Raw genomic sequence first — 57,671 nt, forward strand, 5'->3', positions numbered from 1 at the left:
TTGTTGTAGCCACTGATCAGGGTCAAACGGCTCAGCATGCGCGAAACCAAACATTTGGGCTTGTGCCGGCAACGCTTGTAGCCAGAAAGCATCTTCTTTGTGCGGTCCCACGACAGGGACATTCAACGCGCTAGCAAGCTCAACAGTGCCGCCAACATGATCTAAATGGCCATGCGTTAGGAGGATTTTCGTCACCGTCACTTCGAGCGAATGAATGACTTGGCGAATTTTAGCAATATCCCCACCGGGATCCACGACAGCCGCCTGTTGCGTTTGGTCGCACCAAATAATGGAGCAATTTTGCTGAAATGCCGTGACTGGCACAATTTCATAATGCAACGCCATGGAGTTAACCTTCTCTTTGTCTGTTCAGTGACGCAATAACACGTAATCCGTGACACGCCCTCAGGTTTTGAATCGTCAATATGCGCCTCACTATGCCACGCTGTCACCAGTTTGCAACTATGCTGCCAAGGGGGTGTCACTTTTACTATCTAGGCTAACGTCAGGATATCTGGATAAATCAGATGCGCATTTTTGCATGCAGGGTTGCTTATGTTAGATGTTGATAAAGTTCTATCGTCTCATTATCCCCAACTAGAACAGCGAGACTGGCTAAAACGTCCCGTCAGTAAAACCCTTAAACGGTTACTTCATGAGCAGGAGTTTCAAGCCTTTGCTGAGCGGTATCCTCATCTGCAAGGGTTTGAGTTTGTTGAACAAGTGCTCGACTACTTTAACTTTAGCTATCGGGTGAGTGATCGCGAGAAAGAGCGGATTCCCGAATCAGGACGTGTCGTGATTATCGCCAATCACCCTATCGGCTCGCTGGATGGACTGGCGCTGTTAAAACTGGTGCGCTCTGTCCGACCGGACGTCAAAGTGATTGCTAACGATTTATTAATGCAGGTTAAACCGCTCCACGGTTGCTTGTTGCCCGTGAACAATATGGGGGGATATACCCCGAAACAGAACCTACAAAACATGACTCAGTGGCTGGAAAATGACGGGGCAGTCATCATTTTCCCCGCTGGTGAAGTGTCACGGGTTGCGCCAACCGGGATCCGTGATGGCGCCTGGCACCCTGGCTTTTTACGCATGGCAACCAAATCAAAAGCGCCCATTCTCCCGATTCACGTCCAGGGCCGTAATTCAGCCCGTTTTTATGGCGCATCCATGGTATATAAGCCGCTCTCTACCCTGTTGCTCGTCGAGGAAATGTTTCGCCAAGAGAACAATACCATTGCTTTTACCGTCGGCGAATTAATCCCACACCACAGTTACAGTGCTACTGCCTCCCTGCCCGTCAAAACACGCGTTAAGTTATTTCATAAGCACTTGTATCGTATTGCCAAACGCAAGCCTGGCTTGTTTCCCACAGAGACAGCCATCGCCTCTCCCGAGCCTCGTTTAGCGCTTAAACAAGCCCTCAATGCTGGCCAGCAACTCGGACAAACACCGGATGGTAAACTGATTTACTTACTCGACTATCAAGCAGACTCCCCTGTCATGCGCGAAATTGGACGATTACGTGAAGTCGCTTTTCGTGCTGTGGGAGAAGGCACAGGTCAGCGACGTGATCTCGATAAATATGATCAGCATTACTGGCATTTGGTCCTTTGGGATCCCGCCGAACTCGATATTGTGGGCGCCTACCGCTTATGTGACACCCAAGCGACGCTCACCGCCCAAGGGCTTGATGGGATCTATAGCGCGAGCTTATTCGATTTTGAGCAAGGCATGCAGCCGTATCTTGCTCAGGGGCTGGAGCTGGGACGTAGTTTTGTGCAACCTAAATATTGGGGCAAACGGAGTTTGGACTATTTATGGCTTGGTATTGGCGCTCTGCTCGCGCAGAAGCCACAATACCGTTATCTGTTTGGTCCAGTCACCATCAGCAACGCCATGCCACAGGCGGCTAAAGAATTACTCATTTTCTTTTACCGTACCTACTTTACTGGCGAGAGCGAGTGTGCACGCTCTAAACGCCCCTTTGAACTGGCAGACAGTAAAGAAAGTGAGCTTCTGGGTCACTTCTGCGGGAACGATTACGCCAAAGACCTTAAACAACTTAAAATGCTACTCGATCACTTAGGCGTTGGGGTCCCCACCTTGTATAAACAGTATAGTGAGTTATGTGAACCAGGTGGTGTCCAGTTCCTGGACTTCGGCGTGGATCCTGACTTTGCCGATTGTATTGATGGTCTTGTTTTGGTCGATCTTAAGCGCTTAAAACCCAAACGCTATCAACGCTACATTGCCCCTCACCTGAGCCACCAGCCTAACGCTGATACATCTCGTTGAGCTAACGACAATGGCGTGACTCGCCTATACCGACATGAAGAGAGAGCCGCGGTTATACGCGGCTTCCTGGTGACTATTGCGCTTGCATCTGCACAGAATGACGCTGCTGGGTTAAATAACTGGGCTCTTGTGTGGTGATCTTACGTTTAGCAGGGACATCATAGGCATACACGTCATCACGAAAGGCCAATTCCCCTTCATCAGTGACCCAAGCCGTCTGGTAAATGGTCTGAACCGCTAAACGTTTTTTGAGCGGTACCCACTTGGTCTGAGTTTTATCAATATAGTACTGGTAATCGGTCAGCTGCTTACCCGATAAATCCAATAATAAGTCCGCCAGTTGCTCCGCTTGCTCGACACGGATACAGCCGGAACTAAATGCACGCCGTGACCGGCTGAATAAGCTTTGCGCTGGTGTATCATGCAGGTAGATAGCATTACGATTGGGCGTGTTGAATTTGTATTTTCCGAGGGCGTTGCCTCGACCTGGTGCCTGCTGAAGCCTATAGGGAAACCCGTCGACTGACACTTTTTGCCAATCAATCGAGCTAGGGTCAATCTGGGTGTCACTTTGCCAATTGGGCAAAATACGATATTGATGCTGAGACAAATACTCGTGCCCATCAACCAGCTTGGGCAAGATATCTTTTTGCACTATGCTCCGAGGCACATTCCAGCTCGGATTGAGTACCACAGAGTCGAGTTGTGACGAGAACAGGGGCGTACGTCTCGATTGGCGACCGACCACCACCTTGCTTTCGAACACATTCTGATCGTTAGCCCACAGACGCATACGATAATCCGGGATGTTGACCACAATGCGATCCGGTTGTTGCTGGGGCCATAACCGTAACCGCTCCGCATTAAGCGCCAGCAGCCGGATCCGCGCCGACGCATCTAAATTAAGCCATTTCAACGTTGACGGGCCAATGATGCCATCCACACTCAGTCCGTGTTGTGACTGAAACCGTTTAACGGCATCGAGTAGATCGCCACCATATTGCACCGTTTTACCATCCAGTGCCTCTAACCGTTGACTGTCCCCCCAATATCCCTGCACCCGCAGGTTATCAACTAAGTTGAGCGCCAAGGGGATCGCTACCGCTTGGTCAGGGTAAATCAATCCATCGCTGGTCACGCTGGGCCACACTGAGCGGGCTTGACGTTGCAAGCGAACAATCTGCTTAATCAGCGCGGTATATTGCGGATGCTGAGGCCGAAGCTTGCGCAGAAAAGCGGGCAACGCCGGCCCCAAACCTGCTTGAAAAAAGGACGCTCGCTGAGACTCGGAGGGCTCGGGCAATGGCGTGTGATGCAAAGAGCCAAAAAACCAACGCATACCTTTATCGGACACCGCATCCAGGTAACTCATCAAGGCATACGCGGTGTCGGTAGCAAAAATATCATACGCGGTGTCGCTACCCTGCTGGCGGAGTTGGCGAAGTTGCCACGCGCGCCACTCAAATTCCGGACTGAAGCTGGCCAATGAAATCACATTAACTTGCGTTGCAAGCTCGTCCCGTGCTGTATCCTGGGTCCAAAGCAGAGAAAACCCATTATCGAGATAGTCTTGAGTCAGCGCTGAGGGATAGGCCAAAACAGTGGCATCGGGGGCGGCCGACTCCAGCCAGTCGCGCGCATACTGATAGGCGCGTTGACGATGATCGTCAGCCGACAGGGTTTGCTCAACCGACGCCGCTTGATCTGAGGCCGAATGCGCCGAGGTGGATGGTGCCAGAAATCGCATGCCACCGGCCTCGATCGCCTCATTTGCCATACCGGGGTTTACCCAAAAACAACATCCTATCAGAAGGTTAGCCAACCAGGCATCGTGCCTTCTCATCATACGACCCTCCTCATCCATGCTTTAATTATGGCAAATTTTGCCCCCGTCTCGACAAAATCATCGCCTGATTTTTTCTCGCCCCCCAACCCGCGATGAAACAAAAAGCGGCAGCCTCTCCAGACTACCGCTTTTCACGCTACCATGCTTTCATTACACCAGCGTTATCCAATGATTATCCCATCGTACTGGCGTCATCTGATAATCGGGATGATGTGCGCTATCAAGGGTCACCATTTTGCCGCCCCCTGAACTTAAGTTGATCACATCACCGTCACGACTGGCACCAGAGGCATCCACTAATGGATGCAAACCTATCATTTTTTTCGTGTCTAAAGACCAGACACCGTAGCAATTGCCTCTGGGTGAGGTCGCCACCACCCAGCCATTGAGTGTCGCGATACTCGCCACATAGTTGTTAAATCGAGCCCATTGCTCAGGGGTGGCATTGAGCATTTTCATCGGCTCACCACGACGGTGAATGGCCACCAAGGGGGCATTATCCTGACCATGGTATTGCTGCCCCGTCACCACATAGCCCTCATCTGACACCATCAAATGACGAATACTCAGCTTTTTATTGGCTAATTCAGCACGCTCAACCACCTCACCCGTGTCGATGTCGATGTACACCAACGCCGGTGACATTGAATCGATGTTTAGCACGGTGCGGCCATCGGTATGCATGCCACCGACCCCCACCACCAGTGTGTTCGCATCCGCCAGCGCGATTTCATGAGGACCAATCCCAAAGCCGCTTATCTCACGCACTTTTTTCACCTGGCCGTGCTCGCTCAGTCGATAAACACCGACCACGCCCTCGCTGGTTTGACGTTTTCCTTCAGTGGTATATAACCATTGACCATCATCAGAAATCACGCCATGGCCGTAAAAGTAGCGTTCTGCGCTGGCCGTTACCTGTGACAACGTCACGCCACGTTGATAATCAAACACCTGCATGAAATGACCGGGCCGACGCGCAAATGCCACACCCAGTGTCCCAACCTCGCGACGTTGGGCGGCGACACCATGACCGCGCGCGGGTAAAGGAAGACGGAAGACGGGCTGTCCCATACGGTCAGCGCCGACAACCGCGAACGTTCCATCACTGCTCAGCGCGCAGCCGAGTAGCTCACAACGCGCTGACGTGCTGTTGCCACGACAACCACTCAACGCATTCACCACTGTAGGCAGCGCCGCTCCCATCAGTGCCGCTTTTAATAGACGGCGTCGCTTTAAACTAGTCTCCATCTGATGCATTAAACCCGACGATAATACCTAAATCTTGCGCGACCTGACCGCCAAGCACCAACTTGAGATATTCTAGATTGTTGTAGACGGTGAGCATGTCTCGATACCCTGCGACGCTATTTAGCCTGTCAAATAAGGGTTCGCCATCTTGTGGCATGCTGTTATATGCCAACTGCCAATGCTCGCTGACACGATCCGCGACCTCATCATAACCTCGCTCACGGAGGGATTGTTCAATGCCACCCTCAGCGTGATATTGGGTTTGCATCGCTTTGATGCTTTGGCGTAACAATGTGAGAGAGTGCCGTGAGCGCCACGCTTCACCTTGGTAAGGGTTAGGAAAGCCCGGTTTACCCAGAGGGCCAGACAGTTTCTTCAGCACATAATCCAGCTGATGGGTCAACGCACCGAGCTTTTCTGATACCGCCATCGAAGGCGGCATGCCATGCCAAGGATTTTGCTGCCAAGCCGCATTGAGCGCAGATGCCGTTTGTTGCAAGCGAGCACTGACCGCAATCGCCACTTCACAGTGTTTCGGTTGACTTAAGTCAGCTTGCTGATCATAAAGCAACCACTCCATCGCGCCGACGCCTTGCACGGCCACACTTTGCTCGGCCAATACCTCCGCGGTCCACTGTGTTTCACTGGCCAGCAAGGCATTAATTTTTCGCCCTGTGGTATTTTTTTTGTCAGGATAAAACTGAATACGCCAACTTTGCGCCAAGGCGTCCTCAGACCCTTTTTCTACCCCTTGTAATGGCATCCAATTGGCCATCACCGTCTTCCACGCTTGGCGCGCATCATCAATCGGCGTGCCCTGAGTACAGACCGATTGCGTGGTCTTAGCCAGATCCGTGGTCGCAGAAAGAAACTGCTCACTTCGCTGCTTTTGTAGTTGCCAAAGGCCGTGGTTAGGCCCGGTCTCGGTTTGAGATAAACACCCACCGAGTAATACCGTGGCGCTCAGAGAGAGCGCGGCGATAGGATTGAGTCGAAAACGCATGCGACAAGACTCCAGCATATTGTTGTTATAAGGAACGTAAAAACGCGATTAAGGCGTCACGCTCCGCTTTCGGCATCGCCAGCACCCGCTGTTTCGCACTGGCGGCTTCGCCATCATGCCATAAAATGGCTTCCATAAGGGTACGCGCGCGACCATCGTGCAGATAGGTGGCATCCGCATTCACTTCTTTGGTGTACCCAATCCCCCACAAAGGTGGTGTGCGCCACTCTCTACCGTTGGCGATAAACTCTCCTCGATGATCCGCTAGCCCCGCTCCCATGTCATGCAACAACAAATCCGTATAGGGGTGAATACGCTGCTCGCTCAGTGCGCTAAGTTCGGGGCGTTTTGCGGTAGTAAATGACGCCACATGGCACGCATTGCAGCCCGTTTGCACGAAGATATCTTGCCCCTGTTTCACGGCAGGATCCTGCACGTTGCGACGCGCTGGCACCGCCAAATGACGGGCGTAAAATTCGACAAACCCGAGGATATTGTCGCTGACTTCTGGATCGCCACCATTGGGCATCTCGTCGCACACAGACTGTGACGGCATACAATTGTGGTGCGGAAACATGGAAGTGGTTAATCCCACATCGCCATTGAAGGCCGCGGCGTTTTGTTGGTTAACCGTGGGTAGCCCTGCTTTCCAACCAAACCGGCCAAGCGCAGTGCGTTGTTTTTCGATATCCCACACTTGATTTGGTCGTCCAGAGATCCCATCGCCATTGGCATCATCAGGATCAGCCAGGGCGTAAATGTCTTCCGCAGGAATGGATTCCAACAGCCCCAATCCAATCATCGGAGGCGCAATCCGCGCCGACATCTGAACATCTTCTGCCATCGGCCCATAATTAAGATCGGTGATCGTTAAATGTGGCTGACGCAGAGTGACAGTCTCACCATCGGCAAAGGTCACGGGGACCGCAGAATAGGTAATGGCGACCTTTCCTTCTGGCTTCGCGCCTGGCAGTGCAAAGTCTTGCAACTGACCCCCATAATTTGGCTCGGGAATATTGCCATATTGGATCAATTTCTGCCGTTCTGCTTCGCTCATTGCCGGCACGCTCAATCGCACCAACATAGACACGGCGTTGGTATCGCCAGGAGAAGGCGGATGCCCACGGCCGTCTTTAATATGACAATTTTGACAGCCATTGGTATTGAACAAAGGGCCAAGCCCATCACGCGCATCGGTTGAAGCCGGCGAGCTCACCCAAGGATTACGAAAAAAGCTGTTCCCGACACTGAAGTCGATGCGCTCGCTCATGGGTAGGTTAGCGGCAGGTTGGGAGAAAGCGTTGGCACCTTCTTTAATCACCGTGGTGCGGCCACCAGAGGTGCGTTCAAAAGCAACCGCCGACGCGCTCACCAAGGCACTGATGCCGATTGCACCGAGGTAAACAATGACTTTGGACTTCATGTTGTATCCTGACAAAGCAAAAAGCCCCGCGGCACGGGGCTTAACATCATTAGCGGACAATTAGAATTGATGGTCCGCGGTATCTGGGTTGAGATTATCAATGCCGATGATCTGAGCGGCTTTCTCAATGTGTTTGGTTTGGTCAACCAGTGCGGTAATGGATGCATTGACGAGTTGGTTACCGTCATTGTTGCCCGCCGCTATCAATTGATCAAAATGCACATTGTCTTCTTCCGCTGACACAACCAGCGTTTTGACTTGCTCACGCGCTTGGTCAAAGCTTGTCTTGATCGCGCTTGCCGCGTCAGTATCTTTGTCTTTGACCAAGTCGAGCACTGATGGCCCGGTCAATTTGCTGCCATCAACACGCTGATAGGTTCCCATCATGACATTATAAATGCCTTGCTCGTTATAAAAATGCGAATTGTGGGTATTATCAGAGAAACAATCGTGTTCGTCTTCGGTCGAGTTGGCTTCCAATGCCACCTTCATGCGCTCGCCGGCCAACTCGCCCAACGAGAGTGACCCCATACCAAACAGCATCTTACGTAAACCGTTCTCGCTCGAATCCGCCAATAGCGTCGCGCGATAGTTATCTTTATTACCTTCCGCCCACTGGTCGCGCATCCAGGCTAAATCATCCACCAAAAGATCAGCGGCCGCTTTCAAGTACTCGCGGCGACGGTCGCAGTGGCCGTTCGTGCAGTCTTCCCCGTAAGCAAAGTCAGAGTATGGGCGCTCGCCCGCACCTGGGTTAGTGCCATTTAAGTCTTGCCCCCACAGCAAAAATTCAATCGCATGATAACCGGAAGCAACGTTGGCTTCTGACCCACCTACCTCATTGAGACTTGCCAACAGTTTTGGCGTAATGTCAGCCACGTCTAAATCGGTCGCACCAATTTGAATACTCTGGTTGGCAATAATGTTTGCTGTCGCACCGGCATTCCCCAGCTCTGCTTGGTAACCGTCTGCCACATAATCAATCAAACCTTCATCCAATGGCCACGCGTTCAGCTGTCCTTCCCAATCATCAACAATCGCGTTGCCAAAACGGAACACTTCTGACTGCTGATAAGGGACTCGCGCGTCTAACCATGCTTTTTTTGCTGCCTGAAAGGTTTTTTGAGAGGGGCTGGCAGTAAAAGCCTCAATAGCGTCATCGAGCGCGACCGCTGTCGCGTGGGAGTCTGCGAATACCGCATGCGCGATATCAGCGTAATGTTCAACAACGTCTTCTTGCGTCGCCGCATTAACACCCAGAGGTGCGGCAAATAAGGAAAGCGCGATAAGGTTACGCTTAAAAGGGGTCATTTCCATAGTACTTTGTCCTTCGCTTTGATATGAACAGTTATGAGAACTATTATCGTTTGTATGCGAGAGATTCTAAGCATTATGTTACTAAATGCAACAAAGAATTGAGGCTATTATCAAAGCTGTGATCTCCACACTCTAAGCATGGTTTAATGCAACTTGTTGCAACGCTGATCCGACCTCTTGACTGCTTAAATTGATGACTATGTGGCACTTTTTGCGCCTGCTCACTGAAACAGCTAAAAATAACAATAAATTAGATTTAATTTGAACTCTAAGGGTTATAATAGACTGAAAGCACATTGATTATTTAATAGTGAAAAAAACCATAAAAAGTCGATTTTTCTCTCGATGCCTTTGCACTCCAACCGCGGGTATTGTAAGTTTCGTTGGCGATTTTTTCTGGTGGAGGTGAGTAAATGGAAAAACACGAAGAAGTACTGGTTGCGCTGCGGCAAATCATCCGCGCAATAGACCTGCATTCACGAAAACTTAACAAAGTATCCGGGATCACTGGCCCCCAACTTGTCCTAATGCGTGCGATTAAAGAGCTGGGCCAAGTGACCATTCGTAAGCTCTCGACCCATACCAATATGAGTCAGGCAACGGCAACGACCATTCTTGATCGTCTAGAAAAGCGCGGATTGATTTTGCGTGTTCGCAGTGAGCTTGATAAGCGTAAAGTGCATGCCCACTTGACCGAGCAAGGGGAAGCGGCGTTAGAACAAGCACCCAAACCCCTACAAGAAAACTTTATTTCACGCTTTCAAAGTTTAGATGAGTGGGAGCAATCGTTATTGCTGTCATCGGTACAACGTATCTCTTCGATGATGAACGCCGATGATATTGATGCGGCACCGATGCTAGAAGTGTCTGCCCTCACCTCACATAATTCGCAATTCCAGGCAAAAAAATAATGGTCTCCGGCGGGTAAACAGGATGTCTCCACCGGTCCACCTGCCTACTACGGCGTATTAAAAGAAAGTGGCGTATTAAAAGCAAAGGACGTTCGCTTTTTGTCGCCATCAGTCATGCACTGGCTCTGCATGCGACACCCAGTCGCACCATTTACCGTATAGCAGTTTCCACTCATCCGTTATCAATGCGCCATATTGCCCCTATTCCGTCACCAGACAACCAACAAAAAAAGACGGCTAATAGCCGCCTTATGGATTGAGAGTCAGTCGGTTACACGCTGTTATTTAAGGTACATTGTGTCCTTTTGACGCTACCCATATCCGATACCATTGCTCGCGCGTGAGTTTGAGGTCGTAAGCCGCTTTGGCTGCTTTGACACGTTCAATATTGCCCGAGCCAATGATCGGCAAAGGTTGAGACGGATGACGCATCACCCAAGCATAAATAACCTGAGCGATCGTCGCACCACCGAGCTCTTCGCCAATAGCATGCAAGGTATCACGTACCCGCACAGCCTGCTCAGACTCGCCGTTAAACATCTCACCGCCTGCAAGACAAGACCACGCCATCGGTTTAATACGCAAGCGCTGTAACTGATCCAGGGTCCCGTCATGGACCACATCAAAACGTAGCGGGTTGATTTCAACTTGGTTGGTGACCAAGGATTCATCCCAACGAGACTGAAGCAGGTCGAACTGTGCAGGCGTAAAGTTAGACACGCCAAAGTGAGCCACCTTGCCATGATGACGCAACGTGGTGAATGCTTCAGCCACTTCATCCGCATCCATCAACGCGTCAGGACGGTGGATCAGTAACACATCCAGTTTTTCCACGCCCAAACGAGACAATGAGTTATCTACCGACTCCAAAATATGCCGGTAACTGGTATCGTAATGGTTGATTTTGCGGTTTGGAGCCGCTTCACTGACCAACTTGATATCGCACTTCGACACCACTTGGATATCGTCCCTCACGCTGGGATCAAGCTTCAGCGCTTGGCCAAACAGTGTTTCACAGCGGTAGTCACCATAAATATCCGCATGGTCGACCGTCGTCACCCCCAAATCGATATGAGCCTTAAGAAAGCTTAAACGCTGCTGCGGTGTCATTTGCCAATCATCCAGTCGCCAGTAACCTTGCACCATGGGCGAGAAAAACGGACCGACCGGAGAAATAGATGTCGCTTTAAACTCTGACAAAACGGATCCTTTATGCCGAGAAGTGGAGCTATCATGCTAATCCTATCTCCCGCCACCCTCAATGCCTTATCGAGCATTTTGTTAGCCTAACAGTGCGTTCGTTTGTTTTCGCGCAAAGGACAGCACTGTTTGGGTGTTAAATGTACGACAAGTGTTTAATTTATCACCAACACTTGGCGAATGCGGTGAACTTCGTTATCTTATGTCGCGCAAAAAAAGCGAAAAGGAAGCGAAAATGCTTATTCGACGCATGGAATTGCGTGATTGTGACGCGATCAATACGATTTATAATTATTACATTACACACACTGCCATTACGTTTGACTTGTGCCCATGGCAATTAGCTGAACGTAAACAATGGTTCGCTCAGTTTGATCCGTCCTCCTGCTATCAAGCCTGGGTGGCAGAGCAAGACCAACAAATCCTTGGCTTTGCTTACAATACGCCTTTCAATCCCAAGCAGGCTTTCCACATCGCCTCAGAAATCACCATTTATGCGGCTCCCGATGCCGGTGGCCGTGGGGTTGGCTCGGCATTAATGCAAACCTTGCTTGACGGAATGCGCGATAAGGCCCTGCGCCGCGCCTATTCTCTCGTCACGCTACCCAACCCAGCGTCATTGGCATTGCATCGTCGCTTTGGCTTCCTACAAGTTGGACAGCTAAATGATGTCGGTGAAAAATTTGGCCAATACCACAGTGTGGCAATGCTAGAGTGCGACCTAACGGTTTGAGCATGTTATTTCCCTATCGAATAAGCCCCCACCTCCACTTTACGCCAGTAAGGTGCCTTGATTTGATGCCGTCATAACGACGTTTCAGGAGTTTAGTAGTATGAAAGTTCGCACCAAGGTTTCTGCGGCGATCATCTCCGCTTGTGTTATTTGTATTGTCGCCACCGCCGCGGTGTTGGCAAACCGAACCACCACACTGTTTGGCGATAAAATGCGAGAGCAGGCGATTAGCCAGCTTAAAGCCGTACGCGAAGCCAAGCACTCTGAATTAACCAGTTATTTTTCATTTATCGGCCAGCAATTAACCTCAATGGCCGACTCCACCATGACCGAAAATGCGGTGACCTCTTTTAGCCAAGCTTATCGACGCTACAGTCGTGAAGTCCGCACCGATAGAGCGGCCCGGCGCGCGCTGCAAGACTACTACACCGACACTTTCGGCGATGTTTACAAAGCGCGCAATGATACCAACGCCAATGCACGCTCCAACCTCGCAGCGCTAGCCCCTGCCACGCGGACACTGCAGCAATTTTATATCAGCGGCAGCCCCCATCCTTTGGGCGAGAAAGACAAGTTGGTGACAACCAACGATGGCTCCACGTATGACAAGGTGCACACTCAATATCATCCCAACTACCATCGCTTTGCCGAAACGTTTGGCTACCAAGACATCGTGTTAGCCGATGCCAATGGCCGTATCGTCTATTCAGTGGCCAAAGAGATTGACTTTGGAACCAGCTTATTTGCTGGCCCCTACGCTACCAGCGGCATGGGTGACGCCTTCTTAGAAGCCATTGATGCAAAAGCCGGTGACATCAGCTTTGTTGATTATCGCCCTTACTTTCCCAGCTACGATGAACCGGCCTCATTTATCGCCACCCCTATCGTCGAAAACGGCGAAACGCAGGGTGTACTTATCTTTAAATTGCCGATTCAGCGTTTAAGTGGCGTGATCAGCGGTCAAGGCCAATGGCAATCCGCAGGCTTTGGACAAAGCGGCGAAATGTTTATGGTGGGGCCTGATAAAGTCCTCCGCACCGAAGCACGCGCTTTACAAGAGGACAAATCTGAGTATTTACACTTGTTGCGCACCAATGGCGTCAAACCCGACTTGATTCGCCGCATTGAGTTCACCGATACCGCAGCGGGCCAAATGCCGATGGCATCCCAAAGCATTGCGCAAGCGCTGGCGGGCGAAACGGGCACTGGCAAAGAACAGAGTTATCGCAACCAAACCGTCTATACCGCTTACTCACCGATTGATGTCTTCGGCAAGCGCTGGGCGCTGGTCAATCAAATCAGTCAGCAAGAGGCGCTATCACAAGTCGCTGCCATGCAAGACACTATTTTAAAAGCGACGGTTATTACCTCGTTGGTACTTGTTGGCGTGGCGATCGTAATTGCCTATATTCTCGGTGGCAATATTGCCAAACCAATGATTGCGGTCACTACACGGATCAAAACCATTGCAGAAAATAAAGATTTAACCCAACGCTTACCTGATAGCGGTAAAGACGAAATGGCACTGCTCGGCCGCTCGCTCAATGACATGTTCGCCAGTTTCCAACAGGTGATTCAAGAGGCGCACCAAGCTTCTGGGTTACTCGGCCAAGCCTCTAACGACATTAATCAAGACGTGGTCACTATGCGCGATAGGGTCGCCGACCAGGTCAAGCATACCCATCAAGTTGCCTCGGCAGCGACAGAAATGGCCACTTCCGTCACGGACGTTGCCCAATATGCAGACCAAGCCTCCACCGCGTCTGATGACATCACAGAAGCCGTCAACACGGGCTCAAAAATTGGTGACGACCTGGTTGAGCAAATCCGCACCTTGTCATCGAGCATGGATGCTGCAACAGCGACCATGGGCCGCTTATCGCAACAGAGCGAAGAAATCGGTACCGTACTGGATGTGATTCAAGCCATTGCCGAGCAAACCAACTTGTTGGCACTGAATGCGGCGATTGAAGCGGCGCGCGCGGGCGAGCAAGGCCGCGGGTTCAGCGTGGTCGCCGAAGAGGTACGCACCCTCGCCTCACGTACCCAAGACTCGACCGAAAGTATCCGCGATAAAATTGCCGCATTACGTCAAGAGACGCAGTCAGCGGTGGCAGATATGGATACCACCAGCCAAACCGTCGACGCTTGTGTGGATTATTGTCAGCAAAATAACGCCGCACTGGTTGATATTGCCAACATGGTCATCGAAATCAATCAGATGACCTCACACATTGCCAATGCCACCCAGCAGCAAACGCAAGTGACGACAGAAATCAGCGAAAGCATCTCTGATATCGCGCAATCGGCTGAAACCGTCTCACAACGCACGCATGACACCGCAGAAACCGTCACCGGCTTAAGCCAACGGTCAGCACGTCTGGCTGATACTATCGGTCATTTCAAAACTGAGTAAATACTCACGCTACCTAGGGAGGTCATCGCACCTCCCTGCTTTACTCGCTGTCTGTCTAGAAACCACCCATTACGACTGACTAGCTAGACACACGCTCACCATTTGTTCAAATTTTATCCCCTTTTCTACGCACTTTTTATCCGCCGTGACTAGATTCAAAACGTGATGTAGGAAGGAGTGTCACGATGAGAATCAGTAATAAGATCACGCTCGCAATCGTTGCGGCATCATTAACCTGTGTTTTAACTATTGCGGCTATCTTAGCGTTTAGAACCATCGGCTTATCATCACAAGCACTTGATAAGAAAGTAAAATCGCAACTAACGGCGGTGAAAGCGTCGAAAAAGTCGGAAATAAGTAATTACTTCAAGTTCATTGGTGATCAAATTAATACGCTGTCAGACTCCACCATGACAGAAGATGCACTGGCACAATTGGCACAAGCGTTTAAAACCATCGCCGCAGACACTGCCAACTCCCCTAGCCAAGAGAGCCAACTGGCCAGTTATTATCGCAATCAATTCGGCGCGACCTATCAAGAGATTAACGATACATCCACCGACGTCATGGGAAGGTACAATCAGTTACCTGATGTAGCTAAACGGCTGCAACACGCGTATATCAGCGGCAACCCCCATCCATTAGGAAGTAAAGATGCCATGGCGAAAGCCAACGACGGCAGTGTCTACAGTGAGATCCACAGCGTCTTTCATCCCAACTTTCAGCATTATTTAAAGACCTTCGGCTACTACGATATTTTCCTGGTCGATAACCAGGGCAATATTGTCTATAGCGTTTACAAAGAGCTGGATTACGCGACCAACCTGTTAACCGGCCCGTATTCAACCAGTGGCTTGGCTGATGCCTATAAAGCGGTACGCAAAGCGCCTCAGGGTGAGCTGGGCTTTATAGACTTTCGCCCTTACTATCCCTCCTACGACAGTCCAGCTTCATTTATCTCGAGTCCAGTTTATAAAAATGGTCAGCAGATCGGGGCGTTGATATTTCAAATGCCGATCGATCGTATCAGTGAGCTCATTAGTAATAATGGTCAATGGGCAGAGTCAGGCATGGGCACAAGCGGTGAAATATTATTAGTTGGTCCCGATAACCTGTTACGCACGCAGCCACGTCTGTTGAGTGATGATAAAGACGCCTACCTCAGTGCACTAGAAAGCCAAGGGCTTAATGCCGATACCATTCACCGCATTGATTATCAAAACTCCGCCGCTGGTAACCAACCCCTCGATAACCCTGCGGTAAAAAGAGCGCTACGGGGAGAGCAAGGGTTTGTCACGCAAACGAGCTATCGTAATACTGAGGTACTGGCTTCTTATTCGCCCATTGACGTCTACGGGGTGACATGGGCGGTGATCAGTCAGCAAGACACCGATGAAGTCTTTACAGCCATTACCAAATTACGCACAGACATCGGCGTTGTGACCGCGTTTGCGGCAGTGCTGCTAGGCAGTCTCGCCGCACTAGCAGCGTATTGGTTGGGTAAAAGCATTGGCGCGCCTATCTTAAAACTCGCCACCAGTATCAAACAGGTGGCAGACAGTAAAGATTTGACGATCACGTTGCACCATACCAGTAAAGATGAGCTCTCTACGTTGGCTGACAGCCTCAATGAAATGTTCCAAAGCTTCCGAGACGTGATTCAAAAAACACACGACGCGTCAAAAACCTTGTTGTCATCAGCCAACGATATCAGTGATGACGTAGTGGCTGTGCGTGGGCAAGTGGACGAGCAAGCCAAAAGCTCGAACCAAGTCGCTACCGCTGCCACACAGATGGCCGCCTCCATCAGCGAAGTATCAGAGCATGCGAGCAATGCCTCTGAAGCGTCTGATACGATTACCCAAACCGCCAATGAAGGCAGCCAAAAAGGCGAAGCCTTGGTCAGCCAAATGCAAACACTCAAAGATCATATGGACAAAGCCACCCGCTCGATGGAGAAGCTATCACACGAGAGTGAGTCCATTGGGTCGGTGTTGGATGTGATTCAAGAAATTGCCGAGCAAACCAATTTGTTAGCCCTCAATGCGGCGATTGAGGCGGCCCGTGCTGGTGAGCAAGGACGCGGATTTGCGGTGGTCGCCGACGAGGTACGCTCTTTAGCCACACGCACCCAGTCGTCCACTGAAGAAATTCGCGCCAAGGTCGACGCCTTGCAACAGGAGACGCGCGGTGCCGCCGATGGGATGACCCAAGCCAATGACGCGGTGACCCAAAGCGTTGAGCATTGTCACGAAAACAACGACAAGCTGGGGCAAATCAAAACCATGATTGAGCAAATCAACGAGATGAACATGCAAATTGCCACCGCGGCCAACCAGCAAACGCAGGTGACCGATGAAATCAGCCAAAATGTCAACACGATGGCACAATCGGCCGACCATGTTTCAGAGCGGACGCGCAACACTGAACAAACCGTCAACCACTTACGTGAGCATGCCCGTACCCTGGAAACGCGGATCAGTCACTTTAAAACCGACTAAAACCCAAAGGGGTCAACCTCACGGCCGACCCCCTTGTTTTCGCCTTGTCTTACGATTATTCCATCACCGGCTCACGCTCTAGCTCCCGACGCTTCTCTTCACCAAACCCGCGCAAGCCCACAACATGGACGTGCTCGCGATCATTGAAGATTTTACGGACCAGTTTATACGTTGTGCCTTGCTCTGGGCTGATGTTTTCTGGTGCCGCAATCAACAGCTGCATATCTAAACGATGACACAACTCAAACAAGGTCGAGATCGATTTGGCATCCAGACGGGCCGCTTCATCAAGGAAAAGTAAGCGACATGGGATCACATCTTTGCCACGCAGTCGGCGTGACTCCTCTTCCCAGCTTTGGATCACCATCAGCAAGATTGCTTGGCCGGTACCAATCGCTTCACCGGTCGACAACGCGCCGGATTCCGCTTTCAGCCAACCATCCGTTCCACGGTTGACTTCAATGCCCAAGTCCAGATAGTTGCGGTAGTCCAATAGCTCTTCGCCCAGTGTCTGCGGGGCACGTTGTCCCATTTCAATGTGCGGGTTCAAACGTTGGAACAACTTGGCCATCGCTTCTGAAAACGTGAGATTTGGATTGCCGAATAAATCTTGGTGCTGGTCAGCATGTTCAGCCAAGCCCATCAGCAACTGTGCATGGGTTTCACGGATAGACACATTGAGGCGCACACCTTGCACTTGACCAAAGCCCACGCTCTGTAGCCCTTGGTTGAGCATACGGATCCGGTTTTGCTCGCGCTGAATGGTCTTGCGAATAATGTTGGCTACTGACTCGGAGCTGATCGCCAGACGTTGTTCACGCTGCGTGAGCTCTTCAGTGAGCCTTGCCAGCTCGACTTCCATTTCCTCAATCGCTTCGACCGGATCATCGGTGCGAATAATGTCGTGACGGATACGCTCGCGCAAATGCTGATACACAGCCACATAGAATAAGACTTTACGCTCAGGCCGTCCGACATCCTCCGACGCACGCAAGGCATCACGCAAGGTTTCATTGTCAGCGACCGCAAGGCGCAATGCCCCCAAGGATTTATCCGACAAAGAGCGAAGCTCGTCAGCTGACATGTATGCCATTTCTCGACGATGCAGTTGTTTTTCCACCCCGTTGTCGCGCGCAATACGCAGGACACTGCACCAAGCCGCTTTGGCGTTGACCACAAACTGACGAAGCGCTTGGTACTGCTTGAGCAGTTTACGCAATTCCTTGGTGAGCGACTTGGTTTCCATGTCCAGTGACGTAATCCCACGCGAGAGTTCACTGTGACGCTGCCGGGCCTGATGCATTTGCTCGTACAAGGCATCACGGCGGCTTTGTGCGCGCATTAAAGCGTCTTCATCCGCTTGCACACCTAACTCACCGAGCTCTCGCTTAAACTCGTTCAGCGTCTCTTGCTTAGACTGATGGGCACTTTTGAGTGAGGCAAGCACCTGGTGATATTGACTCGTCTGCGACTGAATTTGCTTGAGCGATTCGCGTTCACGTTGGCGCACCTGCTCGGCATCTTTCAGTTTGGCTTTAAGCTGTTCATTAAGCTCACTGCTTTGCGTCAGCATGTCTGACGCATCTTGATAGGCAAAATGCGGACGACGCTCCGCTAAATCGGCAACAGCAAACACTTGCTGCTTAATCGCCTGCAAGGTGTTATCCGCCTCTTGGTAGGCTTGCTCCAGCTTATCAAATTGCTCAGGGTCACTGTCGAGTGTTGCCAGGCTGGTTTCCAATGCCGCTAAGGTTTCACCATGTTGCTGGATAAAGCCTTGTGCCTCTTTCGCCGTCTCTACGCGCGCCATAGCCGCTTGCAAGCGTGCCTCAAGATTATCCTCTGTGAGCGCCTCAGCACAGTAGCGAAGCTTATCGAGGATTTGTAGCGCTTGCTGACAGCGCGCCACCTCCGCCTCGTGTTGTGCCAACACTTGCTTGGCATCGGTTATCGCCCGCTGAGTCTGTGCGCGTTTTTCGCGGCAAGCGGCGATCGCCTGCTCAGGATCGGGCTCAAACGCCACCGTGAGATGCTCGGCAATAAATTGGCTAAATGCGTGTGACAGGCGTTGCCACTTTTGTACATCAAAGGACGCTTTGGCGTGCTCTTCGACCAAGGCTTCCCGTTGTTCACGTAGCTGCTCAAGGCGGTGCTCACGGGCAGCGCGACCAAACAGTGGCGTGGCTGGGAAGCGCGAATAACGCATTTGCCGATCGTTTAGATGTACACACACGGCACCCGACAGCTCTTGTGCATCAAACACGCTATCATCAAACGCGTCGGCATCCCCCTCAATGATGTATAAGTCATCAGGGCAAGCGTCCAAATCCGTGAGCTTATCCTTTACGCCTTTGAGATCGGGCACCACGATGGCATGCCGTGCCGGGCCATAGAGTGCGCTGAAGTAAGGGGCGTCATCTAGGGTAATATCATCATAAATTTCAGAGAGTAAGGTGCCACCAAGGGTATCGGCGAGACCTTGCAATTGTGCATCGTCGCTGCCACCAGGCTGCGCCAATTGCTCAATCGCTTGTTCAATGTCTGCTTTTTGTTTGCCCAGCAGATCTTGGTGCTGCGTGCGCGTGCGTACCGCCTCATGCGTCGCATGCATCGCCTCCATGACCGCTTGACTGTCCACCAAGGTTTTTTCAGTTTGGCTTTCCAGTTTGGTCAAGGCGTCATTGGCCGCAAACCAAGTCGGTGCTTTGAGCTCAAGATCTTGGATTTGTGCGTCCACCGCGTCCTGTGTCCGCGCGAGCTCACGCAGTTGTTCGGCTTGGGTGTCTTTTTCCTCTTGCAGCGCCTCACGTCGCGCTTGCTGCAGCGCCACGGCTAGCTCGACCGCTTCACTGTTAGCCAGCGATTCGCCTGTTAGGTCCTGATATTCCGACACGAACTGGCTCGCGTGCTGATACTGCTCAGCCCGTTGACTCAATTCGCGCTGTTCATACTGGCGCTGCGTCAGGCTATCGGCCAGATAACGGCGCTCTCTACCCTGTTCAACCCAACGCTTGGCGGCCTTGCCAGCCTCAGCACGGTGCACGGATGGATCAAGACGGTGCAAAAGACGCAAGCCCTGTTCAAATTGATTGGCCGTCGCTGACGCCAGATCGCGTTTATGCTTGAGTGACAGTACGCGATCGGTTTGTTCAGACTCTTGTGCTTTTAACGCGTGTAATCGTGTCGTGGCCTCGTCTGCACTGAGGGTCTCATCCTCAGTCAGGCGACGCGCGGTTTCCAAGGCATTGACGGCTTGTTGGTACTGCAGGGAACGCGTTTGTTGCGTGTTGAGCGCTTGTTGGTAGTCAGCAAGCTGAGTCTTCAGACTATCCACTTCCTCTTCACTCTGCGCCGCGCGCAATTCAGCGTCAGCAAGCTGCTCTGTGGCCTCTTCCACCACCATGACTTGCTCTTCCAGCTTTTCAGAAAGATCGAGTAAGTCTTCCTCGTAACGCTGAATTTTTTCTTGTTGGCGCATCGCCGATTGCACCAACTGCAGATGATCAGCCGCCGCTTGGTGATCTTGTTCGAGGTGATCTTGTCCCGCTTCTAGCTCGGCTAATTCTGCGCGCATGGTTTCCGCATGCTGCTGCTTTTGCTGCAACGTCTGCTGGGCAGCGTTCAACTCCGCCCGCAATGACAGCGCTTGCTCAAGCTTACTACGACGCTCATTGGCATGGCGCATATAGTCCGAGGCCACATAATGGGTCGCTTCGGTGATCAAATGCTTAAACAAGTCACGGTCGCGTTGCGTCAGCTTGATCGCCTCTAGCGTCATACGGTTTTCTTTCAGCGCCACTTCCATATCTTGGAAGGCTTTTTTCACACCACCATTTTGTGGCAACAAATACTCGCGCAACGACTTGGTGATTGCGCTAGAAATGCCGCCGTAGAGTGACGCTTCAATTAATCGATAAAACTTGCCTCTATCTTGCTGGGTGCGCAGCTTTTTCGGTAGCACGCCAAATTCAAACATTTGCGCGTGATAGTCGGTGACCGAGTTAAAGGCTTTAAAGTGCGCGGTTTCATAGGCGCTCGCCGCCTCTTTTACCTCGTTCAGCTGGCGTACACGCGCTTGACCGTTATTTAAGGTCTCGACCAACACATCGGTTGGGGCCACAGAAGAAGGCAAGCCTTGTAAAACGAACGGCTTGATATCCACCTTCTTATCACGCCCTGCCACTTGTTGAAGACGCACACCAAACAGCACCCGCTGTTGGCGTGAATTCACGACATCCAAGGCGGCATAGCAGGCACCTGGCTGCAATTTACCGTGCAACCCCTTATCACGAGAAGCACTTGAGCTGCCTGCCTCTGTGGTGTTACGGAAATGCAACAGGGTTTGGTCAGGGATCAACGAGGTGATAAACGCCGCCATGGTGGTCGACTTACCCGCGCCGTTCCCGCCTGATAAGGTGGTGACGAGGGAGTCAATATCAAAGGTTCGTGCAAAAAAGCCGTTCCAGTTCACCATGGTGAGTGAGTGATACTTACCGCGCTGGCTCATACTGTCGGCTCCTCTGTTGTCTCTGTATCGGCATTGTCTGCGTCTTCATCCGAGTGCTCATCGAGCAAGCTTGATTGAATGTGCGCTTGGCTATGCACCACGGCTTCCCCGTCACGAATCAGACGCAATTGGGCTTCTTGTGGATCGTCACCGCTTCGTACATCAGCACCAAAACGGAACGTTGCTTCACTGACACGGAATTTACTTCCCTCACCAATGGGTAAGATCATCCCGAGACGACGCAAACGTCGCAGCGAGGTTTTCACTTTGTCGAAAAGCTTCTCACGGTCAAGATCTGAGCCTGTTGCGCGATGCGTGACCAACTTCATCAGTTTCTTCTCGTCAGCCAACGCTAATAGCTCATCAAAAAGCTCTTGGGTGGTAAAGATCCCCTCTTGGGCCAAGCGCTCTGGGCTTAAGTACAGAAAACAAAGGACTTTGCCAACCAGCATATCCAGTTCAGATAGCACGCTACGCCTAATTAAACTGGTTGAGCGAGGACGAAGATAGAAAAAGCCCTCTGGCGCGCGGACCAATTCAGCGTTATAACGCTGGTAAAAAATATTCAGCTCTTGCTCAAATTCCATCAGCAAGGCGTGGTTATCCAGATCGTCGCTGGCAATATGGCGGCCAGCACGCAGTGCACTGTCCAACGCCGGGAACAAAGGGTTAGCAATGGCTTTGGCCAGCCCTTCTGGCATTGGCTGTTCAGTATTTATCGATGACATTCGCTTGTACCTTAGCTCCGAAGTCGTTAATCGCCTGCCAATCAGGCTGAATCGCGTTAAGATCAGATTGGGAGTAGCCCATGCGGACCGCTTGGTTAATCACTAAGCGCGCGAGATCAAAATGGCGAGCTTGTGGGTGCTCGGCTAAGTAATCTTTCAGGACACGACCTAAGTCGATCGCTTGTCCGGTTTCTCGATGGCGGTTGAGCATCTGTGACACTTTCTGTGAAAGGCCATCGTCAACCACACTTAATTGTTCGAACGCCACCTCTTCTGGCATCTCTCCGGTGACTTCATCGTCACGTAACACCAAGGCTTCATCTCGCGTATCACGCAGTCGCTCAGCATCGGCATACGTTAAAAACCATGGCGCGTCAAAGTAGTCCGATACCGACTGACGCAAACGCTGGCTGAATGCACGGTTTTTATCCATATCAATCGCGGTGCGAATAAATTTATGCACATGGCGGTCGTAACCTATCCATAGGTCGATCGCTTGCTGTCCCCAGTTCACGATACGATCCAGCTTCATTTGCAAGCTGTATACCATGCGATCGACGAACTCAAGATCATCACGCCCCCGCACCACTTCTTGAATCTCAAGCAGCTGACTCTGAAGCTCATCCCCCGCGGCCTGCAGCGTTTCTTGTAACTCTTGCAAAGTACTCGAGGTTTCGTTGAGCAAGTATTCACAGTTAGCGATTGCGGCTTGCCAGTCCTGGGTGAGGAGCGCAGCAATATCTTCTTTTACCTGTTGTTGCTGCTCATCCATCACGCGCTGATTAAGATCGATGCGGTCAAAAATCTCGGCGACCGAGTACTTCAACACACCATAGACGTTATGACGCCAAAAGGTCGCATCCCCATCTTCTTCCGCCGCACGGCGCGCCTTAGCGATTTCGTCAGCCACCATAGACAGTTGTACCGACAGCTTTAGCGTTGAGTATTCACGATGACGGGCGTAATAGTCCGCAATACCTAGCGCCAATGGCGTGAGGCGGTAAATGCTATCACCATCGGTCATTTCACTGGTAAACCGGCTTAGCAACCGTGCTTGCACCATTTCGTTGATCGCATTGTTGGCGCGAAAAGCAACATTGCCAAGCGTGGCACTTTCACCGCTAACAAACTGCTCACTGACCAGTCGAAAGACATCCACGAGCTCATGCTCGCTCAGTTCGTCCTCCAACCGCTCTTGACTCATCACCGCCATTGCCAGCAAGAATGCCAAGCGCTCTGGCGGCAGGTTTAACCCTAAGTCACTTTGTTTTACCCAACTGACCAACTCAGGTACTGTCTGAGCGTCGTCTGTCCACGACTGGGAAGACTGAGCCTGATCACTCATCCGTTGTCCTTGTTTTTATCTTGATTGCTTGGGGCACTGTGCTGTCCCCATACATGGATATATCGCCCCAGAGACACAAATGGCTCTTGGCGGCAAAGCTGTTGCTCCAACGCCATGACCTGCTCAAAGGTAAAATCACCAATATTGGTATCACGCATATAATCGTGAAAGGTGCGTACGCCTGTTTTACCTTTGAGGATAATGTCACTGTCTTGCATCCATCGATACACGCTCTCTGGTTGCAAGCCTTTAGGTGGCTGAAGCTTAAACCGCTTACGATGCGGCATACCTTCCTCAACATGCGTGAGGTTACCGCACACGAGGTTCTTAAAGAGCAACCCGGTTTGGTTATAGAACATCACCGATGCGATCCCCCCCGGGCGCAGTTGCTTAAGCAAGTCTTTCAACACCTGCTCCGGCTCAGCGGTCCACTCCAGTACCGCATGAAATAAAATCACATCCGGCGGATCGCTCAAATGGTCACCAATCGTCTGCACCGACGAATGAACCAGCTGATACTGCGCAAGTAAGCCCTGTTGTTCAATCTCCTGACGGGCTAAGTCGAGCATTTGCGAAGAAAGATCACATAAAGTGACCCTGTGACCGCGCGCCGCCAAGTGCCGAGACATAGGGGCAACCCCACCGCCGGCATCTAAAATATGCAGGGTCTGCTCAGGCGCAAAACAGTGCAGGATCTGCTCGATGTCCTGCCAAACGACCGCTTGGCGGATTTCGCCTTTGCCCGATCCATAAATGTTTTTAACAAATTTGTGGGCAATGTCGTCGAAATTTTTATCCTCAGTCACAATGGCATTCGTTATCATTGAGTGGTAGAAAGGCATATTCTGTCACAAGCCTTACGTTAATAAAGGTTTATGGCATTATTTGTGCCTCGTTTGACTATATTTCGGGCGACATTGCATGTTTGAATTAAAAAAACTTATCTCAACCTTGATAATGCCCTTGCCCGCGCTGTTATTGTTGGGTCTTTTCGGGCTATGCCTGCTTTGGTTCTCTCAGCGTAAAAGGCTGGCATCTTTTGTTATCTTCGTTGCGTTTGCTGGGATTTTTCTCACTTCGTTTCAACCGGTCGCCTCTGGGCTCCTTCGTCCACTTGAGCGTCAATACACCGCGTTTCTCCCCACGGAAAAGCCGGTAGACTTTGTAATGGTACTGGGCAACAGTCATGTCGTAGATGACGCCATACCCCCAACCTCAGAGCTTTCTCGTGCGGCGTTAATGCGCCTCGCAGAAGGCATCCGTATTCACCGAATGTACCCCACCTCCAAGCTAATTTTGTCGGGCTATGACCATGGTTATGAAGTCAGCCATGCGCGTATGTTGGCACGCGTCGCAATGGCGTTGGGTGTCAATAAAAACAGTATCCTGTTGCTTGAAACCGCCAAGGATACGTGGGAGGAAGCCTACCAAGCCGCATCGGTGGTTGGGAGTAGTAACCTAGTGCTCGTGACATCCGCGGCACATATGGATCGTGCCGTTTACGAGTTTCAAAGCGCTGGACTCGATCCCATCCCGGCTCCCACTAACTTCATGGCGCAAAAGCAAATTAAGCAGCCATGGATAAAATACGGCCCACGTGCGCAATACCTCGAGCAGTTCGAACGCTATTGGCACGAGCGATTGGGACAAGCGTGGCAACGTCTCCGTGATTTTATCGCTCAGCCGGCCAATTAAGGTCCCACAGCACATCACCCACCAAAAAAGCCGCGATTGATTCGCGGCTTTGTTATTACCATTCGCAGTAGACGTAAAACCGCGCCTATGCGTTGCTATCTGCGGCTAAATAAGCGCGCACTGCCTCTAAGTCTGCTTGGGTATCGACGCCATGTGGGGGCGTCTGTGTGGCAACCGCCACATGGATTTTCTCACCATGCCACAATACGCGCAGCTGCTCTAACGATTCAATCTTCTCCAACGGGCTCGGTGTCCAGTGGATGTAACGGCTAATGAATCCCGCTCGATAGCCATAAATACCAATGTGCCGCAACAATGCTTGTGGGATGTCGGGAGAGTCAGCCTCGAAATGGGTGCGATCCCAAGGGATGGTGGCGCGGCTGAAGTACAAGGCAAACCCTTTATGATCCGTCACTACCTTGACCACGTTGGGGTTAAACACTTGCTCTTTGTCATCAATTGCAACTGCCAAGGTGGCCATCGGAGCCTGGTCATTCTGACTGAGGTTCTCCGCCACTTGACCAATCACCGCAGAGGGGATCAACGGCTCATCGCCTTGTACATTAACGATAATGTCATCTTCAGCAAAGCCATAGCGTTCAACCACTTCGGCTAAGCGCTCAGTGCCAGACTCATGGTCGGCACGTGTTAAACACACCTCGCCGCCAAACGCCCGTACCGCCGATTCAATACGTTGATCGTCCGTTGCAACAATCACCTGACTGGCACCGGCCGCTTGGGCGCGCTCATAAACGTGTTGGATCATCGGCTTGCCAGCAATATCAGCCAACGGTTTACCCGGCAAGCGGCTCGAACCAAATCGCGCCGGGATCACCACATAAAACGGGCTCATCCCTGGACCTCTTCCAATGACATATCGCGAGCTTCTGATTCAAGCAGCACGGGAATACCATCAATGATCGGATAGGCAACACGATCAAACTTACAAACTAACTCATTGTTATCGCGTTGATAATAGAGTTTGCCCTGGCATGATGGGCAGGCCACAATTTCAAGCAGGCGGTGATCCATAGCGTTCCTTTATTTTTTATTCGCGTTTGTTTGCAAACGTTCTATCTTGGTGAATACGGCCTGAGCTACCTCGTCAGGCAGCCGTGCCTCTACCGGTAAATACCACCAGTTATCTTGTGCGATCCCTTGGTATTTTACCGCATCTTTTTCTGTCATCAGCAAATGTTGCCCCTTCTTGCTCAACCTGTCCAGCTCGTCGGCGTTGAGGGTTTGATGATCATTAATTCCCTGGCTGTGAACGGGTGTCAAGCCCATTTGCTGCAAGGTATTAAAAAAGCGTGGTGGATGGCCAATCCCGGCGACTGCCACCACTTGCGGTAGCATTGAGGCTTGACAGCGTTGTCCCGTACGTAGATTAACGGCCAAGCCAGGCACCAGGTGCATCTCCCACTCTTGGCCTTGTGGTGTCCCACCGTTAGTGACCAACATATCGACGCTCTCAAGCCTATCGAGTGATTCGCGCAACGGCCCCAAAGGTAGATAATGACCGTTACCAAACCGGCGCTGGCCATCAATGATCACGATCTCTATGTCTCTTTCAAGCTGGTAGTGCTGGAGACCATCATCTGTGATCACGATATCGACACCTTCTTGCAGGATACGTTTAACCGCCTCGCTGCGGTTGGGGTCGACACAGACAGGAACTTGGGTGCGACGTGCTATCAAAACCGGCTCATCCCCCGCCGTGCGCGGTGGCGTGGTTTGGCTGAGTAAGAGTGGATAGTGCTCAGATTTACCGCCATACCCGCGTGATACCACCCCTGGACGGTAACCATTCGCTTTTAGTTGTTCCACCAACCAAATCACAAACGGGGTTTTGCCATTGCCGCCAATCATGATGTTCCCCACCACGATAACCGGCACTGGCGCCGAATAGCGCTGCGTTTTGCCGCGCAGATATTGACGCCGACGATGGCGCGCTATCATGCCAAACAACGCACTAAACGGTCTTAATAATACCGACCATAGCGGGCGTTGATGACCAAACCACAGTTGCTCTAGCATACTCAGTCACCAAACTGAATACGGTGAAGCTGCGCATAGGCCCCCTCACGTTCAAGAAGCGCTTGATGACTGCCTCGCTCGACAATCTCACCTTCATCCACAACCAAAATTTGATCAGCATCTTCAATGGTCGACAGGCGATGGGCGATCACCAACACCGTACGGTTTTTTTGCAATTCATCCAGCGCCGCCTGAATAGCGCGCTCCGACTCTGTATCCAGTGCCGACGTTGCCTCATCCAGGATCAAGACGGGTGCATTACGTAACAAGGCACGTGCGATGGCTAAACGTTGGCGTTGTCCGCCAGACAGGCTGACGCCGTTTTCACCAATCATGGTGTCATAGCCATGATCGAGCCCGCGGATAAAATCATCGGCATAGGCAAGTTTCGCGGCGTGCTCGACTTGCTCACGGCTATACTTGTCTTCTGCGGCATACGCGATGTTATTCGCGACCGTGTCATTAAACAGATGAACGTTTTGCGACACCACCGCGACATGCTGACGCAAATTACCTAGGGTATAGTCCTCAATCGGTACGCCATCGAGCGTAATCACACCACTGTCTAGTTCATAAAAACGGGTTAACAGGTTAGCAATGGTGCTTTTTCCTGACCCTGAACGCCCAACCAAGGCCAGCGTCTGCCCTGCTGGCAATTCAAAGCTCACATGGTTGAGGGCCGGCGCATCTCGAGTGGGATAGGTGAAAACCACATCCTCAACCTTAATGTCGCCACTCACTTTCTCAACCGCGTGTGTCCCGGTGTCTTTTTCCGTTTCCAGCTCCATCAGGTTAAATAAACTGTGGCAAGCCGCCATCCCGCGTTGGAACTGAGAGGTCACGTTGGTCAAGGATTTAAGTGGGCGCATCAGACCAAACATGGCACCAAACACCACCGCAAAGGTACCTGCAGTTAGCTCAGAGCGAATCGCCTCTGTGTTGGCCAAAATCAACACCACCACCAATGCCATTGATGCAATCAACTGGATCACTGGGTTGGCAATCGCTTGTGCGGACACCAGCTTCATGGTCTGCTGACGCATACGGTTACTGACTTTCTCAAAACGTGTCTTTTCAACGTCTTGTCCACCGTAACTAAGCACCACTTTGTGCCCTTTGAGCATTTGCTCGGCGGAGCTAGTCACCGACCCCATTGCATCTTGCATATTGGAAGAAATGCGACGGAAGCGCTTAGAGACGATGCGGATAGAAACCGCGACCACCGGCGCAATCACCAGAAGAATGGCGGAGAGCTGCCAGCTTGACCAAAACATCAACGCCATCAAACCAATGATGGATGCCCCTTCGCGCACCAAACTGACCAACGCGCTACTGGTCGCTGACGCCACTTGTTCTGAGTCATACGTAATCCGAGAAAGCAGTGCCCCGGACGACTCTTGGTCAAAAAAGCTGACGGGCATTTTCATAAAGTGATTGAACATCCGGCGGCGCATGGTCATCACCACATGACCCGACACCCAAGATAAGCAATAAGCGGACACAAAGCTCGACAAGCCACGTATCAACATGAGTGCGACCAAATAGACAGGCATCCATTTGAGGAAATCGCCTTTGACATCATCATAGGTAAAGCCTTGATCAAGCAACGGCTTCAGCATTGAGAGCATCAGGGTGTCACTGGCGGCATTAATCACCAAGGCGATAATGGCAACAATGAGCCCTACTTTATAGTTGGCAATGTAGGGCCACAGCTGCTTAAACGTCTGCCAGGTCGTTTTATCTTGATATTCGCTCATTAAAATCGTTTAGATGTGTTAAACAGACGGGCATTCTACTCTTTTACAAGTCCGCGTCCAAATATACTGGCCGACGTTTAAACATCTGACGATACCAATAATCGCTGCGATCCTGCCGCCAACGTGTTAACTGCCAACCAGAGCCGACACTCTGCCAACGCACTTGGCCATTCGCCGCCGTATCAAGCCAGGTGATACCGGCGTTTTGATAAGCCAATTTCACCTCTAGTGACGGAAGCTGCCATGGGTTGAGAAGCCCGGTTGACGCCACGCCCCAAACCGGATCAACGGCGCGAATAAACGCGGAGGAAGACGAAGACGCACTACCATGGTGGGGCACCAAAATGATGTCACTATCAAGTGCCTTTTTGTCGGTCAGAGACGCCAACAAATCAGCCTCCCCACTGGCTTCTATATCGCCAGTGAGCAACACGCTACGCCCATCGCCAGACACTCGGATCACACAGGAATCATCATTATCAGCACGCCGCTTTTGTGCCGGAGGCCAGAGTACCGAAAAGGTGAGTCCTTGCCAGCGCCAACGCTCGCCGGCCACACAGGCTTGATACCCAACCCGACGCTCACTGGCGCGGCGCCACTGTGGTGAATAGGTCTCAGACATAAACGTCGCGCCACCATCGTGATCACTGTCGCCATGACTGAGAATGAGGCCATCTAACTGCTTGATTTGCCGATGTGTCAGAATCGGCGCGATAACCGCCTGAGCAATGCCACCCACCTGCCAGCGGTTGCCCGTGTCATAGAGCACCGCGCGGTTATTCTTACTGATCAATACCGCCAACCCATGCCCGACGTCCAACACATCAATTTGCCAGTTGACCGGTTTGGGATCTCGCCAAGCTACCACGGCTGCGACAAGGACCAGCATCACCGCCTTTAAACGATGCCAATGCCACCCGTAGAGTCCCCAAGCGAGCACCATCGCCGATATTGCCCAGCCTGCCGAAGCGACTGGGGCGGGTAACCAGGTGTCCGCCGCCTGATCGGCCAGTGCCATCACTGGATGAAGGCTGGCATTTGCCCCGTCCCACACCCAATCTGCGACACGGGAAAGTGATAAACTCTCACTCAGCAGGCCGACAAAGACCAGCGGTACGGTCACCATACCCACCCAAGGCACCGCCACGAGGTTAATGGTCGTGGCAGCGGCGCTGATCCCTGCAAATAACCCTAGCTGCAAAGGAAGCATTCCTACCAATAGAATCAATTGTATGCCGATAAGCTGCTTGATAGGACGAAGCCAAGGCCGTGTTTGTTTTCGACCCTCGGTGGTGTGAGCAAGCGTGTAATGCGCCATGCATAAGGCCCCCACGGCGGCAAACGAGAGCCAAAAGCTCATTGAGAAACCGGCGAAAGGGTCGCGGAGCAATACCAATAATAAGGTCAACTGCAACAGATTTAGCGGCGAAATCCGCGCTCCCAAGCGTTTACTGATCGACACCAGCATCAAGGCAATGAGCGCGCGTTGAGTGGGCAGTGCAAACCCGGCTAATGCCGCATAGAGCGACGCCACCCCAACTGCAACGTACAAAGGCAACCATAAAAACAGGCGTCGTTCTGGGAGAAAGACGCGCGCCCAACGGCCGATTTGCCACCCTATTCCGTAGGCCAAACCAATATGCAACCCTGAAATAGCCATCAAATGCGCCAAACCACTGTGCGTCAGCGTGTCCCAGTGCGCTGGGGTTAACCACCCTCGCTCGCCAAGGCTCAATGCCAATAAATGCGGCCCATAGGACAGTGTTGATAAAGCGGGACTAAGCGTATCGAGTAGTTGTTGACGCCAACTCACTTGCTCAGTCAATTGCGTCGCTTCTTTTAGCCGAGCTTTGGCATGTGCTCGCCGTGCAACATAATATTTTTCAGCATCAAAACCTGCCTCGTTTAATCGCCCATAAGGCGGCTTAAACGTTACCACCAATTGCCAGCGCTCGCCTTGCTTAGGATACGGGGGAGATTGCCAATAAACACGCACTCGGGCTGAGCGAAAAGGCGGCAATCTTGTGTGATTAATTTTATCGACGTCAAAAATAATCGCTTGCGCCCCCTTTTTTGCGCTGAAAAGGGTGCCCACTGTCCCACTGATTGTAGTATCCTCTTGGTGTGAAATGACGTGGATCACGTCGGCTTGATACAAGTTTGCGGACAATACAGCCCAAGTGAGTCCTAACGCGCTTCCAGCAAGCCACCACCAACGTCTTTTCCACCCAACAAAGAAGACGATCACTGTCATGATGCAGACCCAAATTGGCGGTAATATTGGCCACCAAGGTAGCGACAGCACGGCCAGTGCGGCAGTCAATGTAAAGGTCAGCGTCATTGCGTAATTTCCAGGTAATGTAAACAGGTATGCCTAAGAAGTTTTTCCAACGCTATATGCCCAAGCGTGAAACATTGCGCGACAATAAGGCACTCAGGGTGTTTGGTAGCCTGTTGCATGATCCCAACTTATGGTGCCTTAACCGCCGGTCGGCTTCCGGTGCCTTTGCCGTCGGCCTGTTTATAGCATTTGTCCCCCTACCAAGCCAAATGATCATGGCTGCCGGCCTAGCGATTCTGTTTGGGGTCAACCTGCCGCTTGCCGTCGCGTTAGTATGGGTAAGCAACCCCATCACCATGCCGGTGCTTTTTTATCTTGCTTATAAGCTCGGCACCTGGATGATGAACAGTCCCCCATACCCGTTCCACTTTGAACTATCGTGGCATTACTTGGCGGAGCAAATGAGCCACATCGGCCCACCGTTTTTATTAGGCTGCGCCACCAGCGGACTGGTGATGGCTGTCATCGGCTATTTCACCGTACGTGGCATCTGGCGCTATTCTGTGGTCAGAAGCTGGGAAAAACGTAAGTTACGCTTGCCTAAGAAAATTAAAGAAGTGTTGCCTAACCCAAACAAGCCCTCTTAAATCGTCCTGATTTAATCTACGCGAGGCATCAAACGCGTCCAAACGCCGTCAGGCAGAAGTGCGATTCAGGCGTCAGCGCCGCGTATACACATGATATTCCCTGCAGGGTTCAACGAGGCAGATCAAAAAGAGCCCATTGTCGGGCTCTTGGTTTTTATAAAATAAAGCGTATCAGTGACCAAAGCATACCAAGCGATATGGCCACTATTTAGCACTCAACACCGCGGCAGGCTCAAGCTGACAGGCTCTTCGGGCTGGATACCAAGCGGCAAGCAAACTAAGCAGTATGGCCGTGGTACTCACCAGTATGACATCGGCAGCATGCAGCTCACTGGGTAAGAAATTAATAAAGTACACATCCCCTGATAAAAAGCGATGCCCGAGCCACTGTTCGACCTGAGACAATATCGCCGTGAGGTGAGTGGCGAGGGTAACCCCCAATAGACTGCCCAACACACTGCCTAAGGCACCAGAAAAGAGCCCATACCAAATAAAGATGCGGCGGATCAGTCGATCGTCCGCCCCCATGGTGCGCAAAATAGCAATGTCAGCGGCACGGTCTTTTACCGACATCATCAAGGTTGAAACCACATTAAAACAGGCCACGCCGATCACTAACACCATCACCAAATACATGATGGTTCGCACCAACTGAATATCCCGATATAAATAACCGAACTCACTCGTCCAGTCTTTCAGATACACATAGGTGGTTAGCGTTTGCCCGACTTCATGCACAATCTGACGGGCCTGCAACACCGGAGACACCTTTAGAGACACACCGGTCACTGACTGTCCTATTTGCATAATAGTTTGCGCGTCCTGAAGTCGCATCAGGGCCAATGAATGGTCGATTTGTCCACCGAGACGCAACAGTCCAGCCACTTGCATTCTCACTCGCTTCGGGGCGCGCAATGCAAGTTGGCTATCCGTCGCGGGAACCATGACCGTTAACCAATCTCCTTGACTGACGCCCAACTTCGCCGCCACGCCTTGTCCCAACACAATCTGCGACTGCCCAGCTGGCAAGCTCTCCCAGCCACCTTCAATATAATCACCAATGCGACTCACGGTTTGCTCATCATCCGGATCGACAGCGCGAATTTGCGCAGGTTGCAGCGCAGAGCCATGCTCCATCAACACCGTCATCTCAACATAGGGAGCCGCAGCCTCGACATTGGGATGCTGCTCAGTCTGACGTTTGACCTGTTGCCAGTTATCGATAGGGCCATTGACACCAAACACTTGTGCATGCGGTACCACAGACAGCACACGTTGATTCAGTTCGCGCTCAAAGCCGTTCATCGCAGACAGACCCACAATGATCACTATCACCCCCACCGCAATCCCGATCACTGACGATAAGGAAATAAAAGAGACCAAGCGATTGCGTTGTCTGGCGCGACTAAAACGACGACCGATGGCCAACGATAAAGGCTTCATGCTCCCTCCTGCCCCAGCAACTGGCCGTCTTGCATGGTCAGTTGACGATCCAATTTTGCTGCCAGCTCACCGTCATGGGTCACCACTAAAAAGGCCGTGCCATGCTGGGCATTTAACTGGCGCATCAAATCGTAGATTTCGAGCGCAGTGGTATGATCCAAGTTGCCGGTCGGCTCATCGGCCAGTACCAACTTGGGTTCATTGACTAATGCACGTGCAATGGCCACACGCTGCCGTTCGCCACCTGATAGCTCTGCCGGGCGATGGCTGAGCCGGTGTCCGACCCCTACCGCGTTGAGCATGGCCGTCGCACGTTCAGACGCGGCGCTGTGGCTCATTTTGTTGATCAAAAGCGGCATCATCACATTTTCCAGCGCGGTGAAATCGGCGAGCAAATGGTGAAATTGATAAACAAACCCAAGCGTTTGATTGCGCAGCTTTGCTTGCTGCTTGGCCGTCATCGCATTGACCGCCTCACCCTCAATCCACACATCACCTTCCGAGGGCAAATCAAGCGTCCCTAAGGTGTGTAATAATGTACTTTTCCCCGAGCCAGAGGAGCCCACTATCGCCACCAGCTCTCCCGGGGCAATGGTCAAGGAAACATCGTTTAACACGCAGGTCGGCTGTCCGCCCTCTTGATACGTTTTACTGACGCGGTGACAGGACAACAAAGATTTACTCATAACGCAGTGCCTCAGCAGGGTGAACAGATGCCGCTTTAAACGCAGGAAATAGCGTGGCTAGCACACTTAGCACGACCGCTAAGCCTAATACCATCGCCACATGAAAAGGATTAATAACCACAGGTAACGCTAGGCCGTTACCCAGCAGACTCACACCAAAAATAGACATGATTTCATTGATGTATGCCGATAGGAGCACACCGAGCACGCCACCTACCGCGGCGCCCAGCACACCACTCAAACTGCCTTGGGCAATAAAGACAGCAACAATATCTTTATCTTGCATCCCAAGAGTTTTTAAAATCGCGACCTCAGATTGTTTCTCCATGACCACCATGATCAGCGCGGAAATAATGTTAAACGCGGCGACAATCACAATCAGGCTGAGCATCAAGCTCATCATGTTCTTTTCCATTTTTACCGCTTGAAACAGCTCGCCGCGCCAAACACGCCAATCCGTCCACGTATCGGGATCGGCGTGTGTCTTTAATTGGGTAATGGCAAATGGATCATCTAAAAACAGGCGTAAATCGTTGGCTTGAGACGGTGATACCCCACTGAGTCTCGCCACATCGTCGATGTTAGCCAGCATTAATTGCCCGTCGACATCCGTCCCTGTGTGAAAGATACCCGCCACCGTAAATAAGCGCTGTGCGGGGATCCGACCTATCGGTGTAAAACGACTCGCACTGGTTACCATCACGCGGACAGCATCCCCGACGCGAAGTTGTAACTCAGTGGCCATGCTACGCCCAATGATCACTTGATAGCGCCCGGCTGCCAGTGCCGACAGTTCACCTTGCAATAGGTGGGAAGCCAAGGGCTCATGTGCACTGGGGTCGATGCCCTCTAACAAGCCGGCGCTTAAGCCTTTGCGGCTTTGAATCACGGCATCCGTGGTTTGTATCGGCGCCGTATCAATCACGTGAGGCCAACGCTCAATCGCGGTTTGATCTGGGTTTGCTTGCCCGTTGGCAATAATCGCGTGAGGCAACACGCCGAGAATTCGGCCTTTCAGCTGAGCTTCAAAGCCATTCATCACCGACGAGACGGTGATCAACGCCATCACGCCAATGGCAATGCCTGCCGTCGACATCGAGGAGACGAAGCGTCCAAAACGGTCGGCTGAGCGGCCGCGTAAGTATCGCAAGCCAATAAACACCGACAAGGGTTGAAACATAGCGCACCTAGCTTATTGTTTTGATTCGCTGCAAGCATACCTGTCCAATGGGGGGACGCCAAGCCGACCTTGTACGAAAGGCACCATTGTCACCCCAATTAACGCCTCACCGCCCTCAGAAACTGCGACTGATCTTTACCTCTTGCCAAGGGTGCGTGATAATCATTAATACAACTGCAATCTAAGGCACAGTGATGAGCCAAGACGAATATTTTTCTGTGCGAGCGGCGATTCGCATTAATGTTGAGCCTCTTGCTGACAATCAAGCCCAGCCAGATGCGCAGGCTTTTACCGCCGAAATCCCGGCACCTTTTCGCCTGGCGAGTCAATGCGGCCAGCTCGATAGCGACGTAGAAAAAGATCTTAAAGCGATCGATCCGGAGGATGCCTCTGCGTTATTCCGGGTGCTGCAGGCGCAAAACGAAAAAATGACACTGATGATGGGCTATATGCTCAGCCACGAAGATCAGCCCGACCATCGCTTTGTGACACACGCCTTTGGGGCGAGCAGTTTTTCTTATCATAGTCATTCGCCGCTTAAAAAAGGCGTGCACGCGCGCGTGAAGTTGTTTCTCGATTATCCGCCGACGGCCATCTATTGCTACGGCGTCGTGACGAGATGCGAGCCTCACAACGACAGCGATCAAGAAAACCCTGACTATGTGATCCAAATTCAGTACACGCGTTTATTGGAAGAAGACCGCGACACGCTCATTCGTGCGGCGCTGCATCATCAGCAAAAACTACTAAAAAAGCGTGCACGAAACCGAAAACAATCAAGCAGTTAAACTCATGACCCAACAACCGCTCTATGCTTTTACCCTGCCCTCAGGGCCAGGCGACGTCAAACATCTTGGCAATTTATCAGGGGCTGCGTTACCGCTAGCCATTGCGACGCTCACCCAGCAACACGCCGGTCCGGTGTTCCTTTTGGTGCCCGACAACCAGACTGCGGTGCGTTTGCAGCCCGCCATTCGTCAATTTACCCAGGGTAACTGCGACCTCCTGCCTGATTGGGAAACCCTGCCTTACGACAGTTTTTCTCCCCATCAGGATATTATTTCCGCGCGTTTGTCTTGCCTGTATCAGCTTCCTCATCAACAAGACGGGGTACTCATTGCGCCCGCGAGCACCGCATTACAGCGCGTGACGCCGCGACATTTTCTCCATCAACATGCCTTAATGGTGAAAAAAGGCGATATCTTATCGCTTGAGAAGTTGCGTGATCAGCTGACAGACGCCGGCTACCGCCACGTTGACCAAGTGATGGAGCATGGCGAGTTTGCGAGCAGAGGCTCGATTCTCGACTTGTTCCCAATGGGCAGTGACGAACCTTATAGGATCGATTTTTTCGATGATGAAGTCGATACCATTCGCCAATTTGATCCAGAAAACCAACGCTCCACGGGTGAGCTAGAACAGATCCAGCTATTACCCGCGCATGAATTCCCCACCGATGACGCGGCAGTGGAATATTTCCGAGGCCGTTTTCGCGAGCATTTTGAGGCGCGCCGAGAGCCAGAATCTATTTACCAACAAGTGAGTAAAAAAACCTGGCCGGCTGGGATTGAATACTGGCTGCCACTGTTTTTTGAACACACCGAAACCTTGTTCGATTACTTACCGAACAACACCTTGGTTTTATCGGTCGGGGATATTGACAGTGCGATTGACCATTTCCAAGCCGACGTGGCAACCCGCTATGATCAACGACGTGTCGACCCGCTTCGCCCACTGTTACCCCCCGAGGCGTTGTGGCTCAGTAAAGAGCGCTTACACACCACCTTAAAGCAGTACCCTCGCTTAAAGCTAGAAAGTGACAGCGTCACAGAAAAAGCGGGGCGAGAAAACCTCGACATTGCGCCGCTGCCAACGTTGACGGTCAATCACCAAGCCAAGGAGCCCCTCGCGGCGCTACGCCAATTTAGTGAGCAATTTAGCGGCACCTTGGTTTTCTCGGTCGAATCGGAAGGACGACGCGAGGCTCTGCTGGATCTTCTCGCCCAAGCCAAAATTCGTCCCATGGTGGCCGACGGCTTGCAAGAAGCTTTGTCGCAACCCGGTCGATTTGGCTTAATCATCGGCCCGGTAGACCAAGGCTTTATTGATAACACCCGACAATTTGCCCTGATTTGTGAAAGCGACATGTTTGGTGAGCGCGCGGTGCAGCAGCGCCGGCGCGATAAACGCAAGCAAAGTGTCAGCAGCGATGCGGTGATCAGAAGCTTGGCGGAGCTAAAACCCGGCCAGCCTGTTGTCCATCTCGAGCATGGTATTGGTCGCTACCAAGGCTTACAAACTCTGGAAGCGGGCGGGCTCAAAACAGAGTACATGACGCTCGAATACCAGCAAGGCGCCAAGTTATATGTTCCGGTTGGCGCCTTACACCTGATTAGTCGCTATTCTGGCGGCGCAGAAGATGCCGCTCCCGTGCATAAGCTTGGCGGAGAAGCCTGGGAGAAAGCACGCCGCCGCGCCGCAGAGAAAGTGCGTGATGTCGCCGCTGAGCTACTCGATGTGTATGCCAAACGAGAGACCAAGCCTGGCTTTGCGTTTAGCCATGACAAAGACGCGTATCGCGCTTTCCGGGCGACTTTCCCGTTTGAAGAAACCAGTGATCAATCACAAGCGATCAACGCGGTGCTTTCGGATATGTGTCGCCCCATTGCCATGGATCGCTTGGTATGTGGCGATGTCGGCTTTGGTAAAACCGAAGTGGCCATGCGTGCCGCCTTCTTAGCGGTCAATAACAGCAAGCAAGTTGCCGTGTTAGTCCCCACCACCTTGCTGGCGCAACAGCATTTCGAGAATTTCCGCGACCGCTTTGCTAACCTTCCCGTCCGGGTGGAGGTGTTGTCACGCTTTAAGTCTGCAAAAGAGCAAAAAGCAATTTTGGCCGATTGTGAAGCGGGTAAGGTCGATATTCTGATTGGCACCCATAAGTTACTGCAATCGGATGTGAAGCTACGCGACCTCGGTTTATTGATTGTTGATGAGGAGCACCGTTTTGGGGTTCGCCAGAAAGAGAAAATTAAGGCGATGCGAGCCAACGTAGATATTCTCACATTAACCGCCACGCCGATCCCCAGAACACTGAATATGGCGATGAGCGGCATGCGCGATCTCTCGATTATCGCCACCCCACCGTCACGCCGCCTCGCGGTAAAAACCTTTGTCCGTGAACGCGAAGATACCCTAATTAAAGAGTCATTGCTGCGTGAGATTATGCGCGGTGGCCAGGTATACTTTTTACACAATGATATCGAGACCATAGAAAAAACGGCGAATGAAATCAGTGAAATGATCCCAGAAGCACGCGTGACCGTGGCCCATGGTCAAATGCGCGAACGTGAGCTAGAAAAGATCATGAGCGATTTCTACCATCAACGATACAACGTGTTGGTATGTACTACCATTATCGAAACCGGTATCGATATTCCCTCAGCCAACACCATTATCATTGATCGCGCCGATCACTTTGGCCTCGCACAGCTCCACCAGCTGCGTGGTCGTGTTGGTCGTTCGCACCATCAAGCCTATGCGTATCTGCTGACCCCCCATCCAAAACGGATGACCAAAGATGCGGTGAAACGACTGGACGCCATTGCCTCGCTCGAAGACCTTGGCGCTGGCTTTACCCTCGCGACCCAAGATCTAGAAATACGCGGCGCCGGTGAGCTACTCGGTGACGAGCAAAGTGGTCAAATCCAATCGGTCGGTTTCACCCTGTACATGGATATGCTTGAGCAGGCCGTCGAGGCACTAAAAGAAGGTAAAGAGCCGAGCTTAGATGTATTGCTGAATGAACAAACAGACATTGAGCTGCGTTTGCCTGCGCTGTTACCGGATGATTATATTCCCGATATCAATATGCGTTTATCGATGTATAAACGCATTGCCAGCGCTAAGTCCAACGATGATATTAATGAGCTGCAAGTTGAGCTGATAGACCGCTTTGGCCTGCTGCCTGACGCCACCAAAAACCTCCTTCATATCCAGCAGCTCAAGATACGCGCCGCGGCATTAGGAGTGAAAAAGATCGAAGCCAGTGATCGTGGCGGCATGGTCGAGTTTCATGAGGACGCGCAAATTGATCCCGGATTCTTGGTCGGGCTGTTACAATCGCGGCCAGACAAGTATAAATTTGACGGGCCAACCAAAATTAAGTTTATCGAAAGTCTCACCGATCGACGGGAGCGGATGAACTTTATTGATGAGCTGTTGACTCAATTTGCAAGTCACCAACTGGTCGCATAATGGCTTGCGAAAGAAAACGGAGTAACCTGTGAAAAATCATTCATGTCACCCACCAGGCTGGCTAGCACGCTATACCAAGCAGAGCCTTTGGGCGTTGCTACTGATCTCACTTAGCCAACCGGTTTTAGCTGAGCGACTTTATGATGTCGAATTGATTGTGTTTAAGCGCAACCAAGACCCTGCTAGCGTGGAGGAAAGCTGGCCAGCACAAACCGATATGGGATCGGTACGTCGTGCAACGCCAGTGACGAACAACAGCGCACTACAAAATGCAGGACTGACCCCACTACCTCGTAGCCAATGGCAGCTGACAAATGCCTACAACAAACTGTCTAACCATGCGGGCTTTACGCCCATGGTGCATGTTGCATGGCGTCAAGATGACAGTGGCCGCGCTGCCCTGCCTTTGCTGCGTGTCAGTGCCGGAAAAGACTATCGCGACCGTTTTAATCCAGACGGTACGCCGGTGACAGCGCAAGCCACCCCGTCAAGCAATACAGCGTCAGATAGCGAACAAGCGTGGGATGAGCAGGCGCTTGAAACCGCGCCCCCTCGCCAGCCCCTCTATGAGCTAGATGGCACACTGCGCGTCTACGTCCAGCATTACTTGTTCGTCGAGGCCGACATGGTGCTACGAGAGCCAAGCGAGCGGCGCGCACTGGTGGAAGACGTGGTCAATATGCCACTGCAAACCACAGATGCGCAGCAAGGGGCCTCATCAAACACGAATAACGTGCAAGTCGCGGGCCTAGAAAAGGTGAAGAAGCAGTACCACATCGAGCGCTTTTTGCAGCCCTATGCATTCACGCACAAACGACGGATGCGCAGTGGCGAAACCCATTATTTGGATAACCCCATGATGGGAATGATTATTCAAGTACGCAAAGTGCAGGAGCAATAAGTCCCCGATTGCCGGTGCGACTTATAAGCCTTAAAACAAGAAAGCCGGTGTCACCACACCGGCTTTTTACTAAACAAACTTAGGCACTCAATCAGCATGCCGATGCCTACCCATGAGCCCCATTTATGATGGCGTTTTACTCTGTGAACGAGATGAGTTGGGCTTACCACCACGTGGTTTGTCGGTATGGCGACGATTTTTTCCCACCGGCTTGTGGCCACGTGCATTGTCACCAGAGCGTTGACCATCCTGACGCGGTTTATTCTTTTTCGGCTTCTTGGGCTTGATGGGACGCGTGTCGAGTTTAGACTCTGGCACTGGATTCGCCACCGGAAAGTCCGCCAAGCTATGGCGCGGGAGCACCTGTTTAATCAAGCGTTCAATGGCAAACAAATCTTTGGCTTCATCAGCGCACACCAAAGACACGGCATTGCCTACCGCCCCCGCGCGACCGGTGCGACCAATACGGTGAACATAATCTTCCGCCACATGAGGTAAATCGAAGTTCACCACTTGTGGCAATTGGGCAATATCAATACCACGCGCTGCGATATCCGTTGCCACCAACACTCGCACGTCACCGGTTTTGAATTGTTCAAGTGCTTTGGTGCGCGCGCCTTGGCTCTTGTTACCATGAATGGCGGCGGCACTTACGCCGTACTCATCCAGATAACGCGACAAGCGGTTGGCGCCGTGTTTGGTTTTGCTAAACACCAGCACCTGTTGCCAGTTATTGTCAGCAATCAAAGAAAGCAGCATCGCGGGCTTTTTCTTTTTATCCACCGGATAAATGCACTGCTCCACCCCTGTCGCGGTTTGGTTCGCAGGGCTCACCGAGATCTCAACCGGATTATTCACCAGCTCTTTCGCTAGCTGGCGGATGTCAGCCGAGAAAGTGGCAGAGAACAGCAAGTTTTGACGCTTGGCTGGCAACAGTCCCAAGATCTTACGAATATCACGAATAAACCCCATGTCTAGCATGCGATCAGCTTCATCCAGCACCAGCACTTCCAGCTGAGAAAAACGCACCGCATTTTGCTGATACAGATCCAATAAACGCCCCGGCGTCGCCACCAGCACATCAGCGCCTTTGCGAAGCTTCATCATCTGCGGGTTTATCTTCACCCCGCCAAATACCACCATAGAGCTCAGCGATGTATGCTGGCTGTACTGCTCAACATTTTTATGCACTTGGGCGGCAAGCTCACGCGTTGGGGTCAGAATCAGGGTGCGCACGTGGTTAGGGCGCGCGCGTTTACCTGCTTGCAAACGCTCTAAAATAGGCAAAGTAAAGCCTGCGGTTTTGCCCGTGCCGGTTTGCGCGGCCGCCATCACGTCTTGCCCTTCAATCACCGCTGGAATCGCTTTTTCCTGAATCGGTGAGGGTGTGGTATAGCCTTGTTCTTCTACGGCTTTTAATAGTGGTGCAGATAGTCCTAAAGAGGAGAAACTCATCAATTGATCTCAATAAATTAAAAATGTCGTCACAGGCCGCATGGCCCATCACTTAGGGTCATGAATATCAATATCGTGGTATGAGAAAAACTCGGCGTCAGGAGGGTTGCTCTAGAAGTGATATCAATAATCTTGATTGCGGGGCTATTGTGACGCCTTTCATGTCAGGCGGCAACCTCTATTGGAAGCTCGTGGCAAGAAAAAGACCGAGGCATGCCCCGGTCTTATCGTTTAATGTCGCGGTGCCTGATTCAGGCGCAACGTTTAGTGCAACTTTAGACTCGGACGCAACACGCGGTTAATCCGCCCAACCAGCATCATCAAACCGGTTTTGACATAACCGTGCAACGCAATTTGGTGCATCCGGTATAGAGAAATATAAACCATGCGAGCAATCCGGCCCTCAATCATCATCGAGCCTTTGGTCAGGTTACCCATCAAGCTACCCACGGTAGAAAAGCGGCTGAGTGAGACTAACGAACCGTGATCTTTAAACACATACGGCTTCAGTTCACGTCCATTCAACTTCGCCACAATGTTACTAAAACAGCGACTGGCCATCTGATGCGCAGATTGTGCTCGCGGCGGTACTTTGCTGCCGTCTTCTTGCGTGCACGCCGCACAGTCACCGATCACAAAAATATCGTCATCACGGGTAGTCTGCAGGGTATTTTTCACTTCTAACTGATTGATACGGTTTGTTTCTAAACCGGCGATCTCTTTCAAAAAGTCAGGCGCTTTAATGCCAGCGGCCCACACCATAATATCAGCATGAATGCGCTCGCCTTCTTTGGTTTCTAGCCCTTCTTCATCGGCCTTGGTGACAAAGGTATTGGTTTTCACCTTCACACCTAACTTCAATAATTCTTGATGTGCGGCACTGGAAATGCGTGGCGGCAATGCGGGTAATATCCGCTCACCGGCTTCAACCAAGGTCACGTTCAGTTTCGAGTTATCTAAATCACGGAAGCCATAGTTCCGCAGTTCTTTAATCGCGTTGTGTAGTTCGGCAGACAGCTCCACCCCGGTGGCACCGGCCCCGACAATGGCGATATCGACACTGCCTTGGCCGTGTTTGGCGTGCAATCGCATGAATTCGTTGTTCATCTCACGACGGAAACGATGCGCCTGCTTAGGGTTGTCGAGGAAAATGCAATTGTCCCGCACCCCTGGCGTATTGAAATCATTCGACGTTGAGCCAATCGCCATCACCAAGATGTCGTAATCCAACTCACGCTCAGGCATCAACAGTTCGTTGTTTTCATCATACATAGGCGCTAACGTGATCACTTTCTGGTCACGATCAATGTCCCACAGCGTGCCCATTTGAAAGTCAAAACCATGGTTTTTAGCATGCGCACGGTAACTAAGCGCATCGACGCCTTCGTCCATCGACCCTGTCGCGACTTCGTGTAACAACGGCTTCCAAAGGTGGCTGCTATTTTTGTCCACCAAGGTAATCTCTGCTCGGCGCTTGCGGCCTAACGTGCGGCCCAGCTTGGTTGCAAGCTCAAGCCCGCCTGCACCGCCACCGACAACGATAATTTTGGTCACTTCTACATCCTTACCTAACTAAAAAAATACACGCTAGCCGCCCATCGGCGACTGGCTAAAACTGGCACTCATTGGCATTTTGTCAGTAACTAACAACATCTGTTGCGTATTCTGCGTTCTTTTTTTATTGGGTTGTTCGTCAACGCAAGGCTCTATTTTGCCGTAAAACGACAATTACTTCGAGCCTTGTCTGCGCTTAATTAATGGATTACATGTAGGAAAATTACACCAAATGCTCGCAACACTGTGGTTACGAGCATGGCATTAGGCCGATTGTTTAAACTCGGCAATGGCTTGTAGGTGGGCGGAGAGGTTTTTAAATTTGTGGCTTTGTTTTTCATCCCAACGTACGGGATAAAACGGAGACAGCAGATGGTAGCTACGTTGACTGTCTAACACATCATCTTCTCGCGACAAAATGACCAACGCGCGCTGCTGATTACGTTGGCGAAAGTCAGTCACGCATTTAGTGGCGATGTCTTCATACTCTTCTGGGCGGTCGATTTTGCCCTGCATGTTTTCATAAGGATGCAGATTGGGGTTGATGATCACCTGCTTAATGCCACACAGAAAGCCAATCCGCTCAGACCAATAAGCACCAAGCCCCACGCCGCAAATCAAAGGGGCTGGATCACTGCTTGCTTCAATTTGCGTCTGAACTTGTTTCAGCAGGTGTTGCATATCGTGCTTGGGGTGCATGGTGCTGTAGTTGATGGTGCGCACATCGTCATCAACAAATTGAAGCTGCAGCACCTTTTCATGGTTGCCTGGGCTCGTGGCATCGAAACCGTGAAGATATATGATCATGTAAAGCCATCCTTGGTTGTCGCAAAGCTGTGACCCTTATCAATAGCATAGCCCTCCGGACAGAAAAATGAGCAAGATCACCCTAGAAATAATCAGGGTATTTGACCCGCCACGATGTCACACCTCGTCCCGATAATAAGATAACACGACCCGCTCCAGCAGACATTGCGCTAGGCAAGGCTCAACGGCTCATGTCACTAAGGCGCGTTTGCCACTCACTAAGGCTTTCCACTAAGCGGTTGCGTTGTTCGTCATCCAGGCTGCGATCCAGGCGCAGCAGCCAATCAAGCCGCCGAGAACGATAGATTGCCATTTCGGTTTCCGTACCTGGCCCGGCTCGCCACGCCACCACATCATTCACCCATTGCGACAACGCCGCTTCGGTATCAATCGATTGTCTGTTATTGATAATGTTGAACAGGCGGCTGACTAACCGCTCACGTACTTGACGGAATGTCGGCATCGCCGCTTGTTGGTATTGCGCCATTTCGGTGAAGAGCGGCTGCTGATGGCGGTCGGTATCACCCACCCACTCTTCGGTATCTTCTTCCAAGTCATCCCGCTGATAGGCAAATTGCTCGTCCTCAGAACGCTTAGCGCGGCGCTGGGTGGCTTGTTCAATTTCCTCTTCCATCCACTGCGTCAGTGCTTTGGCTTGCTCATTGTCAAAACTATCAAGTAAACGTGCGGTGGCGGGCACAAAAGCCTGTAACGTCGCGCGAATTCTCTCTTTCACCGCGTCTTGATGCGCGCGTAATTGCGCCATGGTTTGCCGTTCGGTACTTTGTGTGGCGATCAGTCCTAAGCGCTCAGCAATCGCCGGTAATTCGTGTGTGCGGTGCCATTGTTGAATCTTGTCGAGGTCGGCTTTGACTTGGCGGGACTGCTCGGGGCGCAAATTGACAATATCGTCAATGTAGTAATGAATCCAAAACGGCAAGGTGTTATAGGCCAGCTCTGTGGTACAACCTACCAGCAAAAGCAAACAGCCAACTAGCCACCCTGTTCGACAACCTTGTTTGACCATCCCTTCCTCCGTGTTCAATTAGCCTCGCCTTTGTGCCGCCAGCTGTTCAAAAAGCTGATTAGCCGCCTCTTTATAGGCCGGTAGCCGATACAAGTTCGCACCTACCTCATACCAGCATAGCGCCAAATAGTCGGCAAACGGCAACCACGCCAACACACGCCTGCGCACCGCCTCCGTCGCTTTTATCTGTTGCTGCGCACAGTAGGTTTCAATCACCGCATCAGGCTGAAGGGCATTGGCACGACAAAACAGCGCAATATCAAGGTGCGCATCGGCCGTACGTGCATATTCCCAATCAAGCACAACCGCCTCTCGAGTCGGCGTTATCACGATGTTGTAAGCCCCCAGATCCATGTGGCATACCACGCGCTTCTCTCCCTCCGCGGCAGGTCGCTGCGCGTTTACCCACCCTTTCACCTCTTCGAGTTGCTGCTTACAGGTTAACGAAAGCTGCCGCTCGTAATGCTGGCATTGTGCATCCACCGAGGCGGTTTCAATTTCAACCGGTAATTGGTGTATACGAGCCAACAGGTCGATTAAGATCGCTGTGTGATCATCGTTACATTGATCAAGCGGCTGACCTGGCACCCAGGGCACCAGTAAGCCTTCGTCCAACAACGCAACCGGCTGACGTGCCAAACCATGATTGGCAACCAAGGATTGTGCGCTTGCTTCGCGTGAGCGATCGATATCAAACGCCCTGACTGCTTCGCTATTGGGACGCCATACAGCCAGCCCACCTTGCGAGTCCGTCAAACGCAAGCATCGGTTGGTCAAGCCTGCTTCCAGTGGCTCAACCGCCGTAATCTGGGTAGGTTGCGCGTAATATCGGCTTAGCTCGGTGTTAAGCTTGGCCTCTAACGCTGGTGCCCAATCATTCACTGACAAACGATTCAACCCCTTGCCACGCGATAACACCAGAGTGTAAGTCCATCAGCTGTAAACGCAGTCGATGCGGACTGCCGCCAATGATTTTGCCACTTAGCTGATACTCTGCGCCCAGCATGCGGCCATACTGAACAATGGTAGAGGGATCCACCAATGCTTGATTTTGCGCGAGCCCAAGGGATTGACGCACCGCTTTTACTCTCGCCTCTGGTACTGGCGTGATGCGGCCAGCGCTAACGAGCCCCGCTTCAAGCTGCTCGGAATAGCGCTGTGTCGGAAAGTAGGTGTTACTGAGGTTTTGAATCGGCTGCACCAAGGTCACCGGCTAGGATTGCAACGGCTGACTATCGAGCAGTGCACGTACTGCTGCGCGCATCGCTAGCTCAACGCTCCGATGTGGCTGACGAGATGCTGGCATGGGAGATGGGTTATCTGTGCCTGACGGTTGATAGACAGGTTGGGTGCGCGGCGCACAACCCACCAAGCCGAGCAGAAAAATGGCCACCACGAGCTTGATTAGCTGTGGACGCTGATGTCCCAGCCAACCTGGAGACGAAAAAGCAGAGCAAACAAGTGCCATTGTGTTGTTTCCTAGATTGTAAACGTGAGTCTGCGGGTGTATTGGGGCTTGAGCAGCCCCTAGTGGACAATCACCATACGGTATTGCGTCGCGCTTGCAGAAGGGACCTGAGTGTCAATATGCTTTGAGGCTTCTGCTGGCAAGGTAATACGTTGCCAATCAGTCGGTGAAGCCTCAACTTGTAACCCTTGTTTGTCGTACCAGTAGAAACGGTATCGCATCCACTGTGAATGCTGGCTACGGTTAATAAGCGTTAGACAGGTTTGTTGCGTGGTCTCAGATGCAGCACACGCGCGGCGCTTAACATCCAGTGCCTGTGCAAGCGCACTGTCTGAAAAAACGACAGATTGCCTAGGCGTGATGGTCAGAGACTGCGACTCGGTAGCGCACCCAGTCAACACGCTCAGGGTTGCCAATAGACACAGCCATTTCTTCATACCCTTCCTCTCTTCACACTTGATACTTATCGCGACTAGCCGACCACCATCGGCCCCAACGCCCGGCCACCCACTAGATGCATGTGAATGTGGTAAACCTCTTGCCCACCATGCTGATTACAATTCATGATCAAGCGGTAACCGTCTTCGGCGATCCCTTCGTCAGCGGCTAATTTTTTCGCCACCGTAATCATACGTCCCAGCGCAAGCTCATCATCGGTATCCACATCGTTAGTGGTCGGAATCAACTTATTGGGCACGACTAAGATATGCACAGGGGCACGCGGGTTGATATCGCGAAAGGCGGTCACGAGTTCATCCTGATACAAAACATCCGCAGGGATTTCTTTACGAATGATTTTGCTAAAAATTGTTTCTTCCGCCATGGTTCACTCCCTTTTATTGTTGTTTACCGCGCCAAGTATGCGGCAGCCCTACTTGAAGGGCAATACGCTGGCGGTGCTAATGTACAACAATTGCGTCAACATCCGGTTAAAACTTGGTTAATCTCCCTAAACAATCAGGGGCTGAATCAAGTAATCGATTGCGTTACCATAGCGACAATACCTTGACATGTAAGGATCACAGCATGACCACCCTATTATTTAAGAATGTCTCCGTTGTCAACGAAGGACAGATTGTTGAAACGGATGTCCTGGTTGAAAATGGCCGAATCAGCCAAATCGCCCAAGATATCAGCGCGCCCGCCGCGGCCGATTGCCGCGTGATTGATGCCACTGGCAAGCACCTTCTCCCTGGGATGATTGACGACCAAGTGCACTTTCGCGAACCCGGTTTTCCGAAAAAAGGTACCATCGCCACCGAATCCAAAGCGGCGGTAGCGGGAGGCATTACCACCTACATGGAAATGCCTAACGTCAACCCACCCACCACGACGCTAGACGCGCTGGAAGAAAAATACCAACGCGCCGCGCAATCCAGCCATGCTAACTATGCATTTTACCTCGGCGCGACCAACGACAATATTGACGAAATTCGTCGTTTAGACCCCAATAGCGCCTGCGGGGTAAAAGTGTTTATGGGCGCCTCCACCGGCAATATGCTGGTGAATGATCCAGAGACACTCAACGCCATTTTCGCTGATTGTCCCACGCTTATCGCCACCCACTGCGAAGACACTCCCATGATCAGCGAACTCGAGAGCATCTATCGCGAGAAATATGGTGAAGACGTGCCGATTGATGCCCACGCGCACATTCGCTCTAAAGAAGCGTGCCTTAAATCATCCCAGCTGGCGGTTAACCTCGCTAAAAAGCACGGCACCCGTTTGCATGTGCTGCACTTGACCACCGAAGATGAGCTGTATCAGTTTGAGCCAGCCAAAACGCTCGAAGCCCTGCAGCAAAAGCAGATCACTGCTGAAGCCTGTGTCCATCACCTGTTTTTCAACCGGGATGATTACGCGACCAAAGGCACGTTGATCAAATGTAACCCAGCGATCAAAGAAGCTCACCATCAGCAGGCACTGATTCAAGCGGTCAAAGACGGCGTGATTGATGTGATTGCCACCGATCATGCCCCCCATACGTTTGAAGAAAAGCAAAACAGCTACTTCAACGCGCCGGCTGGCCTGCCACTTGTGCAACATGCGTTACAAGTCGCCTTAGAGTTTTATCATCGTGGTATCTTCGATTTGCCTTTGGTGGTGCAAAAAGTGGCGCACGCCCCTGCAGTTCGCTATCAGGTGAAAGATCGTGGCTTTATCCGTGAAGGATATTGGGCCGATTTAGTGCTGGTGGATCTCAACCAAACCCAGACGGTTGGTCAAGATAACCTCTTCTACCAGTGCCAATGGTCACCGTTTGACGGCCACACTTTCGGCTCTAGCATTGATATGACTATCGTCAATGGCCAAATTGCCTTTGAACACGGTCAACACAGTGACGAACGCTATTCAACGCGCCTTGAGTTCGACCGTCAGTAAGTCATTGCATAGGCGCGCGACTATGTGTCGCGCGCACAAGACAGATATTTCACTGTATAACGCGTCAACAAGGGTGTTTTTGTCTGACAGGTCAAACTCTGGCATCACAAACCTTGCGCGCAATAACGATTTGCTTTTATATCCGAATCGTATATTGTGTGGGTGATATATGGATATTCACGCTGCTTGGTTTCAACACCGGATGATGTTGAAAAGCTGTGTTCGCAAGGAGAGGTAACCTTAAGCGTCTTTCGGTTATCGCGACACTCGTATCCTACCTCTTCCACTGGCGCAAGCTGTTCATCATGCCTGTTTTGGCCTTTGATGAAACGCTCCAGCTGGCTGATATCCGCATCAGGGCGTGCATTGTGGCTCCGGCCAACAATGACCAACCCAACACGAATGACGGGCGTTTGCGCATAAATCGCAGGCGACCATCCAAATCATCGAGTATCTGCCGTGCCAACGATACTGAGCGCATTCAGCGTCTATGGCTATCGGTTAACTCGTGACGTCGAATAATCAACCAGTGAGGTGATGATGTCTTCATCTGCTTCTAAGCCACTTCTCAGTGTCGAAAACCTGAGTGTGTCATTTACGACCAACGACGGCATGGTCGATGCCGTTAAAAATGTTAGTTTTGACATCATGCCCGGTGAAACCGTGGCAATCGTTGGTGAATCAGGGTCAGGAAAATCGGTTTCTAGTAGCGCCGTGATGGGGCTGCTCCCCAATAACGCATTAGTTAAGCCGGCCTCTAAAGTGACCTTTAATGACACCAATGTCTTGACGCTGTCCACCAAGCAAATTCAGAAGATGCGCGGCGATCGTGTCGCCATGATCTTCCAAGAGCCGATGACTTCGCTTAACCCTTACATGCGTGTTGGCGAGCAGTTAACCGAAGCGATTCAATGTCACCATCGCACCACAGCTGAGAAGGCAAAACAGCGCATCATCGACTTGTTAAACCTGGTTCACTTGCCTAACCCTACCAGCGCGCTAGAGAAGTATCCGCACGAGTTTTCTGGCGGTCAGCTTCAGCGCATCATGATTGCCATGGCACTGGTTAACGAACCGGATTTGTTGATTGCCGACGAGCCAACCACCGCCCTTGACGTCACGGTGCAAGCGGAAGTGCTTAATCTGATTGGCGAGCTCCAGCAAAAAATGGGCATGGCCATCATGTTTATCTCGCACGACCTCGGCGTGGTGAAACACCTGGCCGATCGTGTGGTGGTCATGTGCAAGGGTGAAGTGGTCGAGACCAACGACACCCAAGCCCTGTTCGACAATCCACAAAAAGATTACACCAAGATGCTGATCGACGCCGTGCCGCGTGGCCGCAAAGAAGCCCCGCAGGACGATGCAGAAAACTTGCTGACGGTGGATAACGTCACCATCAAGTACTTCTTGGGGGCAGACTTCTTTGGTGGCAACAAACGCTATTTTGAGGCGGTCAGTGATATCAGCTTATCACTGCGCCGTGGTGAGACATTGGGCATTGTCGGTGAGTCTGGCTCAGGGAAATCGACCCTAGGCCGCGCCATTATGCGCCTGTTACCCGTCGCTGAAGGTCGCGTTTGCTTTAAAGGCCAAGATATTCACGGGATCAAAAACAGCGAGAACAAAGCGCTTTGCCGCGATATGCAGATGGTGTTCCAAGACCCATTTGGCTCTTTGTCGCCACGCATGACAGTCGGCGAAATTGTTGCCGAAGGCTTGCGCACGCATTTCCCCGAGTTGAGCAAAAAAGAGCGTCTCGAGCGGGTGAAAGATGCACTGTATGAGGTACGTCTAGATACCTCAGCGATCAACCGTTATCCGCACGAGTTCTCCGGCGGTCAGCGTCAGCGTATCGCGATAGCCCGAGCACTGATTTTGAACCCTGCGTTTATCTTGCTGGATGAGCCAACTTCGGCACTGGACCGCTCCGTACAGCTGACGGTCATCGACTTGCTGAAAGATATCCAAAAACGCCATAACATCGGTTATCTGTTTATCAGCCACGATTTGAGTGTGGTTCGTGCCCTATCCGATCGCGTGATGGTGATGCAAAAAGGGAAAGTCATGGAAGCCGGTACCCCAGAGGAAATCTTCCATCACCCACAAAACGAGTACACGCGTAACCTGATTGCTGCCTCGTTCGACCTTGCAGAAGAGGAAGTGGCCTAGCCCACGCAGTGATGCCCAAACGGGCAACATCGTTAAACAAAAAATGCGCCAATTTGGCGCATTTTTTTATGGTTTCTATCCACTTATACGCTGCCCGACTCAACGCCTTCTTGTTAACGCAAGCAGGCGTTAAGCCAAACAGGCACCATTAACGGATTAGTCATCCATTTCGGCTATCTTCACCTTCCAGGTGTCTGGGCCAATCTGATGCGCATTTTGTCCTTGCGCGTCGACGGCCACCGTGACCGGCATGTCTTCGACATCAAATTCGTAGATGGCTTCCATCCCCAAATCTTCAAACGCCACCACACGTGCGTGCTTAATCGCTTTTGAAACCAAATAGGCCGCGCCGCCAACCGCCATCAAGTACACGGCTTTGTGGTTTTTGATTGACTCGACCGCCGCCGGGCCACGCTCGGCTTTACCAATCATGCCCATCAAGCCGGTTTCGGCGAGCATCATATCGGTAAACTTATCCATACGGGTCGACGTGGTAGGGCCTGCAGGGCCAACCACTTCATCGCCTACCGCATCAACAGGACCCACGTAATAGATAAAGCGACCGTTAAAGTCGACGCCTTCGGGAAGGCCTTCGCCATTGCGCAGCATTTCTTGCAAGCGTTTATGTGCGGCGTCGCGTCCAGTCAGAATCTTGCCTGATAAAAGCACGGTTTCACCGGTTTGCCAGCTTTGCACGTCTTCTTTGGTGACCGTATCCAGGTTGACACGACGTACATTCTCGCCGACTTCCCAAGTGACTTGCGGCCACTCTTCCAGTTTTGGTGGTGCCAACTCGGCAGGCCCAGTACCATCAAGTGTAAAATGCACATGGCGTGTGGCAGCACAGTTTGGAATTAAGCACACAGGTTTAGACGCAGCGTGCGTTGGGGCGGTTTTCACTTTTACATCCACCACCGTGGTTAAACCGCCCAGCCCTTGGGCACCGATACCCAGCTTGTTCACACGATTGAAAATATCGAGACGCAACGCTTCTTCGGCATTGCTTGGACCACGCTCGATAAGCGCTTGAATATCAATGTGCTCCATCAGTGACTCTTTGGCTAACACCGCGGCTTTTTCTGCCGTGCCGCCAATGCCGATACCCAGCATGCCCGGTGGACACCAACCCGCGCCCATTGCAGGCAAAGTTTTTTCTACCCACTCGGCAACATCATCCGATGGGTTAAGCATCACCATTTTGGTTTTGTTTTCAGAGCCTCCGCCCTTCGCGGCGATTTGAATATCCACGGTGTCGCCTGGCACCATATCAATGTGCACCACCGCAGGGCTGTTATCACGGGTGTTTTGGCGTTTACCTGCCGGATCAGCCACCACAGAGGCACGCAAAGGGTTATCAGGATTGGTGTACGCACGTCGCACCCCTTCATCCACCATTTGCTGCACCGTCATATCGTGGCGGTCCCACTGCACCGCCATCCCCACTTTGACAAAACAGGTGACAATACCCGTGTCTTGGCAAATCGGGCGCTTGCCCTCGGCCGACATTCGCGAGTTAATCAAAATTTGCGCGATGGCATCTTTCGCCGCTTGGCTTTGCTCCTTGTTGTAGGCTTTTTCAAGGGCTTGAACAAAATCAAGAGGGTGGTAGTAAGAGATATATTGCAGGGCATCTGCAACACTTTCGATCACGTCTTGCTGTTTAATAGTGGTCATCATTGCCTCTGGTGTCATTTGCAGGACCCAAAGCGGGTATCCAGTGTTGGGGAGGCCTTCCCCTCGTTATTATCGTTTGGCTAGGCAGTTTTACTGCTCTGTGATGAGAGAAGTCGATGGTTGACAGCAACCTCGCTTCGTCTTTTATTGTTGCTCGTGCCGGAAAAGGCCTAGCTATGATACGCTTAGCGCTATCTGCGCGCCACACGGCGCCTTAACCGTGATCACAAAAAGAAGAATGCAACCACAAAACGCCATGAAGCTCACTACCACGCCAATCGACTACGCCCCGGATCTTGCGTTGACCCTGTTTGATAAGATAGCTCATCAGCCCTGGGCGATGTTGCTCCACTCGGCGACACGGACGCATCCAGATAGTCGCTTCGATATCCTGGTCGCCGATCCCATCGCCACGGTGACCGCGCGCCACAACCAAGTGACCACGCGTTATCCCGATGGGCACACCACCACTGACGATCACGATCCCTTTCACTGGGTCGCACAATTACAAGCACAGCTGTTACCGGCGGTTTCTGAAATCGCCCCCTGGCCGTTTGCCGGCGGTGCCCTTGGATATTTTGGTTATGACTTAGGGCGCTGTGTTGAAACCCTACCCACGCGGGCTAAAGACGAGCTCAATGTCCCTGACATGGCGGTTGGCCTCTACGACTGGGCAGTGGTGATTGATCATCACCAGCATCAAGCGGTGGTGATTGCCCCTGACAGCGATCAGCGCTGGCAATGGCTCACTCATCAGGCTGCACCGTCCCGTCCATCATTTGCACTCACCGAACGCTGGCGCGCGAACATGACCGAGGCGCAATACCAGCAAAAGTTTGCCCAAGTGCAAGCCTATTTACATGCCGGTGATTGCTACCAAATCAACTTAGCTCAACGCTTTTCCGCCCACTATCAAGGGGATGAATGGCACGCCTATCGTAAACTAGCCACCCGCAATGGTGCCCCCTTCTCTGGCTTTATCCGCTTGGCAGACAGCGCCATCTTATCGGTCTCGCCCGAGCGCTTTCTCTCGCTACACAACCAACAGATTGAAACCAAACCTATCAAGGGCACGCGCCCTCGCTATACCGATCCGCAACAAGATGCAGACAGCGCTCAGGCACTGAAATCGGCAGAAAAAGATCGTGCTGAAAACTTGATGATTGTCGATTTGCTCAGGAACGATATTGGCCGAGTTGCCTCGCCAGGTTCGGTTTCTGTGCCTAAACTCTTTGATATAGAGAGTTTTCCTGCCGTGCACCATATGGTGAGTACGGTCACAGGTAGGCTCCCCGAAGACAAAACTGGCCTCGATCTGCTTCGCGCGGCGTTTCCCGGTGGCTCGATTACCGGGGCACCCAAAGTACGCGCAATGGAAATTATTGAAGAGCTTGAGCCACATCGTCGCCATATTTATTGCGGCAGTTTTGCCTACCTCAGCCGCTGTGGTCGCATGGATTCGAGTATTACCATTCGCACCCTAGTCGGTCATCAAGGTCAACTGCACGTGTGGGCGGGCGGTGGCTTGGTCGCTGATAGCAAGGCAGATGCCGAGTACCAAGAGACGCTCGACAAAGTCAGCCACATTCTCCCCGTGCTGGCAGACGATGACAGCTTGGCTGCCCCTATAACTGATTTAACGGAGTCACGATGACGCTAATCGCCGAAGAGCATGCTTATTTCACGCCTATCCGCTGTACGTTACGCGCGAAAGCCGCCTCTTGGTCTGCGTCCTCGACTCATCCTCAACCCATCAGTGACGCGCCAGGCCACCCCTTATCGCCTGCGGATGTCACTCGGGCTTTTTCGTTAACCCCGCTGGCGCGCCACGACAGTCGCATTTTAAACCGCGTTCGCCTCTCACCCAGGATATTGGGAGGCGCCGATTTTCAACCTGCCGCGGTATTGATTGGCTTAGTGCCACGCGAAAACGGGATTCAACTGGTGCTAACCCAGCGCGCGAGTCACCTAAAACATCATCCTGGCCAAGTCAGTTTCCCTGGCGGCAAGCGAGAGCCATCCGATAAAGATAATACCGACACCGCCACGCGGGAAATGTGGGAAGAAACCGGGATTCGCGTTGCCCCTGACGCGATTATTGGCCACCTGTGCCCGCTTCCCACCGTCACCGGCTACTACATTCATCCCGTCCTCGCGTGGGTAGCACCGGATTACCAACCTTATCTTGATGACAATGAAGTCGCTGCCTGCTTTGAAGTACCGTTAGATACCCTTTGCCGTCCCGGGCATATTCGCGAACAGTCTTTCCTACTGTATGGCCAGTGGCACCCTGTGTGTGCGTTTTATCACCAAGACCGACTGGTTTGGGGTGCCACTGCGCAATTACTTCGCGCATTAATCAGCCAGCTAACATTGTTTTCACCCTCGGGTAACCACCCATCAACCCACTCATAACCATGTAGTCAATAGGGATTTAGACGCACTTTGATGCATATTTATCCAACAAATATCTATACATTCATGCCTATATAGAAGCGCAATCCGCTCTCCGTTATTGATAGTCATCACATTTTGGTGCAATAGTCTGCGCACTGCTTTTCATATAGCGATCTAGCTCTTGGTTTTCTCTGTGGAAATCGCCAGAATTCGCCTTCCCTGATTCCTGTTCCCTACAATGTGAGTAGTATTGTTATGCAAACAACCTCGACGACTGGTACCAGTGCAATGTCGCGCCCGCGCTGGACCAAACAAGATACAACCTGGGCGCTTTCCCTTTTTGGCACCGCGGTTGGCGCGGGTATTCTTTTCCTTCCGATCAACGCAGGCATGAGCGGCTTTTGGCCTCTCGTGGTCATGACCTTGCTTGTTGGCCCAATGACCTTCTTTGCCCACCGCGGCCTCTCTCGTTTTGTTTTATCTTCTAAAAATGCGGGCAGCGACATTACCGAAGTGGTTGAAGAGCACTTTGGTGTTGGCGCGGGCAAACTGATCACCTTGCTGTACTTCTTTGCAATCTATCCGATTGTATTGATCTACGGCGTCGGAATCACCAACACCGTCGACTCCTTCTTGGTCAACCAGCTTGGCATGGCGTCGCCACCACGTGCGATCCTCTCGCTAGCGCTTATTCTCGGCATGATGTCGGTGATGCTACTGGGCGAAAAAATGATGCTGCGTGTCACTCAGTTTTTGGTCTATCCGCTGGTTGGTATTTTGGTCTTTATGTCCATCTACCTGATCCCAGAGTGGAACACCGCGGCGCTATCGCAAGTGCCGTCTGCCGGTGACTTTGCCATTACCCTTTGGATTTCAATTCCGGTACTGGTTTTTGCGTTTAACCACAGCCCGGCCATTTCGTCTTTCTCATTGGCACAGCGTCGTGACCATGGCGACGAAGCGGAATACAAGTCTGGTCAGATCCTGATGCGCTCGGCCGCCATGTTGGTCGGTTTCGTGATGCTGTTTGTCTTCTCTTGCGTGCTGTCCCTCACGCCAGCGGATTTGGCAGCGGCAAAAGCGGAAAACATCGCAATCCTTTCTTATTTGGCCAACAAGCATGAAAGCCCGTTCATTTCCTTCTTGGGTCCATTGGTGGCCTTTGTCGCGATTGTGTCCTCGTTCTTTGGTCACTACCTAGGCGCACGTGAAGGCCTGAACGGAATTGCCACCAAAGCGCTGCGCAGCATGGGGAAACCCGTTGATCGCAAAAAAATCGACGTGTTCACCGTGGTATTCATGATCCTGACCATTTGGTTAGTCGCCACCCTCAATCCAAGCATTTTGGGGATGATTGAATCACTTGGCGGCCCAATCATTGCCACCATCCTGTTTATTATGCCAATGTATGCCGTGAAAAACGTGCCAGCAATGCAGAAATATTCAGGTACAATCAGCAACGCCTTTGTTCTGATTATGGGGCTGGTGGCAATTTCCGCGATTACGTACAGCATGATCTCTTAATCACCAACGATTCTGAATCAGCCGTTTTGCTTAATCGAACACAGCGCGCGCAGCAGGCGCTATAGGACTGCTGCGTTGGGCTCTATGCCCAGCCGCATCCATCGATGTTTGCGGATAACAAGGAGCAGTGAAGGCTGCTCCTTTTCATTATGGCGAGCATGCGCTTGCCATCACAGTCAATACCATGGACGGATGGCGTAAACACTAAATCCATTGCCCTTAGGGCATTGACTGAGGTAGACACATGATCAGTGTTTTTGACATTTTTAAGATTGGCGTTGGCCCATCCAGTTCTCATACGGTTGGCCCAATGAAAGCGGGCAAGTGCTTTGTTGATGAGCTCACCGCCAGTCAGCGTTTAACCGACGTCGATCGCGTCACGGTTGACGTATACGGCTCATTGTCACTCACCGGTAAAGGCCATCACACCGACATCGCCACGATTATGGGCTTAGCAGGCAACAGCCCTGAAACCGTTGATATCGATTCGATTCCCCGCTTTATTAAGCGGGTAGAAGAGACAGAGCAATTGCCACTGGGTGAGCAACAGCACGCCGTCGCCTTCCCGCGTGATGGAGGGATGAACTTTCATACCTCTAACCTCTCACTGCACGAGAACGGCATGCAAATCCATGCCTGGCAAGGCGATGAGTGTGTACTGAGTAAAACCTATTACTCGATTGGCGGTGGCTTTATTGTTGAAGAAGCCGAATTTGGTCAGCCTGCCATGCAAGCGGTGCAAGTCCCTTACGACTTCAATAGCGCTGACGGCCTACTGGCACTCACCCAAGAAACCGGTTTTTCGATCAGCGGCTTGGTGATGGCTAACATGCGCAGCATGCACA

Annotated in this window: 45 protein-coding genes (2 of these 45 cut by a window edge); 16 read left to right on the top strand and 29 right to left on the bottom strand. The window is 51.8% G+C overall.

Going from position 1 to position 57,671, the window contains the following annotated elements:
* On the bottom strand, positions 1-345 hold the 5' portion of the coding sequence (locus EHW56_RS01780) for an MBL fold metallo-hydrolase (protein ID WP_046073157.1). Its footprint begins 300 nt before the window's first position; only the first 345 of its 645 coding nucleotides appear in the window; it begins with the start codon at positions 343-345; the stop codon falls past the left edge of the window.
* Between the two features lie 210 nt (positions 346-555).
* Between EHW56_RS01780 and EHW56_RS01785 the strand changes: the two genes are divergently transcribed.
* Positions 556-2,304 carry a GNAT family N-acyltransferase gene (locus EHW56_RS01785; RefSeq protein ID WP_152799041.1) on the top strand — a complete coding sequence of 583 codons (1,749 nt, stop codon included), beginning with the start codon at positions 556-558 and terminating at the stop codon, positions 2,302-2,304.
* Positions 2,305-2,377: 73 nt separating this feature from the next.
* On the opposite strand, the gene EHW56_RS01790 is transcribed toward EHW56_RS01785, so the two are convergent.
* From EHW56_RS01790 to EHW56_RS01810, 5 genes are all read right to left on the bottom strand, one after another.
* The gene (locus tag EHW56_RS01790; RefSeq protein WP_172969949.1) at positions 2,378-4,150 is read right to left on the bottom strand and encodes a murein L,D-transpeptidase; all 1,773 of its coding nucleotides are present in this window, start codon (positions 4,148-4,150) and stop codon (positions 2,378-2,380) included.
* Between the two features lie 150 nt (positions 4,151-4,300).
* Positions 4,301-5,398, bottom strand: a complete 1,098-nt coding sequence (locus EHW56_RS01795; RefSeq protein ID WP_046073155.1) for a DUF1513 domain-containing protein — start codon at positions 5,396-5,398, stop codon at positions 4,301-4,303.
* Positions 5,388-6,401, bottom strand: coding sequence for an imelysin family protein (locus EHW56_RS01800; protein WP_172969950.1), 1,014 nt, complete (start codon positions 6,399-6,401; stop codon positions 5,388-5,390). Before EHW56_RS01800 ends, EHW56_RS01795 begins: the two co-directional genes overlap by 11 nt.
* Positions 6,402-6,426: 25 nt before the next feature.
* Positions 6,427-7,824, bottom strand: coding sequence for a di-heme oxidoredictase family protein (locus EHW56_RS01805; RefSeq protein WP_152799047.1), 1,398 nt, complete (start codon positions 7,822-7,824; stop codon positions 6,427-6,429).
* A 60-nt stretch (positions 7,825-7,884) separates the two neighbouring features.
* Positions 7,885-9,141: an imelysin family protein gene (locus EHW56_RS01810; protein WP_046073152.1), complete on the bottom strand. Its 1,257-nt coding sequence runs from the start codon at positions 9,139-9,141 to the stop codon at positions 7,885-7,887.
* 413 nt (positions 9,142-9,554) lie between these two features.
* Here EHW56_RS01810 and EHW56_RS01815 point away from each other — a divergent pair, with 413 nt between their 5' ends.
* Positions 9,555-10,052, top strand: coding sequence for a MarR family winged helix-turn-helix transcriptional regulator (locus tag EHW56_RS01815; protein WP_046073151.1), 498 nt, complete (start codon positions 9,555-9,557; stop codon positions 10,050-10,052).
* Positions 10,053-10,337: 285 nt separating this feature from the next.
* Here EHW56_RS01815 and EHW56_RS01820 read toward each other — a convergent pair whose 3' ends face one another.
* The gene (locus tag EHW56_RS01820; protein ID WP_152799273.1) at positions 10,338-11,198 is read right to left on the bottom strand and encodes an aldo/keto reductase family oxidoreductase; all 861 of its coding nucleotides are present in this window, start codon (positions 11,196-11,198) and stop codon (positions 10,338-10,340) included.
* A gap of 289 nt (positions 11,199-11,487) precedes the next feature.
* Between EHW56_RS01820 and EHW56_RS01825 the strand changes: the two genes are divergently transcribed.
* The 3 genes from EHW56_RS01825 (at position 11,488) to EHW56_RS01835 (ending at position 16,902) form a co-directional block, all read left to right on the top strand.
* Positions 11,488-11,985, top strand: coding sequence for a GNAT family N-acetyltransferase (locus EHW56_RS01825; protein WP_152799050.1), 498 nt, complete (start codon positions 11,488-11,490; stop codon positions 11,983-11,985).
* Positions 11,986-12,085: 100 nt separating this feature from the next.
* Positions 12,086-14,401: a methyl-accepting chemotaxis protein gene (locus EHW56_RS01830; protein WP_152799053.1), complete on the top strand. Its 2,316-nt coding sequence runs from the start codon at positions 12,086-12,088 to the stop codon at positions 14,399-14,401.
* Positions 14,402-14,586: 185 nt separating this feature from the next.
* On the top strand, positions 14,587-16,902 hold the full coding sequence (locus tag EHW56_RS01835; protein ID WP_152799057.1) for a methyl-accepting chemotaxis protein: 2,316 nt from the start codon (positions 14,587-14,589) through the stop codon (positions 16,900-16,902).
* A 55-nt stretch (positions 16,903-16,957) separates the two neighbouring features.
* Here EHW56_RS01835 and mukB read toward each other — a convergent pair whose 3' ends face one another.
* From mukB to cmoM, 4 genes are read right to left on the bottom strand one after another with little or no spacing between them, the layout of a single operon-like run.
* The gene (gene mukB / locus EHW56_RS01840) at positions 16,958-21,409 is read right to left on the bottom strand and encodes a chromosome partition protein MukB (protein ID WP_152799060.1); all 4,452 of its coding nucleotides are present in this window, start codon (positions 21,407-21,409) and stop codon (positions 16,958-16,960) included.
* Positions 21,406-22,137 carry a chromosome partition protein MukE gene (gene mukE / locus EHW56_RS01845; RefSeq protein ID WP_046073147.1) on the bottom strand — a complete coding sequence of 244 codons (732 nt, stop codon included), beginning with the start codon at positions 22,135-22,137 and terminating at the stop codon, positions 21,406-21,408. Before mukE ends, mukB begins: the two co-directional genes overlap by 4 nt.
* A complete protein-coding gene (gene mukF / locus EHW56_RS01850; protein ID WP_152799063.1) occupies positions 22,118-23,482 on the bottom strand; it encodes a chromosome partition protein MukF in 1,365 nt (454 codons plus the stop codon). The genes mukE and mukF overlap by 20 nt, the downstream gene beginning before the upstream one ends.
* Positions 23,479-24,288 (bottom strand): tRNA uridine 5-oxyacetic acid(34) methyltransferase CmoM, encoded by an 810-nt coding sequence (gene cmoM / locus EHW56_RS01855; protein WP_172969951.1) that lies wholly within the window; start codon positions 24,286-24,288, stop codon positions 23,479-23,481. The genes mukF and cmoM overlap by 4 nt, the downstream gene beginning before the upstream one ends.
* Before the next feature lie 115 nt (positions 24,289-24,403).
* Here cmoM and elyC point away from each other — a divergent pair, with 115 nt between their 5' ends.
* The gene (gene elyC, locus EHW56_RS01860; protein WP_046073145.1) at positions 24,404-25,177 is read left to right on the top strand and encodes an envelope biogenesis factor ElyC; all 774 of its coding nucleotides are present in this window, start codon (positions 24,404-24,406) and stop codon (positions 25,175-25,177) included.
* Positions 25,178-25,262: 85 nt separating this feature from the next.
* Here elyC and kdsB read toward each other — a convergent pair whose 3' ends face one another.
* From kdsB to EHW56_RS01885, 5 genes are read right to left on the bottom strand one after another with little or no spacing between them, the layout of a single operon-like run.
* A complete protein-coding gene (gene kdsB, locus EHW56_RS01865) occupies positions 25,263-26,030 on the bottom strand; it encodes a 3-deoxy-manno-octulosonate cytidylyltransferase (RefSeq protein WP_152795451.1) in 768 nt (255 codons plus the stop codon).
* Positions 26,027-26,209: a Trm112 family protein gene (locus EHW56_RS01870; protein ID WP_046073143.1), complete on the bottom strand. Its 183-nt coding sequence runs from the start codon at positions 26,207-26,209 to the stop codon at positions 26,027-26,029. The genes kdsB and EHW56_RS01870 overlap by 4 nt, the downstream gene beginning before the upstream one ends.
* 9 nt (positions 26,210-26,218) lie before the next feature.
* Positions 26,219-27,214: a tetraacyldisaccharide 4'-kinase gene (lpxK, locus tag EHW56_RS01875; RefSeq protein WP_152799065.1), complete on the bottom strand. Its 996-nt coding sequence runs from the start codon at positions 27,212-27,214 to the stop codon at positions 26,219-26,221.
* A 2-nt stretch (positions 27,215-27,216) separates the two neighbouring features.
* Complete coding sequence (gene msbA, locus EHW56_RS01880) at positions 27,217-28,971, bottom strand: lipid A ABC transporter ATP-binding protein/permease MsbA (RefSeq protein WP_152795455.1); 1,755 nt, start codon at positions 28,969-28,971, stop codon at positions 27,217-27,219.
* A gap of 43 nt (positions 28,972-29,014) precedes the next feature.
* On the bottom strand, positions 29,015-31,225 hold the full coding sequence (locus EHW56_RS01885; RefSeq protein ID WP_172969952.1) for a DNA internalization-related competence protein ComEC/Rec2: 2,211 nt from the start codon (positions 31,223-31,225) through the stop codon (positions 29,015-29,017).
* 116 nt (positions 31,226-31,341) lie between these two features.
* On the opposite strand from EHW56_RS01885, the gene EHW56_RS01890 reads away from it, so the two are divergent.
* The gene (locus tag EHW56_RS01890) at positions 31,342-31,899 is read left to right on the top strand and encodes a DUF2062 domain-containing protein (protein WP_152799071.1); all 558 of its coding nucleotides are present in this window, start codon (positions 31,342-31,344) and stop codon (positions 31,897-31,899) included.
* 204 nt (positions 31,900-32,103) lie between these two features.
* On the opposite strand, the gene lolE is transcribed toward EHW56_RS01890, so the two are convergent.
* The 3 genes from lolE to EHW56_RS01905 are packed head-to-tail and all read right to left on the bottom strand — an operon-like array spanning position 32,104 to position 35,208.
* A complete protein-coding gene (lolE, locus tag EHW56_RS01895) occupies positions 32,104-33,342 on the bottom strand; it encodes a lipoprotein-releasing ABC transporter permease subunit LolE (RefSeq protein WP_152799074.1) in 1,239 nt (412 codons plus the stop codon).
* Positions 33,339-34,028 (bottom strand): lipoprotein-releasing ABC transporter ATP-binding protein LolD, encoded by a 690-nt coding sequence (gene lolD, locus EHW56_RS01900; protein ID WP_046073138.1) that lies wholly within the window; start codon positions 34,026-34,028, stop codon positions 33,339-33,341. Before lolD ends, lolE begins: the two co-directional genes overlap by 4 nt.
* Entirely contained in the window at positions 34,021-35,208 is a 1,188-nt protein-coding gene (locus tag EHW56_RS01905) for a lipoprotein-releasing ABC transporter permease subunit (RefSeq protein WP_152799076.1), read from the bottom strand. The genes lolD and EHW56_RS01905 overlap by 8 nt, the downstream gene beginning before the upstream one ends.
* Before the next feature lie 194 nt (positions 35,209-35,402).
* On the opposite strand from EHW56_RS01905, the gene EHW56_RS01910 reads away from it, so the two are divergent.
* Genes EHW56_RS01910 through EHW56_RS01920 form a run of 3 tightly spaced genes read left to right on the top strand, consistent with a single transcriptional unit; the run spans position 35,403 to position 40,366 of the window.
* A complete protein-coding gene (locus EHW56_RS01910) occupies positions 35,403-35,996 on the top strand; it encodes a PilZ domain-containing protein (protein WP_152795463.1) in 594 nt (197 codons plus the stop codon).
* A 4-nt stretch (positions 35,997-36,000) separates the two neighbouring features.
* A complete protein-coding gene (gene mfd, locus EHW56_RS01915; RefSeq protein WP_046073135.1) occupies positions 36,001-39,465 on the top strand; it encodes a transcription-repair coupling factor in 3,465 nt (1,154 codons plus the stop codon).
* A gap of 28 nt (positions 39,466-39,493) precedes the next feature.
* Complete coding sequence (locus EHW56_RS01920; protein ID WP_370517129.1) at positions 39,494-40,366, top strand: peptidoglycan binding protein CsiV; 873 nt, start codon at positions 39,494-39,496, stop codon at positions 40,364-40,366.
* A gap of 123 nt (positions 40,367-40,489) precedes the next feature.
* Here the strand turns inward: EHW56_RS01920 and EHW56_RS01925 are convergent, their stop codons facing one another.
* From EHW56_RS01925 to hinT, 9 genes are all read right to left on the bottom strand, one after another.
* Positions 40,490-41,821, bottom strand: a complete 1,332-nt coding sequence (locus EHW56_RS01925) for a DEAD/DEAH box helicase (RefSeq protein ID WP_152799078.1) — start codon at positions 41,819-41,821, stop codon at positions 40,490-40,492.
* 264 nt (positions 41,822-42,085) lie between these two features.
* The gene (locus EHW56_RS01930; RefSeq protein ID WP_046073129.1) at positions 42,086-43,375 is read right to left on the bottom strand and encodes an NAD(P)/FAD-dependent oxidoreductase; all 1,290 of its coding nucleotides are present in this window, start codon (positions 43,373-43,375) and stop codon (positions 42,086-42,088) included.
* A gap of 264 nt (positions 43,376-43,639) precedes the next feature.
* The gene (ycfP, locus tag EHW56_RS01935) at positions 43,640-44,182 is read right to left on the bottom strand and encodes an alpha/beta hydrolase YcfP (protein WP_046073128.1); all 543 of its coding nucleotides are present in this window, start codon (positions 44,180-44,182) and stop codon (positions 43,640-43,642) included.
* 181 nt (positions 44,183-44,363) lie between these two features.
* Positions 44,364-45,227 (bottom strand): DUF6279 family lipoprotein, encoded by an 864-nt coding sequence (locus EHW56_RS01940; RefSeq protein WP_152799079.1) that lies wholly within the window; start codon positions 45,225-45,227, stop codon positions 44,364-44,366.
* Positions 45,228-46,091, bottom strand: coding sequence for a phosphotransferase (locus tag EHW56_RS01945; protein WP_370517134.1), 864 nt, complete (start codon positions 46,089-46,091; stop codon positions 45,228-45,230).
* The gene (locus EHW56_RS01950) at positions 46,084-46,410 is read right to left on the bottom strand and encodes a hypothetical protein (protein WP_172970614.1); all 327 of its coding nucleotides are present in this window, start codon (positions 46,408-46,410) and stop codon (positions 46,084-46,086) included. The genes EHW56_RS01945 and EHW56_RS01950 overlap by 8 nt, the downstream gene beginning before the upstream one ends.
* 12 nt (positions 46,411-46,422) lie before the next feature.
* Positions 46,423-46,677, bottom strand: a complete 255-nt coding sequence (locus tag EHW56_RS01955; RefSeq protein ID WP_152800396.1) for a hypothetical protein — start codon at positions 46,675-46,677, stop codon at positions 46,423-46,425.
* A 59-nt stretch (positions 46,678-46,736) separates the two neighbouring features.
* Positions 46,737-47,114 (bottom strand): YcfL family protein, encoded by a 378-nt coding sequence (locus tag EHW56_RS01960; RefSeq protein ID WP_152795473.1) that lies wholly within the window; start codon positions 47,112-47,114, stop codon positions 46,737-46,739.
* A gap of 35 nt (positions 47,115-47,149) precedes the next feature.
* Positions 47,150-47,500, bottom strand: coding sequence for a purine nucleoside phosphoramidase (gene hinT, locus EHW56_RS01965; protein ID WP_046073123.1), 351 nt, complete (start codon positions 47,498-47,500; stop codon positions 47,150-47,152).
* Between the two features lie 203 nt (positions 47,501-47,703).
* On the opposite strand from hinT, the gene EHW56_RS01970 reads away from it, so the two are divergent.
* Together EHW56_RS01970 and EHW56_RS01975 are read left to right on the top strand one after the other, a co-directional pair.
* Positions 47,704-49,059: a dihydroorotase gene (locus EHW56_RS01970; protein WP_152795475.1), complete on the top strand. Its 1,356-nt coding sequence runs from the start codon at positions 47,704-47,706 to the stop codon at positions 49,057-49,059.
* A gap of 540 nt (positions 49,060-49,599) precedes the next feature.
* The gene (locus EHW56_RS01975; RefSeq protein ID WP_077639080.1) at positions 49,600-51,231 is read left to right on the top strand and encodes an ABC transporter ATP-binding protein; all 1,632 of its coding nucleotides are present in this window, start codon (positions 49,600-49,602) and stop codon (positions 51,229-51,231) included.
* Between the two features lie 156 nt (positions 51,232-51,387).
* Here the strand turns inward: EHW56_RS01975 and EHW56_RS01980 are convergent, their stop codons facing one another.
* On the bottom strand, positions 51,388-52,905 hold the full coding sequence (locus EHW56_RS01980) for a fumarate hydratase (protein ID WP_152799279.1): 1,518 nt from the start codon (positions 52,903-52,905) through the stop codon (positions 51,388-51,390).
* Between the two features lie 256 nt (positions 52,906-53,161).
* On the opposite strand from EHW56_RS01980, the gene pabB reads away from it, so the two are divergent.
* The 4 genes from pabB to EHW56_RS02000 form a co-directional block, all read left to right on the top strand.
* On the top strand, positions 53,162-54,559 hold the full coding sequence (gene pabB, locus EHW56_RS01985; protein ID WP_152799282.1) for an aminodeoxychorismate synthase component 1: 1,398 nt from the start codon (positions 53,162-53,164) through the stop codon (positions 54,557-54,559).
* Positions 54,556-55,320, top strand: coding sequence for a CoA pyrophosphatase (locus EHW56_RS01990; protein WP_077577730.1), 765 nt, complete (start codon positions 54,556-54,558; stop codon positions 55,318-55,320). The genes pabB and EHW56_RS01990 overlap by 4 nt, the downstream gene beginning before the upstream one ends.
* A 237-nt stretch (positions 55,321-55,557) precedes the next feature.
* Entirely contained in the window at positions 55,558-56,826 is a 1,269-nt protein-coding gene (locus EHW56_RS01995) for a serine/threonine transporter (RefSeq protein ID WP_077577729.1), read from the top strand.
* Between the two features lie 244 nt (positions 56,827-57,070).
* Positions 57,071-57,671: the 5' end (the start) of an L-serine ammonia-lyase gene (locus tag EHW56_RS02000; RefSeq protein WP_077577728.1), read on the top strand. It continues 761 nt past the right edge of the window; only the first 601 of its 1,362 coding nucleotides appear in the window; its start codon is at positions 57,071-57,073; the stop codon falls past the right edge of the window.

It is taken from the genome of Salinivibrio sp. VGrn1, assembly GCF_009377995.1.
Lineage (GTDB): Bacteria > Pseudomonadota > Gammaproteobacteria > Enterobacterales > Vibrionaceae > Salinivibrio > Salinivibrio siamensis.

Excerpts from the sequence above, each read along its gene's own strand:
- EHW56_RS01925 (WP_152799078.1), bottom strand. The coding sequence starts at position 41,821 with ATGAGTTTCTCCTCTTTAGGACTATCTGCACCACTATTAAAAGCCGTA.
- elyC (WP_046073145.1), top strand. The coding sequence starts at position 24,404 with ATGTTTGAATTAAAAAAACTTATCTCAACCTTGATAATGCCCTTGCCC.
- EHW56_RS01905 (WP_152799076.1), bottom strand. The coding sequence starts at position 35,208 with ATGTTTCAACCCTTGTCGGTGTTTATTGGCTTGCGATACTTACGCGGC.
- EHW56_RS01825 (WP_152799050.1), top strand. The coding sequence starts at position 11,488 with ATGCTTATTCGACGCATGGAATTGCGTGATTGTGACGCGATCAATACG.
- ycfP (WP_046073128.1), bottom strand. The coding sequence starts at position 44,182 with ATGATCATATATCTTCACGGTTTCGATGCCACGAGCCCAGGCAACCAT.
- EHW56_RS01910 (WP_152795463.1), top strand. The coding sequence starts at position 35,403 with ATGAGCCAAGACGAATATTTTTCTGTGCGAGCGGCGATTCGCATTAAT.
- EHW56_RS01990 (WP_077577730.1), top strand. The coding sequence starts at position 54,556 with ATGACGCTAATCGCCGAAGAGCATGCTTATTTCACGCCTATCCGCTGT.
- mfd (WP_046073135.1), top strand. The coding sequence starts at position 36,001 with ATGACCCAACAACCGCTCTATGCTTTTACCCTGCCCTCAGGGCCAGGC.
- EHW56_RS01885 (WP_172969952.1), bottom strand. The coding sequence starts at position 31,225 with ATGACAGTGATCGTCTTCTTTGTTGGGTGGAAAAGACGTTGGTGGTGG.
- EHW56_RS01785 (WP_152799041.1), top strand. The coding sequence starts at position 556 with ATGTTAGATGTTGATAAAGTTCTATCGTCTCATTATCCCCAACTAGAA.
- mukB (WP_152799060.1), bottom strand. The coding sequence starts at position 21,409 with ATGAGCCAGCGCGGTAAGTATCACTCACTCACCATGGTGAACTGGAAC.
- mukF (WP_152799063.1), bottom strand. The coding sequence starts at position 23,482 with ATGAGTGATCAGGCTCAGTCTTCCCAGTCGTGGACAGACGACGCTCAG.
- EHW56_RS01805 (WP_152799047.1), bottom strand. The coding sequence starts at position 7,824 with ATGAAGTCCAAAGTCATTGTTTACCTCGGTGCAATCGGCATCAGTGCC.
- hinT (WP_046073123.1), bottom strand. The coding sequence starts at position 47,500 with ATGGCGGAAGAAACAATTTTTAGCAAAATCATTCGTAAAGAAATCCCT.
- EHW56_RS01795 (WP_046073155.1), bottom strand. The coding sequence starts at position 5,398 with ATGGAGACTAGTTTAAAGCGACGCCGTCTATTAAAAGCGGCACTGATG.
- EHW56_RS01790 (WP_172969949.1), bottom strand. The coding sequence starts at position 4,150 with ATGATGAGAAGGCACGATGCCTGGTTGGCTAACCTTCTGATAGGATGT.
- EHW56_RS01995 (WP_077577729.1), top strand. The coding sequence starts at position 55,558 with ATGCAAACAACCTCGACGACTGGTACCAGTGCAATGTCGCGCCCGCGC.
- EHW56_RS01960 (WP_152795473.1), bottom strand. The coding sequence starts at position 47,114 with ATGAAGAAATGGCTGTGTCTATTGGCAACCCTGAGCGTGTTGACTGGG.
- EHW56_RS01800 (WP_172969950.1), bottom strand. The coding sequence starts at position 6,401 with ATGCGTTTTCGACTCAATCCTATCGCCGCGCTCTCTCTGAGCGCCACG.
- kdsB (WP_152795451.1), bottom strand. The coding sequence starts at position 26,030 with ATGAGCCCGTTTTATGTGGTGATCCCGGCGCGATTTGGTTCGAGCCGC.
- mukE (WP_046073147.1), bottom strand. The coding sequence starts at position 22,137 with ATGTCATCGATAAATACTGAACAGCCAATGCCAGAAGGGCTGGCCAAA.
- EHW56_RS01835 (WP_152799057.1), top strand. The coding sequence starts at position 14,587 with ATGAGAATCAGTAATAAGATCACGCTCGCAATCGTTGCGGCATCATTA.
- EHW56_RS01870 (WP_046073143.1), bottom strand. The coding sequence starts at position 26,209 with ATGGATCACCGCCTGCTTGAAATTGTGGCCTGCCCATCATGCCAGGGC.
- EHW56_RS01890 (WP_152799071.1), top strand. The coding sequence starts at position 31,342 with ATGCCTAAGAAGTTTTTCCAACGCTATATGCCCAAGCGTGAAACATTG.
- msbA (WP_152795455.1), bottom strand. The coding sequence starts at position 28,971 with ATGAGCGAATATCAAGATAAAACGACCTGGCAGACGTTTAAGCAGCTG.
- EHW56_RS01955 (WP_152800396.1), bottom strand. The coding sequence starts at position 46,677 with ATGGCACTTGTTTGCTCTGCTTTTTCGTCTCCAGGTTGGCTGGGACAT.
- EHW56_RS01815 (WP_046073151.1), top strand. The coding sequence starts at position 9,555 with ATGGAAAAACACGAAGAAGTACTGGTTGCGCTGCGGCAAATCATCCGC.
- EHW56_RS01970 (WP_152795475.1), top strand. The coding sequence starts at position 47,704 with ATGACCACCCTATTATTTAAGAATGTCTCCGTTGTCAACGAAGGACAG.
- EHW56_RS01810 (WP_046073152.1), bottom strand. The coding sequence starts at position 9,141 with ATGGAAATGACCCCTTTTAAGCGTAACCTTATCGCGCTTTCCTTATTT.
- lolE (WP_152799074.1), bottom strand. The coding sequence starts at position 33,342 with ATGAAGCCTTTATCGTTGGCCATCGGTCGTCGTTTTAGTCGCGCCAGA.
- EHW56_RS01820 (WP_152799273.1), bottom strand. The coding sequence starts at position 11,198 with ATGGTGCAAGGTTACTGGCGACTGGATGATTGGCAAATGACACCGCAG.
- EHW56_RS01975 (WP_077639080.1), top strand. The coding sequence starts at position 49,600 with ATGTCTTCATCTGCTTCTAAGCCACTTCTCAGTGTCGAAAACCTGAGT.
- lpxK (WP_152799065.1), bottom strand. The coding sequence starts at position 27,214 with ATGCTAGAGCAACTGTGGTTTGGTCATCAACGCCCGCTATGGTCGGTA.
- lolD (WP_046073138.1), bottom strand. The coding sequence starts at position 34,028 with ATGAGTAAATCTTTGTTGTCCTGTCACCGCGTCAGTAAAACGTATCAA.
- EHW56_RS01980 (WP_152799279.1), bottom strand. The coding sequence starts at position 52,905 with ATGACCACTATTAAACAGCAAGACGTGATCGAAAGTGTTGCAGATGCC.
- pabB (WP_152799282.1), top strand. The coding sequence starts at position 53,162 with ATGAAGCTCACTACCACGCCAATCGACTACGCCCCGGATCTTGCGTTG.
- EHW56_RS01830 (WP_152799053.1), top strand. The coding sequence starts at position 12,086 with ATGAAAGTTCGCACCAAGGTTTCTGCGGCGATCATCTCCGCTTGTGTT.